General features: G+C 39.8%; 48 protein-coding genes and 1 tRNA gene (2 of these 49 cut by a window edge). 14 read left to right on the top strand and 35 right to left on the bottom strand.

All coding sequences use genetic code 11. The annotated features are described in order from the left end of the window. Positions 1–200 carry the beginning of a phosphoribosylamine--glycine ligase gene (gene purD, locus BLQ05_RS11320; RefSeq protein ID WP_023576199.1) on the bottom strand. The gene continues 1,072 nt to the left of window position 1, outside the view, so 200 of the gene's 1,272 nt are visible here — the first part of the coding sequence; it begins with the start codon at positions 198–200; its stop codon lies beyond the left edge, outside the window. A gap of 115 nt (positions 201–315) precedes the next feature. On the opposite strand from purD, the gene BLQ05_RS11315 reads away from it, so the two are divergent. From BLQ05_RS11315 to BLQ05_RS11305, 3 genes are read left to right on the top strand one after another with little or no spacing between them, the layout of a single operon-like run. Then, positions 316–1,629: a phenylacetate--CoA ligase family protein gene (locus BLQ05_RS11315; RefSeq protein ID WP_035654382.1), complete on the top strand. Its 1,314-nt coding sequence runs from the start codon at positions 316–318 to the stop codon at positions 1,627–1,629. Continuing rightward, entirely contained in the window at positions 1,626–2,720 is a 1,095-nt protein-coding gene (gene wecB, locus BLQ05_RS11310; RefSeq protein ID WP_035654384.1) for a non-hydrolyzing UDP-N-acetylglucosamine 2-epimerase, read from the top strand. Before BLQ05_RS11315 ends, wecB begins: the two co-directional genes overlap by 4 nt. Continuing rightward, on the top strand, positions 2,720–3,886 hold the full coding sequence (locus BLQ05_RS11305) for a glycosyltransferase family 4 protein (RefSeq protein ID WP_035654387.1): 1,167 nt from the start codon (positions 2,720–2,722) through the stop codon (positions 3,884–3,886). The genes wecB and BLQ05_RS11305 overlap by 1 nt, the downstream gene beginning before the upstream one ends. Here the strand turns inward: BLQ05_RS11305 and BLQ05_RS11300 are convergent. The 16 genes from BLQ05_RS11300 to BLQ05_RS11225 form a co-directional block, all read right to left on the bottom strand. Beyond that, the gene (locus BLQ05_RS11300) at positions 3,883–5,250 is read right to left on the bottom strand and encodes an undecaprenyl-phosphate glucose phosphotransferase (RefSeq protein ID WP_035654388.1); all 1,368 of its coding nucleotides are present in this window, start codon (positions 5,248–5,250) and stop codon (positions 3,883–3,885) included. The two genes, BLQ05_RS11305 and BLQ05_RS11300, sit on opposite strands and share 4 nt — an antisense overlap. Continuing rightward, positions 5,250–6,233, bottom strand: a complete 984-nt coding sequence (locus BLQ05_RS11295; protein ID WP_035654391.1) for a UDP-glucuronic acid decarboxylase family protein — start codon at positions 6,231–6,233, stop codon at positions 5,250–5,252. The genes BLQ05_RS11300 and BLQ05_RS11295 overlap by 1 nt, the downstream gene beginning before the upstream one ends. Then, positions 6,230–7,465: an O-antigen ligase family protein gene (locus BLQ05_RS11290; protein WP_162147779.1), complete on the bottom strand. Its 1,236-nt coding sequence runs from the start codon at positions 7,463–7,465 to the stop codon at positions 6,230–6,232. The genes BLQ05_RS11295 and BLQ05_RS11290 overlap by 4 nt, the downstream gene beginning before the upstream one ends. Positions 7,466–7,481: 16 nt before the next feature. Beyond that, complete coding sequence (locus BLQ05_RS11285; RefSeq protein ID WP_023576206.1) at positions 7,482–8,594, bottom strand: DUF1972 domain-containing protein; 1,113 nt, start codon at positions 8,592–8,594, stop codon at positions 7,482–7,484. A 66-nt stretch (positions 8,595–8,660) separates the two neighbouring features. Next, the gene (locus BLQ05_RS11280; protein WP_023576207.1) at positions 8,661–9,845 is read right to left on the bottom strand and encodes a glycosyltransferase family 4 protein; all 1,185 of its coding nucleotides are present in this window, start codon (positions 9,843–9,845) and stop codon (positions 8,661–8,663) included. Then, positions 9,842–11,077, bottom strand: coding sequence for an O-antigen ligase family protein (locus BLQ05_RS11275; RefSeq protein WP_035654393.1), 1,236 nt, complete (start codon positions 11,075–11,077; stop codon positions 9,842–9,844). Before BLQ05_RS11275 ends, BLQ05_RS11280 begins: the two co-directional genes overlap by 4 nt. Then, positions 11,077–11,700, bottom strand: a complete 624-nt coding sequence (locus tag BLQ05_RS11270; RefSeq protein ID WP_162147780.1) for an acyltransferase — start codon at positions 11,698–11,700, stop codon at positions 11,077–11,079. The genes BLQ05_RS11275 and BLQ05_RS11270 overlap by 1 nt, the downstream gene beginning before the upstream one ends. 58 nt (positions 11,701–11,758) lie before the next feature. Further along, positions 11,759–13,024 carry an oligosaccharide flippase family protein gene (locus BLQ05_RS11265; protein WP_023576209.1) on the bottom strand — a complete coding sequence of 422 codons (1,266 nt, stop codon included), beginning with the start codon at positions 13,022–13,024 and terminating at the stop codon, positions 11,759–11,761. Between the two features lie 19 nt (positions 13,025–13,043). After that, positions 13,044–13,472 (bottom strand): hypothetical protein, encoded by a 429-nt coding sequence (locus BLQ05_RS11260; protein ID WP_143000947.1) that lies wholly within the window; start codon positions 13,470–13,472, stop codon positions 13,044–13,046. Between the two features lie 164 nt (positions 13,473–13,636). Continuing rightward, positions 13,637–14,200: a hypothetical protein gene (locus tag BLQ05_RS11255; protein WP_023576212.1), complete on the bottom strand. Its 564-nt coding sequence runs from the start codon at positions 14,198–14,200 to the stop codon at positions 13,637–13,639. Between the two features lie 49 nt (positions 14,201–14,249). Beyond that, a complete protein-coding gene (locus tag BLQ05_RS11250; protein ID WP_035654401.1) occupies positions 14,250–16,106 on the bottom strand; it encodes a glycosyltransferase family 39 protein in 1,857 nt (618 codons plus the stop codon). Continuing rightward, positions 16,099–17,223 carry a dTDP-4-amino-4,6-dideoxygalactose transaminase gene (rffA, locus tag BLQ05_RS11245; RefSeq protein WP_023576214.1) on the bottom strand — a complete coding sequence of 375 codons (1,125 nt, stop codon included), beginning with the start codon at positions 17,221–17,223 and terminating at the stop codon, positions 16,099–16,101. The genes BLQ05_RS11250 and rffA overlap by 8 nt, the downstream gene beginning before the upstream one ends. A gap of 10 nt (positions 17,224–17,233) precedes the next feature. Continuing rightward, positions 17,234–17,899: a formyltransferase family protein gene (locus BLQ05_RS11240; protein WP_051365740.1), complete on the bottom strand. Its 666-nt coding sequence runs from the start codon at positions 17,897–17,899 to the stop codon at positions 17,234–17,236. Then, complete coding sequence (locus tag BLQ05_RS11235; protein WP_035654402.1) at positions 17,892–18,818, bottom strand: glycosyltransferase family 2 protein; 927 nt, start codon at positions 18,816–18,818, stop codon at positions 17,892–17,894. The genes BLQ05_RS11240 and BLQ05_RS11235 overlap by 8 nt, the downstream gene beginning before the upstream one ends. Then, entirely contained in the window at positions 18,815–19,924 is a 1,110-nt protein-coding gene (locus BLQ05_RS11230; RefSeq protein WP_035654404.1) for an ATP-grasp domain-containing protein, read from the bottom strand. Before BLQ05_RS11230 ends, BLQ05_RS11235 begins: the two co-directional genes overlap by 4 nt. Beyond that, entirely contained in the window at positions 19,924–20,292 is a 369-nt protein-coding gene (locus BLQ05_RS11225; protein WP_023576218.1) for an EamA family transporter, read from the bottom strand. Before BLQ05_RS11225 ends, BLQ05_RS11230 begins: the two co-directional genes overlap by 1 nt. Positions 20,293–20,441: 149 nt before the next feature. On the opposite strand from BLQ05_RS11225, the gene BLQ05_RS11220 reads away from it, so the two are divergent. After that, complete coding sequence (locus BLQ05_RS11220; RefSeq protein ID WP_051365741.1) at positions 20,442–23,783, top strand: CotH kinase family protein; 3,342 nt, start codon at positions 20,442–20,444, stop codon at positions 23,781–23,783. A gap of 165 nt (positions 23,784–23,948) precedes the next feature. Then, positions 23,949–27,275 carry a CotH kinase family protein gene (locus BLQ05_RS11215; RefSeq protein WP_023576221.1) on the top strand — a complete coding sequence of 1,109 codons (3,327 nt, stop codon included), beginning with the start codon at positions 23,949–23,951 and terminating at the stop codon, positions 27,273–27,275. 8 nt (positions 27,276–27,283) lie between these two features. On the opposite strand, the gene rfbD is transcribed toward BLQ05_RS11215, so the two are convergent. The 10 genes from rfbD to BLQ05_RS11165 all read right to left on the bottom strand — a co-directional run bounded on the left by rfbD (position 27,284) and on the right by BLQ05_RS11165 (position 36,635). Further along, the gene (rfbD, locus tag BLQ05_RS11210; RefSeq protein ID WP_035654405.1) at positions 27,284–28,132 is read right to left on the bottom strand and encodes a dTDP-4-dehydrorhamnose reductase; all 849 of its coding nucleotides are present in this window, start codon (positions 28,130–28,132) and stop codon (positions 27,284–27,286) included. Beyond that, positions 28,126–28,677, bottom strand: a complete 552-nt coding sequence (gene rfbC, locus BLQ05_RS11205) for a dTDP-4-dehydrorhamnose 3,5-epimerase (RefSeq protein ID WP_035654406.1) — start codon at positions 28,675–28,677, stop codon at positions 28,126–28,128. The genes rfbD and rfbC overlap by 7 nt, the downstream gene beginning before the upstream one ends. Positions 28,678–28,683: 6 nt before the next feature. Next, a complete protein-coding gene (gene rfbA, locus BLQ05_RS11200) occupies positions 28,684–29,541 on the bottom strand; it encodes a glucose-1-phosphate thymidylyltransferase RfbA (RefSeq protein WP_023576224.1) in 858 nt (285 codons plus the stop codon). A 128-nt stretch (positions 29,542–29,669) separates the two neighbouring features. Next, on the bottom strand, positions 29,670–30,680 hold the full coding sequence (rfbB, locus tag BLQ05_RS11195) for a dTDP-glucose 4,6-dehydratase (RefSeq protein WP_023576225.1): 1,011 nt from the start codon (positions 30,678–30,680) through the stop codon (positions 29,670–29,672). After that, positions 30,680–31,663 (bottom strand): hypothetical protein, encoded by a 984-nt coding sequence (locus tag BLQ05_RS11190; protein WP_035654407.1) that lies wholly within the window; start codon positions 31,661–31,663, stop codon positions 30,680–30,682. The genes rfbB and BLQ05_RS11190 overlap by 1 nt, the downstream gene beginning before the upstream one ends. 10 nt (positions 31,664–31,673) lie before the next feature. After that, the gene (locus BLQ05_RS11185; protein WP_023576226.1) at positions 31,674–33,362 is read right to left on the bottom strand and encodes a DUF6909 family protein; all 1,689 of its coding nucleotides are present in this window, start codon (positions 33,360–33,362) and stop codon (positions 31,674–31,676) included. Positions 33,363–33,404: 42 nt separating this feature from the next. After that, complete coding sequence (locus BLQ05_RS11180; RefSeq protein ID WP_023576227.1) at positions 33,405–34,277, bottom strand: carboxypeptidase-like regulatory domain-containing protein; 873 nt, start codon at positions 34,275–34,277, stop codon at positions 33,405–33,407. A gap of 41 nt (positions 34,278–34,318) precedes the next feature. Then, positions 34,319–35,806, bottom strand: coding sequence for a GH3 auxin-responsive promoter family protein (locus tag BLQ05_RS11175; RefSeq protein ID WP_023576228.1), 1,488 nt, complete (start codon positions 35,804–35,806; stop codon positions 34,319–34,321). Positions 35,807–35,811: 5 nt separating this feature from the next. Further along, a complete protein-coding gene (locus BLQ05_RS11170; protein WP_051365742.1) occupies positions 35,812–36,162 on the bottom strand; it encodes an SdpI family protein in 351 nt (116 codons plus the stop codon). Next, the gene (locus BLQ05_RS11165) at positions 36,162–36,635 is read right to left on the bottom strand and encodes a hypothetical protein (protein ID WP_023576229.1); all 474 of its coding nucleotides are present in this window, start codon (positions 36,633–36,635) and stop codon (positions 36,162–36,164) included. The genes BLQ05_RS11170 and BLQ05_RS11165 overlap by 1 nt, the downstream gene beginning before the upstream one ends. Before the next feature lie 208 nt (positions 36,636–36,843). Here BLQ05_RS11165 and tatA point away from each other — a divergent pair, with 208 nt between their 5' ends. Further along, the gene (gene tatA, locus BLQ05_RS11160; RefSeq protein WP_023576230.1) at positions 36,844–37,029 is read left to right on the top strand and encodes a twin-arginine translocase TatA/TatE family subunit; all 186 of its coding nucleotides are present in this window, start codon (positions 36,844–36,846) and stop codon (positions 37,027–37,029) included. A 165-nt stretch (positions 37,030–37,194) separates the two neighbouring features. Continuing rightward, positions 37,195–39,693: a T9SS type A sorting domain-containing protein gene (locus BLQ05_RS11155; RefSeq protein ID WP_074460136.1), complete on the top strand. Its 2,499-nt coding sequence runs from the start codon at positions 37,195–37,197 to the stop codon at positions 39,691–39,693. A gap of 63 nt (positions 39,694–39,756) precedes the next feature. Here BLQ05_RS11155 and BLQ05_RS11150 read toward each other — a convergent pair whose 3' ends face one another. Beyond that, complete coding sequence (locus BLQ05_RS11150) at positions 39,757–41,880, bottom strand: Tex family protein (RefSeq protein WP_023576232.1); 2,124 nt, start codon at positions 41,878–41,880, stop codon at positions 39,757–39,759. Positions 41,881–42,126: 246 nt separating this feature from the next. Here BLQ05_RS11150 and BLQ05_RS11145 point away from each other — a divergent pair, with 246 nt between their 5' ends. Beyond that, the gene (locus BLQ05_RS11145; RefSeq protein ID WP_023576233.1) at positions 42,127–42,708 is read left to right on the top strand and encodes a hypothetical protein; all 582 of its coding nucleotides are present in this window, start codon (positions 42,127–42,129) and stop codon (positions 42,706–42,708) included. After that, entirely contained in the window at positions 42,692–43,048 is a 357-nt protein-coding gene (locus tag BLQ05_RS11140) for a DUF1294 domain-containing protein (protein ID WP_238321141.1), read from the top strand. Before BLQ05_RS11145 ends, BLQ05_RS11140 begins: the two co-directional genes overlap by 17 nt. A 7-nt stretch (positions 43,049–43,055) precedes the next feature. Here the strand turns inward: BLQ05_RS11140 and BLQ05_RS11135 are convergent, their stop codons facing one another. From BLQ05_RS11135 to BLQ05_RS11115, 5 genes are all read right to left on the bottom strand, one after another. Next, positions 43,056–44,108, bottom strand: coding sequence for a hypothetical protein (locus BLQ05_RS11135; protein ID WP_023576235.1), 1,053 nt, complete (start codon positions 44,106–44,108; stop codon positions 43,056–43,058). 37 nt (positions 44,109–44,145) lie between these two features. Continuing rightward, positions 44,146–47,589 (bottom strand): pyruvate carboxylase, encoded by a 3,444-nt coding sequence (locus BLQ05_RS11130; RefSeq protein ID WP_023576236.1) that lies wholly within the window; start codon positions 47,587–47,589, stop codon positions 44,146–44,148. Positions 47,590–47,961: 372 nt separating this feature from the next. Beyond that, positions 47,962–48,873: a cation diffusion facilitator family transporter gene (locus BLQ05_RS11125; protein ID WP_023576237.1), complete on the bottom strand. Its 912-nt coding sequence runs from the start codon at positions 48,871–48,873 to the stop codon at positions 47,962–47,964. A gap of 117 nt (positions 48,874–48,990) precedes the next feature. Next, positions 48,991–49,422, bottom strand: coding sequence for a ribose 5-phosphate isomerase B (rpiB, locus tag BLQ05_RS11120; protein WP_023576238.1), 432 nt, complete (start codon positions 49,420–49,422; stop codon positions 48,991–48,993). 40 nt (positions 49,423–49,462) lie between these two features. Then, positions 49,463–49,702, bottom strand: coding sequence for a putative signal transducing protein (locus BLQ05_RS11115; protein ID WP_035654422.1), 240 nt, complete (start codon positions 49,700–49,702; stop codon positions 49,463–49,465). A 111-nt stretch (positions 49,703–49,813) separates the two neighbouring features. On the opposite strand from BLQ05_RS11115, the gene rnr reads away from it, so the two are divergent. From rnr to BLQ05_RS11100, 3 genes are all read left to right on the top strand, one after another. Beyond that, entirely contained in the window at positions 49,814–51,994 is a 2,181-nt protein-coding gene (gene rnr, locus BLQ05_RS11110; protein WP_023576241.1) for a ribonuclease R, read from the top strand. An 11-nt stretch (positions 51,995–52,005) separates the two neighbouring features. Further along, on the top strand, positions 52,006–52,698 hold the full coding sequence (locus tag BLQ05_RS11105) for a head GIN domain-containing protein (RefSeq protein WP_023576242.1): 693 nt from the start codon (positions 52,006–52,008) through the stop codon (positions 52,696–52,698). Positions 52,699–52,782: 84 nt separating this feature from the next. After that, on the top strand, positions 52,783–53,469 hold the full coding sequence (locus BLQ05_RS11100; RefSeq protein WP_023576243.1) for a LysE family translocator: 687 nt from the start codon (positions 52,783–52,785) through the stop codon (positions 53,467–53,469). A gap of 315 nt (positions 53,470–53,784) precedes the next feature. Here BLQ05_RS11100 and BLQ05_RS11095 read toward each other — a convergent pair. Both BLQ05_RS11095 and folB read right to left on the bottom strand, forming a co-directional pair. Then, positions 53,785–53,855 (bottom strand) — tRNA-Cys (locus tag BLQ05_RS11095). Positions 53,856–53,938: 83 nt separating this feature from the next. After that, positions 53,939–54,298 (bottom strand): dihydroneopterin aldolase, encoded by a 360-nt coding sequence (gene folB / locus BLQ05_RS11090; protein WP_023576244.1) that lies wholly within the window; start codon positions 54,296–54,298, stop codon positions 53,939–53,941. 149 nt (positions 54,299–54,447) lie between these two features. On the opposite strand from folB, the gene BLQ05_RS11085 reads away from it, so the two are divergent. Beyond that, complete coding sequence (locus BLQ05_RS11085; RefSeq protein ID WP_023576245.1) at positions 54,448–56,547, top strand: glutamine--tRNA ligase/YqeY domain fusion protein; 2,100 nt, start codon at positions 54,448–54,450, stop codon at positions 56,545–56,547. 96 nt (positions 56,548–56,643) lie between these two features. Then, positions 56,644–57,671 carry the 5' portion of a T9SS type A sorting domain-containing protein gene (locus tag BLQ05_RS11080; protein WP_023576246.1) on the top strand. 1,351 nt of this gene lie beyond the right edge of the window, so the window shows 1,028 of its 2,379 coding nt (coding positions 1–1,028); it begins with the start codon at positions 56,644–56,646; its stop codon lies off the right edge, out of view.

Genomic DNA, 57,671 nt, shown 5'->3' with positions numbered 1-57,671 from the left:
ACTACCATTTCGATTTTTTCCGTAAGCACTAAATTCTTAACTGCGGTGAAATCGTTGGGATTGATGGCCACATTGGTCGCTATGGAAGCGGTTCCGGCATTACCGGGCGCTACAAATAATTTGGAACAATGAGAACTCTGAAGCATTTTCCAAGCCAAAGCGTGTTCTCTTCCGCCGGAGCCTAACAGTAAAATAGTCATGTTGTTGTGTTGTTGATTTGGGTGCAAAAATAGTCGGTTTTCAACGGAAAAAAAAGTTTCTATCGATAGTTTATGGCGGTGGGTTTTATTATTTTTGGAGAAATTTACCCGATACGTGTTTCGATTATTTGATTTTTCACTGCAATTGAACGGTTTCCCGATGAAGGAAGCCCATGCCGCTTTTGATGCCATTCTTTCCATTCCGGAAGAAAAGTATCAGGACTACATTACAGTGCAGCGAAATGAAATCGTAAGCTTTCATATGAAAAACAATTCGTTTTACAGGGAATTGGCCGGAAAAAACACTGTTGAAAACTGGAACGATTTACCGGTGCTTACCAAAAAAGATTTGCAGAAACCCTTAATAAAGAGACTTTCCAAAGGCTACACCCCAAAAACGGTTTTCGTAAACAAAACGTCCGGTTCCAGTGGTGATCCTTTCGTTTTTGCCAAAGACAAGCAGGCGCATGCCCTAACCTGGGCTTCCATTATTCACCGTTTCGGTTGGTACGGGATTGATTTCAACACCTCGTATCAGGCCCGATTTTACGGCATCCCGTTGGATTTTATCGGGTACCGTAAAGAACGGCTGAAAGACTTTTTGGGACAACGCTACCGTTTCCCGATTTTTGACCTGTCCGATGCCTTTCTGGAAAAAGTGCTGACCCATTTCCGAACCAAAAAATTCGAGTACATCAACGGGTATACGAGTTCGATTGTGTTGTTTGCCAAATTTCTGCAGACCAAAAACATTGTCTTGAAAACCATTTGTCCGACGTTGAAAGTCTGCATGGTGACATCCGAAATGCTGTTTGACGACGATAAAATTCTGCTTGAAACGCAACTCGGCATTCCGATCGTGAACGAATACGGTGCTTCCGAACTCGATTTGATTGCGTTTCAAAACCCAAACGGAGAGTGGCAGGTGAATTCCGAAACGCTCTTTATGGAAATCTTAGACGAAAACAACCAGCCGGTTCCCAACGGAACAGAAGGCCGGATTGTGATTACGTCGTTGTACAACAAAGCCCATCCGTTTATCCGTTATGATATTGGTGACATTGGAATTTTGGATGAAAAAAGCACGCCGAAAAAACCCATCCTGAAAAAACTCATCGGAAGAACCAATGATGTGGCGTTACTGCCCAGCGGAAAAAAAGCTCCGGGACTGACCTTTTACTACGTCACCAAAAGCATTATTGAAGACGACGGGAACGTGAAGGAATTCATCATCCGTCAGACCAAAATCGATACGTTTGAAATCGATTACGTTTCCGAAAAAGAACTCACGTCCGAACAGCTGAAAAAAATTCAGGAAGCCATAGACAACTATCTGGAACCGGGATTACAATTTTCATATCACCGAAAAAACAGTTTACTTCGCAATGCACGGGGAAAACTCAAACAATTCATATCCGAACTAACATGATACAACTCACCATAGTTGCCGGAGCAAGACCCAATTTCATGAAAATTGCGCCGCTTATCCATCAGATTCAGAAAAAACAACAGGAAGGAAAAGCCATTTCGTTCCGATTGGTGCATACGGGCCAACACTACGATAAGAACCTGAGCGACACGTTTTTCGAAGAATTAAACATTCCGAAACCCGACGCGAATCTTATGGTGGGCGGAGGTACGCAAGCGGAACAAACAGCAGGCATCATGATCGGTTTTGAAAAAGAACTGGCAGATCATCCATCCGATTTGGTGATTGTGGTGGGTGACGTGACTTCTACCATGGCGTGCAGTATTGTAGCGAAAAAAGCCAATGTGAAAGTGGCTCATATCGAAGCCGGAATCCGTTCCTTTGATTTGACAATGCCTGAAGAGATCAACCGTATGGTAACCGACAGCATTACTGATTATTTTTTCACCACGTCGAGTTATGCCAATGAAAACCTGAAAAAAGCAGGAATTGAAGACGACCGGATTTTCTTCGTCGGGAATATTATGATTGATTCGTTGGTTAAAAATCTGGAACGCATTGAAAAACCTTCCTTTTTTGACGCTTTAGATTCCTCCGAAAAAAAATACCTGGTGCTCACGATGCACCGTCCGGCCAATGTGGACAATAAAGAAAATCTGGAACGTTATCTGGATAATATTACGACTTTTGCCAAAGATTTCACCATCGTTTTCCCGATTCATCCGAGAACCAAACCCATTGTGGAAGCCATCGGAAAAAACTATCCGAATCTGGAAATCGTGGAACCGCAACCCTATCTGAAATTCATTTACCTGCTTAAAAATGCCGCGGGTGTGATTACCGATTCCGGGGGTATTACCGAAGAAGCAACTTATTTGCACATTCCGTGCATCACCCTTCGCGAAAACACCGAAAGACCCGAAACCTGTGTGTTGGGCAGCAATGTATTGGTTGGAAACGACTTCAACGCCTTGGAAGAAAATATTATGAAAATAGCCCATAACAACTGGAAGAACGTTCAAATTCCAGAGCTTTGGGATGGGAATACCGCCAACCGAATTGTAGAAATTTTACTAGACTTACCGCTGTAATGCAGGACATTCTAATCATATCCAACTATTATCCTCCGGAAACCGGAGCGGCCGCCAATCGTATCGAAACACTGGCACACGGACTTCGTGACAAAGGCTGGAACGTTTCGGTATTGTGTCCGCTGCCCAATTATCCGAACGGGAAAACTTTTGACGGTTATCAGGGAAAAATCAAACACAAATCAGTTGAGAAGAACATTACCGTTTACCGCACCTGGGTGTTTCCGAGCAATTCGAAAAGCAAGGTGGTCCGACTCATTTCCATGTTGTCGTTTTCGTTTTCGCTGAGTGTTTTTCTGTTGTTTACCAAAACGCCGAAGAAAGTGATTATTCAGTCGCCACCCCTTTTTGTTGCTTATTTCAGCGTACTGATGAATAAAATCAAAGGCAAAAAAATCATACTCAACGTTTCGGATTTGTGGCCTTTGGCGGGAAAAGAGCTTGGAGTCATGACCGAAAGTTTCAGTTATCGTATGTTGGAAAAAATCGAACGGTTCAATTATAAAAACGCGAATTTGGTTTTGGGGCAATCCAATGAAATCTGTACCCATGTAAAGGAAAGCGTGTCGACGAAAACCGTTTTGTACCGCAACTATCCTAAATTTTTGTTACAGAAAAACACGACTGCTGAAACATCGGAAAAAATCCATGTGGTGTATGCCGGTTTATTAGGTGTGGCACAAGGCATTGTTACTCTTTGTAAAAATATCCGATTGCCCGAAAATGTAATTCTTGACATTTATGGCAACGGTGCGGAGAAAGCGGAGCTGATTGCATTTATCGAAAAGAACCCGCATAAAAATATCTTCTTTCACGGCGAACTTACCCGTACGGCCTTGCATGAAATTCTTACCCATAAAGCCGATTATGCTATAATTCCGCTGGTGAATCGTATTTACGGTTCGGTTCCTTCCAAAATATTTGAGATGGCACACATCGGATTACCGATTATTTATATTGCCGGGGGTGAAGGTGGCGATATCGTAAAGGAATTTCAATTGGGTACCGTGATTGCGCCTCAGGATTATGAATCGCTGAACCGATTGTTCCTGAAGGTTTCAAAAACCAGTTCCAACAGCAGAGTGAAAATTCGGGAAATTGCCGAAGAACATTTTTCGTTTGACAGACAATTAGACGTAATCGACGAGGAAATAAAAAAAATCTAATACGCTTTTTCTTCGCCTTTGAAAATATTAATTACGGTTTGGGCAATGACTTTTAGATCCAGAAGCATTGACCAATTTTCAATGTAAAAAACATCGTATTTGATTCGGTTAATCATGTCTTCGTCTGTTTCGATTTCACCCCTAAAACCTCGAACTTGTGCAAGACCTGTAATGCCGGGTTTCACATAATGACGAACCATGTACTTTTTAATTCGGTTTCCATAGGTTTTATTTTGCGACCATAAGTGTGGTCTTGGCCCTACAACAGACATGTCGCCAAAAAGCACATTAAAAAACTGTGGCATCTCATCTAAACTTGTTTTTCTAATGATCCTCCCTATTTTTGTAACTCTCGGGTCATTTCGAGATGCTTCTTGCTCGGTGGTGGAATTCAGCATCATGGATCGGAATTTATAACAGAAGAATTCTTCTTCATTCAATCCCGGACGGCTTTGTTTGAAAAAAACGGGACCTCGTGACTCTAATTTTATCAAAAAAGCGAGAACGGGTATCAACCAAGAAAGAAATAATACGATTACGAATAGTGAGAAAAAAATATCAAATACTCTTTTTGAAAACTTAACAATAGGTTCGTCTAATGGAGTTTTTTGTAATGAAAGTACTGGGAAAAACTCATAATAATCGATTTTTAAATTTTTTGAAAAAATCTCTTTGGAATCCGGTATGAATTTAATTGTAATGTTGTTTTCATCCGTAAATTCAATTAAATCCTTTATTTTATCATTGGATAATTCCCCTAAAGAACAATAGATCTCATCTACTTTTTCATCAATTAAAAAGGATTGAAGTTCCCTTAAATTCCCCCTTATATCATCATTTTGAACATTATCCGAAAAAAAACCAAGAAACCGGTATCCGAAATCAGTTCGTGTATTAAAGAGATCCTTTAACCGAATTGCTTCTTTATTGTATCCTACAATTATGGCATTTCGATAGTTACTGCCGGTAACAATTCTGTATTTCTTTAAATAATAAAATGCTAACACTTTGGAAATGATAATCAGAGAAAAACCGCTACTCAAAAAGAGAGCAATGGCCTTTCCGCTAAAGACAGTCTCTTTTGAAAAAGGAAAGAAAGCTATAACAATCAAAAGAAAAATGATGGCCTGTTTCGTGATTTTGGAAAAAATCTGCACTGGGGTTGTATATCGGAAGACCTCGTAAAATCCTATAAAATATGCAACGGTTAACCAACAAAAAACCTGATAGACATTGAAATACCAAAAATTAACATTTAAGCCTTTAAAGAAAAAGAACGGTAATCCGATCAATACTATTAAATCAATAATAATACTGAGGGGTTTTAAATATTTTGAATATCTTCCTCTTTGAGCCGCCGTCATTATCGGATATAATCTGAAAAGTCTTTGTGTTCTTCTTTGGCCAATTCTTCCGGAGATAAGGACTTGAAATATTCGTAGGTGATTTTCATACCTTCGGAACGGGAGACTTTGGCTTCCCAACCTAAAATTTCCTTTGCTTTTGTGGTATCCGGCTGGCGTTGCATCGGATCATTAACTGGCAGCGGATGGTAGACCACTTTTTGATTGGTTCCCGTTAATTTGATAATTTCCTCCGCAAAATCTTTAATGGTGATTTCATCGGGATTACCGATGTTTACCGGGAGGTGATAATCGGAATGCAACAGTCGGACTATCCCTTCCACCTGATCGTCCACATAACAGAAAGAGCGCGTTTGGGAACCGTCGCCAAAAATCGTCAAATCTTCCCCACGCAATGCCTGACCGATGAAAGCCGGGATAACACGACCGTCATTTAAACGCATTCTTGGTCCGTAGGTATTGAATATACGAACGATTCGGGTTTCCACGCCATGGAACGTATGATACGCCATGGTAATGGATTCCTGAAACCGCTTGGCTTCGTCGTAAACCCCTCGCGGGCCAATGGTGTTAACGTTTCCGTAGTATTCCTCCGTTTGCGGGTGAATCAATGGGTCGCCGTACACTTCGGAAGTGGATGCAATAAGGATTCGTGCTTTTTTCACACGTGCCAAACCTAAAAGATTATGCGTCCCTAAGGAACCAACTTTCAAGGTCTGGATTGGTATTTTCAGATAATCTATCGGACTGGCAGGAGAAGCAAAATGAAGAATAAAATCTAATTTCCCTGGAACATGGACAAACTTGGTCACATCGTGATGATAAAACTCAAAATGCTCTAGTTTGAAAAGGTGTTCTATGTTTTTTAGGTCACCGGTAATCAGGTTATCCATCCCTATTACATGGTATCCTTCTCTAATAAATCTATCGCACAAGTGAGACCCTAAAAACCCTGCTGCTCCAGTAATTAATATTCTTTTCATTCGATTTCCTTTTTTAGTCGATTTCTTATTGAAGCATTAAAAAGGCAGTACAGCATCATAAAAAAAATAATGCCTCGCTGTCTGCTCAAAAACGACTCTGTCAAAAATAAGCTTATCATTAGAACTGCAAAAGAAATATGTATAAAATCTTTGTTATTTAGTCCGTTTTTAAGGTTTATCAGTACCATTGTTACTATCAACAGGAATCCTAAAACCCCAAGTTCGGCAAAAAACTGTATGTATTGGTTGTGAAAATTAAATTCATCATACCCTTCATACAAATTATGTTCAATTCGCTTCTCTTTGATTTTATGTTTGGTGGCATTTAATCCGTACCCCGTCAAGAAAACTTGGTCGGCTTGCATCATCTCATTAAAAATCCTAAACTGATAAACCCGAAGGGCTGTTCCAGGAAAGAAATCGTTTTTATCAAAACGTTCTGTTCTCCAGGCCTCGCCTACGGTCACATTGTATACCAATCTATTGGATTTACTGATTTCTCTGTTAATGGTGTTCTCTTTTAAATTTGAGGCAATCTCAATTTCAAATCGGTTTTTAAGTTCCTGAAAGAAAACAACTGTCACCACCAATCCGAATCCAATTAGGGTAATCAAAAGCTTTCTCTTGATCTGGTTATTGAAATAATAAAGGAAATACGCCGAATTTAAAATCAAAAAAACGACAGCTAAATTTTTAGAAGACAACAACACAATTACAGTTGCCAGAAGGAGTAACGCACTTTTAACATAAACGGTTTTGTTTGCCTGTATCATAAACGAAAAATAGGCTAAAACCATATAAGTGGAAATGTGGATAGCATTAACGTCCTCGGTAACTAAACCGTGGTAAAAAAAGACCGAGCTGTCTTTAGTAAGAACATACCTAAATATGGCTCTTCCAAGATAGAACAGCGCAAACAAAACAAACGAATAGCCGTAATATGTAATGATTTTTTGGATCTGAACTTGCGAAAACGGCTTGTTAATCATGAAACAGACTGGGAGTAATAAAACCGGAAACATTTTAAAAAGTGCCGACTTGGTTTCCGGCAAGTCTGTAGTCCAAAGCATTGAGGCAAGCATAAGAAGATAGATTGCTATGGGTACAATCAGACTTTTTTCTATTCTGAAATGCCGCTTTTTAAATGCCAGAATGGAAATTCCAATGAAAACGCCGGTGGTTATGCTGTTGTAAGCATACCGCATCGGGATTGTAATCAGAACTAAAAGCAACGGGAGAAATAAATAATTATTTCGTGTTTGCTGTTTTATGTCTTGAAAAACATTCTTCAAAAAGTTGGAGATAGTCACCATTTATTTTTTCCCAATTAAAGTCCTTTTCAATTGCTTCGTAATTGTTCTTGATTTTATGTGTGTTGTCATTTTTATTGACCGATTCTAAAAGGTTTTTCACTTCGGCTGGATTAGAAAAATAAAATGCGTTTTCTTTCAGAACACCTCGGTTAAAATCATTATTATGCGCTGCAATCAGTGCCTGAGAAGCCATTGCTTCCAATAATGACGGATTTGTACCGCCTACAGAATGTCCATGAAAATAAATATTGGAAAAATATCGAAGACTGTTCAGATGCTCTAAGTTATAAATTCCGCCCATGAAACGAATATGGGGGAAATATTTAAACTTGTTTTTCAAGTATTCGCCGTATTTTGTATTGTGTTTTCCAATAACTAAAATGGGTGTTTTATCTTCGCATAATGAAACCCCTTCCAACACCATATCCAGATTGTTTTCCGGCTCAAAGCGCGCCATAATCATGTTGTAGTTTCCTTGTTCTACATGATATTCATTTAATACTGTTGTATCCGGAGAATTAAAAGGATGGGCGCCATAGGCAATATATGTGGATTCCTTTTTGTAGGTTTTTTTTAAAAAGGACTGAATTCCCAATGAATCGGCCACTAGATAATCACTGGAAACGGCTGCCAGCCATTCGGCAACTTTTAAAAATTGCTGTACGGGCCAGGAATATTTGGAACGTTTCCATTCCAGGCCATCCATGTTAGTGATGATGATTGGCTGTTTGGGCAGCAGAAAAAACCAGATGGAATTACTGGTGTAACCCAATTGCAGTATAATATCAAAGTTTCGTTTTCTGGAATCCATGATACAGTTATAATCATAGATAAACTGTCCGAAAGTGCCGTATTTGTATTCCGGATCGTACTTGTGAATAATGTTTACCCCGTGAAATGTTTTTTCCTGAAAAGGATGGTCGTGTGAATTATAACAATAAACCTCATGTCCTTTTTCAGCAAGGTAAACCGAAAAAAATTCAGCAAACTGTTCAAAACCTCCGTAATAATTGGGAACTCCTCTGGTTCCTAGTATGGCAATCTTCATGAAAACACTTCCTTAATGAGTGTTCAAAAATAGGCATTTTTAACAAAAAAGCAGTCAAAACGGACTTTATTTCGGGTTAGGATGGTCTGCAATTTGTTTCAGACAGATTTGTTCTATCTGTGAAACATAGTTTTCGAGTGAAAATACGGCTATGGCTCTTTGATAGGCTTTCTGCCCCATTGTTTCCCTCGTGGTTTTATCTGTGATTAGCTTTTCCAGAGAGTGAACTAATGCTTCAACATTGTTAGGTTCAACTAGAAATCCGGTCTCGTTGTCAATGATTATCTCCTTTAATCCTCCGTGATTTGCTCCGATAACTGGTTTAGATGCTAACATTGCTTCTAAGGCTACTAAACCGAAAGGTTCCGGTTCGGTTGAAGGTACTACGGCGATGTCAATCACTTCCCAAATTTTTGCGATGTCATCCTGAAAGGGCAAGATTGTTACCTTTTCTATCAAATCATAATCAGCCACCTGTTGAATCAATGTTTCGAGAAAAACTTCCTGATTGGGCGGTGGAGAACCTACGAAAAGAAGTCGTATATTTTGATGTGTTTTCGACAAATTATGAAAAGCATCCAATAACAATTTTTGCCCTTTCCATCTGCTTATCCTACCTACCAAGGCTATCATCGTTTCTTTATTTTTTGCACCAAGTAACGTTTCTTTAATCTCTGCTCTTTCCAATTCTGGAAGTTCTATTTCCGATTTAGAAAGACCATTTAAAACAACTACCGCTTTTTGATTAAGAATTTCGTTGTCTTTATTCCAAAAACATTTTGTTGCTTCAGAATTATAAATAATCGTGTTATTTGCTTTTGAAAGCAAAGCATTTTTGAAGAATTTTACAACTAATTTGGGTGATTCAATAATTTCGTGAACATGCCAAATATGTTTAATCTTTCTTTTTTGGGCATAAATAAGTCCGATTAAAACCGCTAATGTATTGGAATAAACCAAATCGATTTTGTCTTTTTTATTGATTTGATCCAAAATTTTGATGGCTTGTGATATTTGTTTGGGTAAAGAAATCAAGTTTCGCACTCCGAACATTTTTCTGGAAACCTTAAAAACCGGAGCAATAATAACGGTAATATTTTCCTTTTCTAAAGCATCTTTGAGCGGGCCATCATTAGGTAAAACCACAATCGGATTTATTGTTTTTTTCTTAAACTCCGTAACAAGAACTAATAATGTTTTATCAGATCCGTACATTTCTGCCGATTGGTGTACAAACAGTATATTTCTCATCGAATAACGTTGTGTTTTAATCGTAAACTGTTTTTATATGCAAAAAGATACCCTATAAAAATCGATTTAGAATCTAACAGATTATACAATCCTAGAAACACCCAATAAGAGACAATCAGAAACAACCCTGTACCCACAAAAAGCAAATTTATGTTGTTATCCATTTCATTTATGGTGCCAAATTTTTTAAAGAAGAAAAATATGGACATTATCAACAATAGTAATCCAGGGATACCGGATTTCAAAAATACCGTCATATAACCATTATGTAAGATCGATATGTGGCGTAATTCCATATCACCAAGAAAGACTTTCTGTTTTAAATCGACCTGAGAACCGATTCCTTCACCAAAAATATAGGTTTCGTTACTTAAAAGCTGTTCCACAGTTCGCACATTTTCATAAGAGCGATAGTGGTCGTGAAAATCCTTCCAATCTTCCCGGTTAATTTTGGTAGAAAATGCTTCCAAAGGAATCAGTTTTACCTTATATAAAAACTCATCCACTGCACCTCCGTTACGCTTCGGATTATAATAATAGATACTTGTATATCCCACTACGGCCAACAAAAACAAAACTGAAAAAATGGTTAACGACCTCTTATTAAGATGTAAAAAACCTTTTAACGCCAGAAAAAGAATGACAATCTGAATAAAATTTGTGCGGGCCAGATAGAAAAAACTGGAAACGGCAAGAATAATCAAGAAATAAACATATTGTTTTCTGGTAATGTCGATTTCAAACTTTTTGTAGAACAGTAATAAGGCAAGGGTGTAAATTTCATAATCATTAAAATATCCGCCATACAACCGTATGTCGCTAACACTTCTTGCCCCCATTATCCCAATTCCATAAAGCACCAAAACCAAATGTATTAATGCCATGGCAATTCCGGCATATAACAGAAATTTAAAATGGTCTTTGGTGTCTTCCGAAAAAAACTGATACCCTATAACCAGTCCCAATATCGGTTTGAGCATGTATGTTATGTCGCGAATGACAAAGTATTGGTTGTATTCGTAAAACGACCCAACCAACAAAGCCAGTAAAAGAATTAAAATAAAATGTGACAGGTAGCTTAAAAATAAAGAAGAGTATCTTTTTTTTATTGTAAAGAGCAATGCAATCACCCAAAAGACAAAAGAAATTTCGTAATTATTAAAAAAAGGTATAATCACACATACGGAAAAAAACAACTGTCGTAAATATTGTTTGGATATTTTTAAAGTCATTACTCTATTGTTTTGATTATTTTAGCCGGCACTCCACCAATAACAACATTATTTGGGAAAACGCCATTTACCACTGCTCCTGCGGCTACTACTGAGTTATTCCCAACTTGCGAACCATCCAAAAAAGTTACTTTGACTCCAACCCAAACGTTGTTCCCTATTTTAATTCCTTTAGAAGTAACCCCTTGTTCGCGAATTAATTTAGAGGTGTCCGAAAAAACATGATTCTCAGAGTGGAAACTAATATAGGAACCCATAATCACATCGTTACCGATATCAATACCGCCTGAAGCACCAAAATGAGTATAATCACCAATAGCCGAATTGTTTCCCATTACAAGTCCTTTTCCGTATTTTGAGAAATGGCTAGTACTGGTTAAACAGGAAAAAGCTCCGATTTTACAATTGTCTCCAAGCATAATCCTTTGGGAAGCATAACCATCCAAACGAGTGTTTTTCTCGATTGTTACGTTTGTACCGAAGTGGAAGTTTCTTTTGTTGGCAATAGACACGTTGGGTCCTAAAAAGACTTTTTTTCGAAGCTTAATAATCCCCCTCAGCAACATCATGCCTCTTTTGTATAATGTGTATAAGATTAAAGCATCCGGAATCCTGGAATCCATTTGATAGTTCTTTCCCGCATTTTTGAGAAGTTTCTGAAATATTTTTTTTAACATGTGATTAAGCATTCTCTTTAAAGAAGAGTTTTTTCCTAATACAAATTAAGTAAAATAAAATCATTAAAACTTCTGATGCTATTAAACTATAAAAAACTCCGTAAACTTTATAGTAGGGTAAGATTATTATTATGGCTAAAAGGTTTAAAATTACCATAACCGATGTAATTCTGACATAAAACCTCTTGTAATTCCAGCCCAAAACAAGCTGCTTTAAGGGGATGGAAACTGCTAAAAGAATTGGTATTAAAATGGCCACATTTAAAAGACTACTTAAAACATAGCGGTTCGTAGGATTAAAATAGGAAACCACATCATAAGAAAAAAAATAAAATAAAAGCATTCCAAAGAGCACAAAAACGAAATTAAATCCATTATACAATTGCCAGTTTCGGATACCTTTTGTTGGGTTTCTTTCCAGCAGGTAGCACACCTTAGGAAAAACATAATTAAAAAACAGGAAAATATACGTTTTAAAAATTACGATTATCTGTTCCACAATTTTATACTGACCTGCCATTAGGTTGTTTCCGAAAAAACTCAAAACCATTACCGGTGTATTTAATTGAAGGGCGACGAAGATTTGAGAAGAAAACATGGAAAAATCATTTTTAAGAAACTTGGTAATCTCTACAGTTGTCACACTATAGAATGAAAAGGAATGTTTTTTAAAAATGAGGATTAACATTAATGTGTTGGCCAGAATCATTCCCAGTCCCCATAAAAAATTAACATAAATATAGTCAGATGCTGATTTAACCATCAGAAAAACACCCAAAAGGTAAATTATCTTTGAAATAATATTGGAAAATGTAATCCACCTGACATTTTCAACGCCCTGAAGAAACCAGGTCGGGTTTAAAAACTGGCCTATTAAAATGGGTAATCCAAAAAGAAACAATGTTTTCTCGGCTTTGAAATAAGGAATGGTCAAAAACAATCCAACGGAAAACAGAAGTATAAAAAGCAGGATAAGAAATCTTGACATGTAACTGATCATTACGATTTTTTGCAATGCCTCATTATTATTTCTGTTTATGGAAATTTCTCTCACTCCAACCAAATCAGATCCGTAATCAATAAAAACAATCAGAAAAAATGATAGCGCCATTCCCACAGCTACTTTACCGAAATTTTCTTCGCCACAAATACCAACTATATAAGGCACTATTAAAAGCGGCGTAACTAAATTGAACAGTTGTCCGAAGCCATATACGAATAGCTTTTGAAATTGAAGATTTGAAAATATTGATTTTAGTTTATGAAACATTTAATGGGACTGAAATCTTTTATTTTTTGAATTTTAATTCATCCAATTTAACTGCTAAATAGTATCCGTTAGGGTATAAGGATGGACCAACCGTTGTAGTGGTGTCTTTTCGGGTTAATGAACCGAATTCTTTATTCAACAATGTATTAGAATCGTCTACCCTGAAATATTTATAAATGTCTTTGCCTTTAGCGACAAAAGAATTTCCTCGATAAGCAAATTCAAACTTATTGAAAATTATTTCGCGTTGTTCTAAGTTTCTGCTAAAATCAATGCGTACCTGATTTGGCACAATATCCTTGGGAAATTCAATGGCTACCTTCTGATTTTTATTTTGTCCTTTCACCCTTACCCAAAAAGATTCATTTTCATTAAAATTGATTGTACCTCCTTTTTTGTAATAAATATGCAAAGAATCATCATTTTTGACAACAAGATCCACATTCAAAACAAAATTGGAATTTTTATTTGAATCCTCACAGGATATTAACGAGAAAAGAAAAAAAAGAAAAAATAATCTCATCCGATTTATATTTCATTAACAACCAATATACTTTAATTAATTTTTAAAAAAAAAGTGAACATAAGTTCACTTTTTAAAATTCACAATGTTTATTGGATGATTTTTTTCAACTCTTCTGTTAATGGAGCATGTGGATATAAAATTGGACCTCCTGGCTGATCTTTTGCTTTTCTCTGAAGAATGGCTGTTTTTGCAGGAACAATTGTATTTTCTTTATTTGGATAAAAATAATTAAATATCATAGTGTCTTTTGCTTCAAACATTTTGTCTAAATATTTCAAACGAAAAGTTTTTAGCTCTACATCTGACTGGGCTTCATTTTTTCCAAAACCAAAATCAACTCTTAAATGTGTAGGCAGAACATTCTCTGGTAATTTAAAGGTAACTTCTTGTACCCCTTCACTACCCTTTACAGGTACCCAAAGTGATTTTTTTTCATCAAAATTAATCGTACCATCCTCTGTATAATAAAGATGCATATTGTCATCTTTTTTCACAACCAAATCAAAAGATACTTTTAATAAATTTTTATCAACTTCTTGTTCCGTCGAGACAGCTTGTGTTTCAGTTTTTTCTCCTGTAGCTTGAGCTTCTTTTTTACATGATGCAAAAATTACTAGAGTACAAATTACTATAAACGATTTGATTTTCATTTTAAATGTTTTTCTGCAAATTTATACTTTTTTTTATTTCAGACTAATTTTATTTCACGACTATTTTATCTGTAATATTTAAGCCTGTTTTTCCAGTTTTTTTATTTACTAAATAAATACCAATTTTATATTCTCCCTTATTAAGGTCTGACAGATTTAACATTGAAGAAAAACCTGAATTAGCCAAATCAAAACTACTTTTAAAATAGGATGTTACGTCTGGACGATTAACTTTTTGAGTAAGCATTCGTGTTGCTTTTCCATCTTTCAGTAAAACGACATCCAATACAGATTCTGAAGCACTTTGCCCATCAAAATAAGCCCATCCAGAAATTTTCACTATTCCGTTTGTGTTTTCAAAAGCTTCTATATTATATGCAAATCCATCTCCGTTATATGTTTGCAAAGGAATGAATTTAGAAATATCAATGCTTCTAGGAACATCTTTCAATAGAGTAAAATGCCTGGTCCAAGCGTCAAATCCATCAAAGTTATTATCGATATAAAAAGTATTGTTTACAAACAGCTGAGCAGCTTCAGTTAAGGCAAACGGTCTGCCATGAGCATCGGTATACCAAAATGGTTTTACTTTAGTCGGGTCAGCCATCATCTCGGATATTACTGCTTCAAGATTTGGTTTTTCAATAACATTTGTCCTTATCATTTTATTGTTCAGATAATAATCAAACCAATATTTTAATCCAGTGTATACTGTTTCGTTTTTGGGGTTATTATCAATAATTAATTGTGCCGCCTCCCTAAATTGAGTTTTATTAGGCCATTTGTAATAGTTTCTTACAATTGTATGATTTAAAAAAACAAACATAACCAAGGATAACGTAAAAGAAATTCTGATAAATTTATTTTTAATCATCGATAAGCCTATGCCTAAAACAAGAATTATAACAGGTATGATACTTGTAAAATATCTTGCAATATATAGTGAAGTATCTAAATACGACTTTAAAAACACAATCGTAACATAAACTAATGTCCATGAAAAAAGCACAATAAAAGCGAAAACTTTCTTATTATTTAGAAAATCCGATACTGATTTCGTCTCTTTTGAATTAAACACATTCAATAGAAAGAAAATAAAAATTGGCGTTAACATAAATAACGTCATTTCAGAGTTTCCAATAAATTCTTTTAGAATAATAGTTAGACTATCTGGTCCAGGGGCTGGTATCCATGAGGATTTAAAAGCCATCAGTGTTTTTAATTTGTAAATGTTGGGCAAAAATAAAATTATTGCAATCCCTGAAGATAGTAGTCCGTTTTTGATTAATTCAATGCGTTTTTGTTTATCAATAAAGAATAGGTAGAAAACCACCAATATTGCCTGTGCGAATAAATTAATTAACGCAAAAAAATTAAAATTTAAAAGCAATCCAGCTAATAAACCATATTGTATTGCATTTTTTCTATTTACCTCTTTTAAAAAAGTTACCATCCCATAATATGACATTATAACCCCGAACAAATAAATCGTATAAGGCCTGGCGTCCTGAGAAATGTAAATAGCATATTCGCTAAAAGTCAGCAACAAAGCCGCATAAAAACCTGCTTTTTTATCATACAGTTTCTCGCCTAATTTAAATATGGCGAAAACACTCAGTACTCCAAACAATGCCGACAGACCTCTGGCAACTATGGGACTGTAACCCAAAAAAGTGTGCAGAATTTTTAAAAAAAGGAAATACAGATACGGAAAACCCTCTCTGTTGTTTACCTCCGTTATAATCGTCGAAAATGAATTATCCGGATTTGTGATGTTCATCGTATAGATTTCATCCATCCACAAACTCTGAAAATTAATTTTATAAAATCGAAGTAAGGCGGCAACCAGAAGAATTATACATATTGCCTTATTCTCTTTGATATAGGTTATAATTTTATTAAACATTTTTAATGTTTTTTATTACTAATTGTACATCCAATTCATAAAACAACGGTAGTCTAACCAAACAATCTGTAAAACGGTCCGTTTCGGCCAACACCCTTCCATCGTGTTTATCTTTATAATAGGGACTGGAATGCAAACTGATGTAATGAAATACCGGATGAATATTTTGACTTCTTAATTTTTCTATTAATGCAGTACGCTGCTCCATGTTTTGACAAACTAAATAAAACATGTGCCCGTTATTGGTAGCATATTCAGGCACTTGCGGCAACCCGACTCCGTTATTCTCACACCAAGTTTTCAATTCTTCATGATAGACCTCCCAATGTTGCTTTCTTACAGCTTGAATATTTGTTAAATTTTCCAATTGTGCCCACAAAAAACCGGCAATAATCTCTGAAGGTAAAAAAGAACTCCCAATATCCACCCAGCCGTATTTATCCACTTCTCCTCTAAAAAAAGCAGAACGATTCGTTCCTTTTTCCCAAATAATCTCGGCGCGTTCAATAAATTGTTCGTCGTTAATGGTTAACATTCCCCCTTCACCCGCAATTATATTTTTGGTTTCATGAAATGAAAACGCAGCGAGATGTCCTATGGCACCCAAAGGTTTTCTTATCCCATCTTTACCGGTGTAATAGCTGTCAATGGCCTGAGCAGCGTCTTCAACCACAAATAAATTGTGTTTTTGAGCCAACTCCATAATGGTATCCATATCACAAGCAACCCCTGCGTAGTGCACAGGCACAATCGCTTTGGTTTTTGATGTGATTAACCCTTCTAATTTTGTAGCATCAATATTGGGATGGTTGGGCATACTGTCGGCAAAGACAATTTTTGCACCGCGCAAAACGAAAGCATTAGCGGTCGACACAAAAGTATACGAAGGTATGATTACCTCATCACCTTCCTTAATGTTTATCAGGATAGCTGCCATCTCCAGCGCATCAGTACATGATGTGGTGAGCAACGCTTTCTTGAATCCGAATTTTTCCTCAAAAAAAAGCTGGCATTTTTGGGTATATTTCCCGTTTCCGGAAATCTTTCCAGATGCTACAGCATCGGTAATATATTCTGTTTCCTTACCTGTTAGATAAGGCTTGTTAAATGGAATCATTATATTATGATTATTTTGCTACTTTCTCCCAAAATTCCTTCGAAAGAAAACTTGTGTTGAAGGGAAGTGGTGGAGAAAATAAAACTCGTTCTTTATTAATTATCAATTGTTCGTTTCGGTCAGTTTTGATGTTTAAAATTGTGAAAATTCCACCAAGTAAAGCTAATGACGAGGATTTAAAAACAGTATCTATTACAAGCTGATCTTTTTTCCAATTAATGGGAACGCACGATTGACACAAAACTTTACCAGCGTCTACCTCTTCATTTACCAAATGACATGTTCCTCCCACAAAACCTACATTCTTAACTTTTGCCTGAGCTATTGTTTCCATACCAATTACACCACTAAAAGCCGGTAATAAGGAATAATGTAAATTAACAAATTTGTTAGGAAACAAAGACAATGTGTCAATGTCAATTATTTTATGAATATTTGTAACAATAACATCCGGAACCAATTTTTTTAATTCACTCTGAAGTTCCAAAGTATAATTTCGGTTATATTTTATTTTTTTGAAATATATGCTTTTACTTGTGGCAAATTCTAACGCAGAACATTCTCTATCAGCAATTACACCTACAACTTCAGCATTGATTCTCAAAGTTTGCAGGGCATAATAAACAAATTTTAAAGACCCTCCGCCTCCGGAAACAAGAAAAACAATTTTATTCATAAATTTTCTTAATTATAGCATTCGGTCTTCCCTGCACCTGACGGAAAATTTTATAAACATAAATCCCTATGATGCCCAAAAAAGTAGAAATCACTCCCAACATCAAAACGTTTATAGCCACAATCGAAGTCCAGCCCAACTGTACTTCCTCCTGATGAATTAATTTCTGTATGCCAAGATAAACAATAAACAGAAAACTGAAAAATGAAATTGTAATCCCAAAATAAAACAACCACTCCAATGGCTTTCCCGAAAAAGATGTGATGGCTTGCAGCATCAGTTCGGCTCGACGCTTCAAAGAGTAAGTACTGACTCCTTCACGAATTCCTTTTTTAAACGGTAATCCTTTCTGATTAAATCCAATCCAATAAAACATTCCACCTATAAATAAATTAGCATCTTGCAAACGCAATAATTCATTTACATATTGTTTGGTCATCAATCGTTCGGTTAAAATATTATGCGGTATTTTGGTGTCCGATAATTTATTAATCAATACCCAGAATATGCTTCCGGCATTTTTCTCAATAAAGTTTCCTTTCCTGGTTTCCTGATAACCATACACCACATCGAGTGAAGGATCCTTGCTCATCTCATTGTAATAATCCACTATCACGTAAGGAGAGGTTTCCAAATCGTTGTCGATTAAAAATACGTATTCTCCTTTTGCTTGCGTTAATCCCACTTGAATTGCATAATGGTGGCCAAAATTTCGGGATAAGTCAATCAATTTTAACTGTGGGTATTCATTTTTACACGTTAAAAGATAGGCCAGAGAATCATCGGGAGAACCATCATTTACAAAAATCAATTCATAATCCTCAATTTTCAGTACTTGAATTGCGGCGGTTATTTCCCTAAGGAAAACTTCTAAAAAAGGCCGTGATCGGTACAATGTGGTTACTACAGATAATCTCATAATAAATTTATTTTTTTATTCGATTGGTATATTAAATAACCCGAACGATCGTTACTGTTAGTACTGTATTTTAGTGAATTGTTCAGAATTTGTTTTTCCACATCGAAATCATTGTCCTTTAAAAAATAAGGTTGCAGGACTTCGGTTTCTTTAGAAAGGAAATAAACTCCTGAGAAGTGATGCTTATTTAAAACCGGTTTTTCAAAAGTATTCAGAGCAATGTCAATCACTCCTTTGACGAAATCATATCCTGTGGACAGTTCGACCAAATGGGATCCGATAAAATCGCCTCCCATTCTTGCTCCAACTTCAATAACAAAAATCTCTCCTTCAGAAGTAATTTTGAATTCAGAATGTCCTGCCCCATTTTTAATTTCCAGTGCGTTCAAACATTTTATGGTTTCGGCTTTGATTTTCTCTTGAACCTTCAATGGCAATTGCGAAGGCTGATGGTGAGCCAATTCAACAAAATGAGGAGCTCCTGTAGTCATTTTATCTGTTATGGCTAAAATGTAATGACTCCCTTTCCAGGATATGCTTTCAACACTTACTTCATGGCCCTCGACAAATTCTTCCACAAGTGCTTTTTTAGCAAACGATTCCTGAAGAGCGTATGAAATAGCGTTAGGCAGTTCTTCTGATAAATTCACTTTGGTAATACCCCTGCTCCCGGATCTGTCGACCGGTTTAACAATTAAGGGAAAATTAAAGCGCTTACTATCAACATTTTTCGATGTTGTTTCAACAAACTTCGGTGTATTGCAGTTTTGCTTTTCAAACGCCTTACGCATTTCCAATTTGTTTGTGGAAATTACCCCTGAAGCAACACTATTTGAAATTAACTTTAATTGCTCGGCTACGAAACAAACCGTCGGTACCGCCATATCGGTGGCTATTGTAGTAATTCCGTCAATTCCTATATTTTCACATTCCTGAAGGATTGCTTCCTTTTCAAGAATCGAAATCGGATAAAAATAATCTGCCAATTCTTTACATACGGCACCTTCAGACCATGCGAAACAATGGGTTTCAATTCCCATTTCTTTAGCTTTCCCAACCAAGGGTAATTGCAGGTAACTGGCTCCTATAATGGCTAATTTTCTCATTAATATTTAACCGTTACAAAAGTTCCAAGTATAATCAATCCTAATCCTGCCAATTTTCCAATTGTAAATGTTTCGCCTAAAAATAAAACACCAATTAAAAACACAAGCGCTGGAGCTAAACTCATAAAAGGGTAAGCTGTAGTTATTTCAAACCTGGTCATGGCAGCCATCCAAAATAAAGAAGCAATAAAGGCAAAAACAAAACCGGTAAAAATAAATGGATCAAAAATAACTTTTATCAACACCATAATTTTACTTACAAAAGAATCTGGTAAAATAAGTCGCAAACGACTTATTCTCCATTTTAAAATAATCTGTCCCGAAACCGTAAAAAAGAGTGTGGCAAAAATGTAGATATAGGGATTCATTCGTAATTTAATTTCTTAAAATTCATACAGCTGGTAAATTTAATTAAAAAATAGTATTTCATCGTTTAAATCTCAATTTTGCCGAAAATAAGTACATCTAGGATTAATAAGGATTAAATTTATATTCTTAATAATCAATATGTTGCGTTATGAAATCAATATTTACACTGCTCGCCCCGACCATATTGTTTTTCACCAACCCTGTTATTTCCCAGAGCATCACTATAAATGAAGTGCTTTCTTCCAACACAACCGTCAATCAGGATGAAGACGGGAATTATGAAGATTGGGTCGAACTGTACAACTATGGCGGCGTAGCGGTAAATTTAAACGGATTCGGACTCTCTGATGATGTCGCTTTACCGCACAAATGGAGTTTTCCGGCGGTTACCTTAAATCCGGGGCAGTATCTGTTGGTTTGGTGTTCCGATAAAAACAGAACCACGCCCGGAAGTCCGCTGCACACCAACTTTAAAATTGGAGCAACCGGTGAAACACTGTATCTCACCAATCAAACGACTTTAAATCTGGCTACTTTTCCCGCCATAGCACTCCCCGCCAATGTTTCTTACGGAAAATCCCCCAACGGAACCGGCGGTTATTTTTATTTCAATGTGCCTACACCGGGACAACCTAATTCGACAACTTCCTATTCCGGGATTTTACCAGACCCCGTTTTCACACATACCGGAGGCTTTTATACCGCCGGAATAAACCTAGGCATCTCCAATACGACGGCAGGCAGTACCATTATCTATACACTGGATGGCTCCGATCCGGATCCCAACAACCTCAATGGCACCACCTATTCCTATAAAAACAGTTATGAGGAATTGGTAGGCGATGCTGACGGGCCCATGCTGCAAAACAACTATCGCTCGTTTACATATTCCGGACCGATTCCCATAGCAGACCGCTCTTCGCTCCCTAACGATTTGGCGAAGATGTCTTCCACTCACCACCACGTTCCCTATTACATTCCTACCAGTCCCGTCTTTAAGGGTACCGTGGTAAGGGCCAAAGCCATAAAATCCGGATCGATACCTAGTAAAACCGTTACAAGAACCTATTTTGTAACCCCTTCCGGAAACAGTACCTTTTCGCTGCCTGTGGTTTCCCTGAGTGTAACGGAGAGCAAACTTTTTGATTACAACAACGGAATTTTTGTGGCAGGTGCCTTGTTTGATGGTTGGCGCGCAGCCAATCCGACGGTGAATGCGAATCCTTATAATTTTGATGCCAATTTCAGAATTGATGGGGACATCTCTGAACGAACCGGCAATATCAATTATTTTGAAAACGGGGTCCAAAAACTAAATCAGGATATCGGAATACGAATCAACGGCGGCTATTCACGAGGTTGGCAAAGTAAATCCTTACGGTTGGTAGCCCGTTCCGATTATGGCAACGACAGCATGAATCATAAGTTTTTCAGCGATGAAAGCCTAACCACTTTTAACCGGTTGATTTTGCGCAATTCGGGGGGGGATTTCTTCGACACCATGTACCGGGACGCCCTTGCCGATGAATTGATGAAAGGCACCGGCATGGAAACCATGGCCTACCAACCCACGATTACCTTTGTTAACGGAGAATATTGGGGAATTCTGAATCTTCGGGAACGATTTGATGAGCATTACTTCAAAAATGTATGCGGCATCGAGGAAGTCGATTTGGATTTCATGGAAAACGACCAGCGGGGCCTACCGGGAAGTCATTACAACAATATGTTTGTCTATCTGACCAACAACAGTCTGACAATACCCGCAAATTTTGATTACATCAAAACACAAATGGATGTGGATAATATGAGGGATTATTATATCGCAAACATTTATTATGACAATACCGACTGGCCTCATTACAACACGGTCTTTTGGAGAAAAAAAACCGCCTATAACCCCAATGCGCTATACGGATTGGACGGACGATGGCGCGCAGCTTTAAAGGATAATGATGATTGTTTTGGGTCAACAACCGGCGTCAACAATCATAATAATCTGGAAGTGGCCACGGATCCGAACAGCTCCGATTCGGGTAATCCGCCGGAATCCACTCTGGTTTTGAGAAGTTTGCTGGCCAATACTACTTTTAAAAATGATTTTATCAACCGCTTTGCCGACCTGATGAACACCTATTATCTTCCGAGTCGTTTCATAGCGGTTTCAACAGCCATGAAAAATAGAATCCAGCCCGAAATACAGGAACATCTGGACCGATGGAAAGCTACCGATTACGGTTGGTGGGAAGAAAGTATCAACCTGATGCACAGTTTTGCCAACGAGCGTCCGAATTATCAGCGGCAACACATCCGACAAAAATTCGGAATCAGCAGCAATATCAACGCTACTTTAGATGTGTCTGATGCCACACACGGATATGTCAAAATCAACACCATCGACATACTCCCGTCGACACCCGGAATAGCAACCAATCCATATCCGTGGACCGGAATTTATTTCCACAATATTCCGGTTAAGATAAAAGCGATTCCGTTACCGGGATATGCATTTAGCTATTGGAGCGGGGATTCGAACAGTACCTCGGCAGAAATAACCATTACCCCCACGGCGCATTTTTCGCTTACGGCTCATTTCATCCCTTCAACCACTACCGGTACTCCGGAAATCGTTTACTTCTGGATGATGGATACGGCTATTGCCAACGACACCCCTTTAACCAGTCTGAATTCTACATTTGAAGTGGCCGCAAACGGTGTTTTGCAATACCAATCGTCGCTGGCAGGCTATCCTTTTGACAGCACAAGTCCCAATTGGCGAAAAGCATCTATGGAACGTCGTAACAGTCCGACCCCACTGAATTATTATCCGGAAGCTAATGGAAACCTTCCTTTTGCAAATTCCAACATGAGGGGTTTGCAGATCACGCAACCTTTCCAAAGCGGCGGATTACAGAACACCCTGATTTTCAACTTTTCCACTGTGGGTTATAAAGACATCAAATTTGCCTTTGCCGTTTTAGACGAAGGAGCCGCTACCGGAGTTACCCTGGAATATGCCACCAATGCGGGCACACCAATTTGGACGACTGCCGGAATGACTACAAGTGCTTTTCCAATAACCACCACTTATCAGCGCATTGAAGCCGACTTGAAAACCATTCCGACAGTAAACAATAATGTGAATTTTAAGATGCGACTTCGCTTTACGGGTCCGAACATGACCGCCGACACGGGTGCAAGGGTCACCTTTAATAACATCAGTTTGGAAGGGGTACGCCAAACGCTTACCACCGATGAAAATACTATTCCGGATTTTGTGGTCTACCCCAACCCGGCAACCGATGTGGTGCATATTAACCATCGTCTCAAAAACCTGGAATATACCCTTTACGGTATCGACGGTAAATTGATTCAGAAAGGCCCACTTGAAAGCGATGAAATCAACCTGACTCATTTAACTTCCGGTTTGTACTTATTGCAATTGGAAGCAGACGGAAAATCGGAAACCAAAAAAATCCTTAAACGATAATTCGGATTGCTTATCAGATGAAAAAAGGGGTGTTGAAATCATCCTTTTTATGTCTTAAAAACCCCTTTGATTTAAAAGTGTAACTTATCGTTTATAATCGCTCTGCGTCGGATATAATAACCTGATATTGAAGTTGTTATTTAACTTTATTAAAATTATATACGCATGAAAAAAAATACATTTTGGATACTAACCACATTGGTTGTACTAAGCATAGATCCACTGTTTTCACAAAATATAGTTATTAATGAAATCCTGACGGCCAACACCACATCCATAACCGACGAAAATGGCAGTCACGAAGATTGGATTGAATTGTATAATGCCGGGGCAAGTCCTGTAAATCTCTTGGGACATGGTTTGTCTGATGATGGTTCAGAATTGTTCAAATGGACTTTTCCCAGTGTAACCCTAAATCCAGGGCAGTATCTGCTTGTCTGGGCATCCGATAAAAACAGAGCGGTAGCCGGGAATCCGCTGCACACTAATTTTAAGCTGAGTAACGGAGGGGAAACCCTCTTATTAACAAATCCGTCAGGAGGTAATGTGACTACCGTATTGCCGGTTGCATTACCAACGGATATTTCTTATGGCCGGTTCCCTAACGGCAGTGGTCCGTATGTTTTCTTCGGAACCCCAACACCCAATGCGGCAAATACAACCACCAGTTACTCTGAATTATTAAGCGCCCCAGTTTTTTCACAACCTTCCGAATTCAGAACAACCGGATTCAATCTGACGCTCACTTCTTCCAGTCCCGGAACCACCATTCTGTATACCTTGGACGGTTCAGAACCAAACGAGAACAATTTGTCCGGAACTACCTATTCCTATAAAAAAAGTTACCCGGAATTTCCAGGAGAACCCTTTGGTGCCTTCTTTCAAAACAGTTTCCAAACACTGCAGTATTCCGCACCAATTCCAATCAGCGATAGGTCATCACAACCCAATAAGCTATCCAATATCTCAACCACTTGGGATTCTGAACCAGATTATTTTCCAAACGGTCCAATATTCAAAGCTACTGTTGTAAAAGCAAAAGCTATTAAGACCGGAGCGCTTCCCAGTGAAACCGTAACCAAGAACTATTTCATTTCGCCCCAAGGTGTAAACCGATTTACGCTTCCGGTAATCTCAGTCAGTTTTGATGAAAACGGATTTTATGAGTATACCGACGGTATTTCTGTGGCGGGAATCGATTTTGACACCTGGCGCCAGAATAACCCAAATGACGAAGCCGATAACGATTACGCAAATTGGGGCCGACATGGAGATACCACCGAACGGTTGGCCAATCTTAATTATTTTGTAAACGGCCAGGAAGTCATTAACCAAAAAGTGGGCTTGCGCCTCCATGGCGATCACTCGCGTATTTATCCGAATAAATCCCTACGGGTGTATGCGAGATCCACGTATGGTGCCGACGATTTGGAGTATCCGCTTTTTGCCGACGAACCGTATACCGCATACGAACGGGTACTGATTAAAAATCAAGGAGGCGATTGGAACAACACCATGTTTAGGGACTGTTTATGCAATGAACTGGTGAAAGACCTTCGCATGGAAACCGAAGCACACCAACAGGTAATCACGTTTGTTAATGGGGAATATTGGGGGATTTTAGCCCTTAGGGAACGCTATGACGACAACTATTTTAAATTGGTATACAATATAGATGCGGTAGATTTGCTCAACAACCACGGAACCGTTAAAGAAGGAGACCGCATAGATTATGATTCCTTTATTGCCGAAATTGAAAATCGGGATCTATCGTTAAGTACTAATTACACCTACATTCAAACCCGAATGGATATCGAAAATTACATCGATTACCACGTCAGCAATATCTATTTGAATAACGACGATTGGGTAACCAACAACGTTGTTTTTTGGAGAAAAAAAACAAGTTTAAATCCTAATGCGCCTTATCCTCATGACGGCAGGTGGCGTTGGGCTTTTCATGATGTGACCAGCACTTTCGGCGATCCTGATTTCGATACTTTAGCCGATGCCACCACAACCGATGAGGATGTTCATGCTCTTTGGTCCACGTTAATCCTGCGCAAACTTCTGGCTAATGATTCATTTAAAATCGATTTCATCAACCGTTTCGCCGATTTAATGAATACCAATTTCCTTTCATCCAGAATTGTAGCGCAGATTGATGCGATGGCAGCTGTTATTGCGCCGGAAATGAATGACCAGTATTTTCGTTGGAAAGGCCCGGTGAGCAACAGCGATTGGCAATACCATCTGAACAGAGAGAAAACATTTGTCAATCAGCGTCCGGGCTATCAAAGACAGCACATCCGCCAAAAATTCGGCATAAGCAGCAACATCAATGCCACGTTAAATGTATCCGACATAACACGGGGCTATATCAAAATGAATACCATCAACATCAAAGATGGCACTCCGGGAATTAATGGAAATCCATATCCATGGACCGGCATCTATTTTCATAATATTCCCGTAAAACTAAAAGCCGAAGCCCTTCCGGGGTATGCCTTCAGTCATTGGACGGGAAGTTCCAGCAGTACCAATGCGGAAATAACCCTAACTCCCACAGCTGATTTTTCGGTTACGGCCCATTTTATCCCTTCCGGAAATGAGGCGGTTGCAGAAACGTTGTATTTCTGGATGATGGATACGGCACTTGTAAACGACACGCCGTTAACAAGCATTAATTCGACCTTCGAGAAGACCACGGAAGGTGTTTTACAGTACCAATCCTGTCTGGCGGGGTATCCTTTTGACAGTTCAAGTCCAAATTGGCGAAAAGCCTCCATGGAGCGCAGAAACAGTCCCACCCCGTTAAATTATCTGCCGGAAGTTAACGGAAACCTGGATTATGGCAATTCCAACATGCGCGGAATCCAAATCAAGCAACCGTTCCAGAATGGCGGAATGGAAAACGCGCTGATTTTTAATTTTTCAACGGCAGGATATGAGGAAATTAAATTTGCTTTTGCGGTATTGGATGAGGGCGCCGCCACCGGAGTTAGTGTCGATTATGCCACAAATGCCGGAAGTCCGAATTGGACCACTGCCGGATTATCGCAAAGTTCCTATGTAATAACAAATACCTACCAACGGATTGAGACTGATTTTTCATCCGTAATTGCTGTTAACAACAATCCGGATTTTAAAGTACGCCTTCGTTTTACCGGTCCGAATATGACGGTCGACACCGGAGAAAGGGTGACATTTAACAATATAAGCGTGGAAGGAAAAGCTGTTACCCTGACTACTACCGCCAATGAAATTCCGGAATTTATCATCTATCCGAATCCGATCACCGATGTGGTCCATATTACACACCAGCTAAGCAATCCGGAGTATAAGGTTTTCGGTATTGATGGGAGATTAATTCAACTCGGGAAACTTGAAGCGGATGAAATCAATCTGGTGCATTTGCCATCCGGAATGTATTTACTGCAATTACACACCGAGGACGGAAAATCGACAGTCAGAAAAATTCTTAAAAAATAATGCCTGAATTACACAACTGATGGGAAGGGTTCTAATGACTGTTCCCATTTTTTGATGTCCAATCCGAATACTTCTTTAATTTTGGTTTTGTCCAGAACACTGTATTTCGGTCTCTTGGCTGGCGTCGGATAACAGGTTGAAGGTATTGGATTTACCTGAATGGAAACCGCATTTACCTCAAAGATTTTTTGGGCAAAATCATACCAGCTGCACTGACCTTCGTTGCTGAAGTGGTAGATGCCGTATGCTTTTTTCCCGCTTTCGATGATTTTCAATATGACTTCGGCCAAATCGACCGCATGGGTTGGTGTTCCTATTTGGTCGTTCACTACCGACAATGTGTCTCTTTCGGAAGCCAATCGAAGCATTGTTTTCATGAAGTTATTTCCGAATTGCGAATACACCCAGGAAGTTCTGACAATGAAATGTTTTTCCCAGACAGCAGCAACTTCTTTTTCCCCATCCAGTTTGGTCTGACCGTAAACGCCGGTTGGGTTGGAACGATCTTCTTCGGTATACGGTGATGTTTTTTCACCGTCAAAAACGAAATCCGTGGAAACATGCAATAAAACCGTATCGTGAATTTTACAAACCGCAGCGACATTTTGAGCTCCGGTTACATTAATGGCGTGTGCTTTTTCGGGTTCATTTTCCGCTTTGTCCACGGCAGTGTATGCCGCAGCGTTGATGCAGAAATCGGGTTGGTGTTTTTCGAAAACCGTTGTGCAACTTGCACTATCCGTAATATCCAATTCGGAAGAAGAACAAAACACAAAATTCATTTCCGGAAACTTCGCAGCAATGAATTGTAGGGCCTGTCCTAACTGGCCGTTGGCTCCGGTTACTAAAACTACCATACTTTTTTGGCTTCGGCTAAACTTGGCAATACTAGGTCTTTGTCGGAAATCAACAAGTCACTTTGCGGTAAAAGCCAATCGATATTTAAAGTAGCGTCGTTGTACATGAAGCCGCCTTCGGATGCCTTATTGTAAAAATTGTCGCATTTGTAAAAGAACGTTGCCGTTTCACTTAATACCACAAATCCGTGGGCAAACCCGCGCGGCACAAACATTTGTTTCTGGTTTTCTGCCGATAAAACTTCCGCCACATACTGACCATAGGTTTCGGATTCCGGACGAATGTCCACCGCCACATCCAAAACTTCCCCTTGAAGTACACGAACTAATTTTGCCTGTGCATGATCGCCGGTCTGATAATGCAATCCGCGTAAAACACCTTTGGTGGAGAACGATTGATTGTCCTGTACGAAATGTACTTCTTGACCGGTACCTTTCTGAAAAGTCTGCTCGTTGAAACTCTCCATGAAATAACCACGGGGATCGTTTATTATTTTGGGTTCAAGGATAAAACACCCTGACAATTTAGTAGGTATGAAATTCATGGGTAGTTATACTAAACTCATTAAATGTTTTCCGTAGCCGCTTTTCAATAAGGGTTCCGCCAATACTCGTAATTGATCGGCATTGATAAAGCCCATTTTATAAGCCGCTTCTTCGATGGCACCGATTTTTAATCCCTGACGTTCTTCGATCACCTCCACAAACTGACCGGCCTGCATTAACGACTGGAATGTTCCCGTATCTAACCAGGCCGTTCCCCGATCTAAGATGCTCACCTGAAGCTTCCCGCGATTCAGGTATTCTTTATTTACATCAGTAATTTCCAATTCCCCACGGTGGCTTGGTTTGATATTGGCCGCAATCTCCAATACATTATTGTCGTAGAAATAAATTCCCGGTACGGCAAAATTGGATTTCGGCTGCAACGGTTTTTCCTCAATGGAAAGCACTTTACCGTTGGCATCAAAATCAACTACACCATAACGTTCCGGATCGTGAACGTGATAAGCATAAATGATTCCGCCATCCGGATTGTTGTTTGCCTGAAGCAATTCGGCCAAACCAGTTCCGTAAAAGATATTATCGCCCAAAATCAGGGCCACTTTGTCATTGCCGACAAATTCCTTCCCGATGATAAACGCTTCCGCTAATCCGTTGGGATGTTCCTGTACGGCATATTCAAAACGACAACCCAATTTGCTTCCGTCGCCTAACAGTTGTCGGAACAACGGCAAATCATGCGGCGTGGAAATGATTAAGATTTCGCGTATTCCTGCCCACATCAAGGTTGATAACGGGTAGTAAATCATGGGTTTGTCGTAAATTGGCATCAATTGCTTGCTTACCGCTAACGTTAACGGATGCAAACGGGTTCCCGAACCTCCGGCTAATATAATTCCTTTCATCTTTTTAGTTGCAAAGTCTCAAAGTTGCAAAATTGCAAAGTTGTAACGTAAAGTTATGAGTTAATAAGAATCAAAATTCCTAATTCCTAATTCCTAATTCCTAATTCCTAATTCCTAATTCCTAATTCCTAATTAAGCTTTTCTAAATACCAGGCAATTGTTTTACGAATTCCCGTTTCGAAATTTTCATCGGCTTTCCAGTCCAATTCGGTTTCGATTTTTGTAGCATCGATAGCGTAACGCAAATCATGTCCCGGACGGTCTTTCACAAACGTGATTTGTTCCTGATAATTTCCGCCAGCTTTTGGTTTCATTTCGTTTAGCAATTCGCAAATCGTGTTGGCAATGTAGAGGTTGTTTCGCTCGTTTCGTCCGCCGATATTGTAGGTCTCACCCGATTTCCCTTTATGAAAAACCAGTTCAATCCCTTTACAATGATCCAAAACATACAACCAATCGCGTACATTTTTTCCGTCACCGTAAATCGGAATGTTTTCACCCGCAATCGCTTTACGGATGATGGTCGGAATTAATTTCTCGTTATGTTGTTTCGGGCCGTAATTGTTGGAACAATTGGTCGTTACCACATTCATTCCGAACGTGTGGAAATAGCTTCGCACTATCATGTCAGACGATGCTTTGGAAGCCGAATACGGACTGTTGGGCGCGTACGGTGTTTCTTCGGTAAACAAACCGGTTTCGCCTAGAGTCCCATACACCTCATCGGTGGAAATATGATGGAAACGGCTGTTTTCATAACCGGATTTGTATTCATTGGGCGCGCTCATCCAGTGTTTTCGTGCCACATCCAAAAGATTGAAGGTACCTAGAACATTGGTCTTGATAAACGCTTCCGGTCCGGAAATCGAATTGTCTACATGACTTTCGGCAGCGAAATGAATCACGTCTTTAAAATCATATTTACCAAACAGTTCCTCAATAAAGGCTCTGTCGCAAATGTCCCCTTTCACAAAAGTATAGCGGGAATGGTTTTCAACCTCTTTTACATTTTGCAAATCACCGGCATAGGTAAGCATATCAAGATTTACCAAATGATATTCGGGATTGTTTTCTATGAAATAAGGCACAAAATTGGCGCCAATAAATCCGGCTCCGCCTGTTACTAAGATATTCTTCATTATGCTAAACTTCTTTTGGCTAACTGACGTCTGTAAAAACGTCTTGCCATACCAAATAAGGTAAATAAACCTATAAATAAAAACGGTAGTATTATTTTTTTCTTCCCGTTCGACATTTTGTTGTTTTCCACATTTAAAGTAAAACTACTCTCCTTGATGATTCGGTCTGAAGTGACCAATTCCAATCGTTTGGCTCCCTGTTCATTGATTAAGGCCTCTTTGGTTTTCAGCACTTCGTTCAATTGCGTATTTTCATTGTAATACACCAGTTTGTCGCTTTTTTGATTGCTGCCAACCGCTTTCGAAAACTGGTTCATTACCCCGTTAATTTGCGCAATGATACTGTCGTTCTCTTTTATTTTTAAATGGATATTATTCAAGCTTTCTTTTTGAATTTTTTCATAAAATTCACTTTCGTTTAAATAATTCAATATCGGAGAAAGGGTGTTTTGTTCCGAAGTGATATCTTTAGTTGTAAAAGAAATATTGTGAAACGTATAATTCTTACTGGTTAGGTTTTCTTCCACAATTTTCTTTAAGTCCCCATCTTCTGCCATCAATTTCAACATTTCAAAATTTTGAGCACTGTTATTGATAAAGCGATATACATCTACAATGGGTTCCACTTCAATACCAGTAAATTTCTTTGGATTTTTAATCCCTATCTGTTTCAAAAACATCGTATCGCCTTCCTTTATTTTGGAATTAATCAGGAAAATTTTAGAATACAAATAATCCGTACTTCCGAAGTTTGGCGTCACAATAACCTGATGATCATACACTTTGGTCTTCTTGTCCAAATAAAAACCCAATCCGGCGCCTATGATAAACAGTACCCCTATAATTATAATGTTTCTACGGATGAATAAAATTCCGTCAAACAACCAGTCAATAAATGATTGGATTTTATCCCCTATTTTCTTTGAAAGTTGACTTAAATCGATTTCCTGATCGCTCGGGTTAATTTGAGGGCTATGGCTCATAAAAATTGGATTATTTTACGTTAAAAATCTGTTCAATTATTTTAATGGTAATAAGGTAGGTAGGCTTCACCCCTGTTGTTCCTAATCCTCCGGAGGCCAGGGTGCTTCCGGTTTCCAAAGGATTGTCCGAAGCGTAATACGCATAACGCACTTTTACGTTCGGGTTGATGCTCTTACGGATTCGCGAAGCCGACTGTATCGCTTTCTGATAATACGCTCCTTCCATTTCAAGACCGATAGCACCCCAAGTCGAATCGTGGAAGAACTGTAACAGATCTTTATTTTGAAGCGACGTTCCCAAAACCGTAACCATCGGGCCGGCGAAAACCGGAATGTCATTGCCTTCAAACATTTCCGTTGTCAATTCGTTTTCGAACGGATAGTTATCTGCAGTTCCTTCATTCACGTGGGCGTTCGGAATCATGATGTCGCCTTTTCCACCCTGCAAAATTCCGGCTTTCCCCATAATGGAAACCGATTCCACATTCAGGAATATTTTCCCGTTGGCGGTTTTGTACGGTTTTAACAACTCATCAATCGTTTCGAAAGCCTGCTCTCCGAAGGCATAATCCATCACAATCAGTACCGGTTTTTCTTTCCCGAAAGTGGCTTTTGGAAAGGCCGATTTCTTGATGTCGATTTTAGCCGTATCGAAAATCTGCACGTCGATATTGGTTCCTGATGTGTCCGGCAGTGAAATCATTCCGTGTTGCAACGCGAATTCTTCCACTTTCTTGCGTAAGGCGTCGTTTCCGGATTTGCTCAAATCTTCGAAAATCTGAAAATCGTCGGCGGCTTTGTATTTGCTGCCCAAAACCGGTTCGGCAAAAACCGAATTCATTACACTGTGCATGTTCGCACTGATGATGTGAATTGGTCGCGCCAATAAGTCGTTTTGTTCTAAAACTTCTTTAATATTGTTCGCCCAGATTTCACCATAAATATGATGACCCAAACGTTCTCTTAAAATCGGACTGAAGGTAATGGTTCGTTTGTTGTTGTCCACCACCTCTTCAATGGCCAGTTTTCCTAACCAGTAAAGCACGTGTAAGAAACGGTCGGGTTTTTCTTTGGTTCCGAAACCTTCGTAAATGTCGATGACTTCCGCAAAGGTTCTTCCTAAAATATTGGACGCATGGGAAATGGCTTTCTCACGGTCTATCAAAGTTAATTTTTTGTTCTGAAGTACCACCTGTTCCAATTTCTCCCAATCACGGGTCAGTCGTCCTTCCTCATCAATTAAAACACGGTTTTTGATTTTGTGGGATTCGATAAAAATGAAGGTTAGGTGCGTCAGAATATCATAAATATCCGAACGGCCACGCGTAATTTCAATGTTCATCTGTTCGTCGTCAATACGGTAACAGTTTCTTCTTCTTTTGGGTGGCACAATCGGTTGGAAATGGGATTTCGAATACCCTTCATCCGATGTTAGGTTGATGTAACGGCACTCCTCTATACCTACCGGTAGCCTTTCGATAACGTATAACAATCCGTTTAATTCTACCTTTTCTTCGGCAATGGTTCCGTAGATTTCCGGTCGTAAGGATAATAATGCTTCACGCAGCGTTTCTCCCGAAACCCCCATTGGTTTGTAGAAACCGCGGTTAAACAAATGACGCATGGTAATGTACAGTCGTTCGATAGCTGCCGACGACTCTTGCGCTCTGGAGCGCGAAATGTTCTTTAATTCTTTCATTAAATATTTTATTTTCTAACCTACAAATATAGGTTTTTATTTTTAGTTCGTTAATTTCAGATGGATAACAGGTTCATACACCCGCATTTTTGGAGATGAATCTTCGGTTTTTTCCGGAACCTGTTTGTGCCATTTTCCTCCTGAAAACGTGTATAAAAATTCCCTCTCGACGAAATTATAAAGCACCAGCGGTACATACGTTATTTGCGATTTGGCGATTTTCGTATTGGGATCCATAATCTTTTTTTCAATCCGGTTGCTCGTAATCAGCAGCTTTTCATAGGCTACAAAAATGCCGTTTTTAGGCAGGATCAAATTGAAATCCGATACATCGATTTTTTGTTTTACCACCCCTTTTTTTAGGGAAACTATAAAATCTTTATCTAAAAGTTCTTCTCCGGGAAAGCCATCGGCATCCACACTGTACAAGTGAATTTTGATACTGGCGTTATCAATGCTGCTGTCCGTTAAAATGGAAATTTGTTGTATAAATCTTGTTTTGTTGTACGACGGTTTATACGGGAAAAATTTGGCGTCAATTCTGGGGCCGTTATCAAAAGCCTGAAGGATTTCGCTCTTGGATTGGCCAATCTCGATTGCTTTGGTTTGCTTTCGGTTGGAAACAACAATTTCTTTCAGATCGTATGCCGTCGGTTTTAAAACGACCACTTCGGCATCAGCTGCTTTTATGATTCTCTTTTCAAAACCCAAGGAGGAAAAAATCAGGTTTTTCTTTTTATCGGAAACTGAAATTTCAAAATGCCCGCTTTCCTCCGAAGTCGTTCCGATGTTTTCATTCTCAACCCAAATACTCACATACGGAATCGGTTTGTTATTTTCATCCACAACGATGCCTTTAACCTGAGAAAAAACATGAAAACTCATTAAAAACAACAGTAAGAAATATTTTTTCATCAGCTTCTTTGTTCTTTTCTCTTTTTTCTATTCTCTTTTTTCTATTCTCTTTTTAATAATTCCGCAATTTTGCGGTCGTTGGAAAGTCGCGGTAATTTATTTTGTCCGCCCAGTTTTCCGATAGATTTCATGTAGTCCTGAAAACCGTTTTTCGGCACTTTGGTAATAACGACGGTCCGCAACACGTGTCCCACAATCAAATCGTCGTAATACACATTCTGTTTGCGCATAGCGGTGTCAATCCGTAACGCAAATTCGGCCGGATTATTGGGTTCATTCTCAAATTCGATAAACCACTCGTGATACGGTAAGCCTTCTTTCGGATTGATTTGTGGGGCCACGGTAAATTCATTCACGCGTACCTCGGTGTCTTCCATCGCTTCCTGCAACGCGGCTTCGACTTCCTTCCCGATGACGTGTTCGCCAAAAGCGGAAATGTAATGTTTAATCCGACCGGAAACGATAATTCGATAGGGTTTCAGACTCGTAAACTGAATGGTGTCGCCAATATTGTAGGCCCAAAGTCCGGCGTTGGTGGATAGGATTAAAACATAATTAACGTCCAATTCCACTTCCCCGATGGTGTGGCGTTTGGGGTTTTCGGTATGAAATTCGTCGGCTTTGATGAATTCGTAGAAAATTCCGGAATTCAGCAACAACAACATGCCTTTCTCTTTTTGGGAATCCTGATAGGCAAAAAAGCCTTCGGAAGCCGGAAACAATTCGATGGAATCCACTTTTCGTCCGATAAGATTTTCGAATTTGGCGCGGTACGGTTCATAATTCACGCCGCCGTAAATAAACAGGTTGAAGTTTTTGAAAATCTCGCCTACCGGTTTATTCGCTTTCGCCGACAATTTTTCGAAATACATCTGTACCCAAGACGGAATCCCGGAAATGATCGCCATGTCTTCCTTAATGGTTTCTTCCACAATCGCATCGACTTTGGTTTCCCAATCCTCGATGCAATTGGTTTCCCAACTCGGCATGCGGTTTTTCTGCAAATATTTCGGAACATAGTGCGCCACGATTCCTGAAAGTCGTCCAAGTTTGATGCCGTTTTTCTCTTCCAGAATCGGGCTTCCCTGGAGGAAAATCATCTTCCCGTCGACAAAATCGGCTTTTCCCGTTTCGTGTATGTAACTCAGAATCGCATTTCGTGCCGCTTCGATATGATAGGGCATCGACTCTTTGGTAAGCGGAATGTATTTCGCGCCGGAAGTGGTTCCTGAGGTTTTGGCAAAATAAATCGGTTTCCCTTTCCACAATACATTTTCTTCTCCTTTCACCACGCGGTCCACATACGGTTTCAGTTCTTCATAATCGCGAACCGGGACATTGCGGGTAAAGTCGGTAAACGTTTTTATTTCCGAAAAACAATGGTCCTTTCCAAACTGTGTGTTTTTGGCTTCGGCAAGCAATTGCTCAAACACTTTTTGCTGGGTGGCAACCGGATTTTTAGCCCATTTTTGAGTTTTATTGTGGATGATGGCGGCGAACTGTTTCGCGAAAAATGCTTTTAACGACATTGGTATTATTTGTTTGGAAATTTGTTTTTAAGCGCGGCTTCGGTCGAAAACAGAATGTAGAAAACCACCAATAACGGAAACAGGATTCCCGGCACAAGCTGTAGTTTGCCCTCTATCGTAATCAGTAATCCCAAGAACGAGGAAAGCAGTAAAAAAACACTGCCCTGCGCCATTTTCAGGGTTGAAAAGCGTTGGGCAAAATGCCAGCGTTCTTCCGATTTCATGGAACTTGAGGTTCTGTACCCGTAGAGTGCGTTTATTTTTTTGGGCGGAAAAACATACATTACTATAGCAGCAATCATAAAGATAATGCCACACAATAAAGGCATTTGCAATAAATCGGCAGTCCATTCCATTAGTTCTTTTTGTTTTTGGATTCAACTTCTTTCCGCAGTTCGAGTTCGTTTTCGGAAGGTTCCAAATCAACCGCATCCGGATCGATCTGTTCTGCGACAATAATCGAATCGATATTCAATTTGGCGTATTCCAAATCGCCATTCAGTACTTTTTTTATGGATTCCACATACTGGTTATTAAGTTTCATGGCCTGTTCCAATGAATCGGATTTCAGGGTCAGTTCGACCGCTTTTTGTTTAAGGTCAGTGGAAGCATAACCGGGAATGTATTCGCGCAACGGCGTAAACGCGATGATATAAGTCGTCACGAAAATAATCAACAGGGCACCTACAGTGGCTACGACAAAGACATTCATCAGGGTCAGACGAAGCGAAAAAATTTCTTCAAACGTATCCTCGTTCAGAATGACCAATCGGTTTTTACTGAAGAGTTTTTTCTTGATTTTCTGGCGTTTCAGTCTTTTTTCGGACATGTTGTTGGTTTGATTCACAAATATAAAAAATATCGGTTTGGATTGCGTACGGTTTGTGTAAACCTTTTCGTCTTTTGGTTAAAGAAAACCTAAATTTCGGCTACTTTATTTAAAAACAATGGTATAGTTGTTTGTTAAATAATTTTTATGGCTAACTTTGTCTCAGAATTTTGAATTAAATTATCAGAAACATAATTAATAAAGAGTCATGGGAAAATTTGGTGCAACCGAAATAATTTTAATTGTTGTAGTAATCGTTTTGCTTTTTGGAGGTAAAAAAATTCCGGAATTGATGAAAGGTTTAGGAACCGGAATCAAGGAATTTAAAAACGCTTCCAAAGGGGAAGATCAAGCTCCTGCTGCTAAAAAAGAAGAAGAAGAAAACAAACAATAGTTTTTTAAAATATTAAAAAAAATCCCAAACGTCATAAGTGATATTTGGGATTTTTCTTTTTATAAGATCATGGTAAGCTGAATGCGCTTTCGGCCTTCGTCTATCTCCACCACTTTTTAAGAATTTTTTAGGTACTTTTGGCCATCAATAATCAATCTTCATTTTATGAGAAAAATACTACTGTTATTTTTATTCTCTCTTTCTTCTATTAATTATGCGCAAAACCCAGGCGATATTGCACAACATTTTGGTTCATTACCGGGTTTTAATAATGCTTTTAATTCAACCGCAACACAACCTGATGGAAAAATAGTAATGGGAGGTTTTTTTACTGCTTTCAAAGGGGTAACCGAAAATTATATTATCCGTTTGAACGCCGATGGAAGCAAAGATACCGCTTTTAATACGGGAACAGGGTTTAATGATTATGTTTACTCTGTTGTTTTGCAACCCGATGGAAAAGTATTGGTAGGAGGTTATTTTACGACTTACAAAGGAGTAACCGAAAATAGAATTGTCCGTTTGAATGCCGATGGAAGTAAAGATGCCACTTTTAATACAGGAACAGGGTTCAATGATTATGTTTACTCAATAGCCGTACAACCTGATGGTAAAATTCTCGTGGGAGGATCTTTTACTACTTACAAAGGGGTAGCCGAAAATAGAATCATCCGTTTGAATCCCGATGGAAGTAAAGATGCCACTTTTAATACCGGGACAGGATTTAATAATTATGTTTACTCAATAGCATTGCAATCCGATGGTAAAATTCTCATGGGAGGTTTTTTTACATCTTATAAAGGAGTAACCGGAAATAATAAAATTATTCGTTTAAATGCCGATGGCAGCAAAGACAACACTTTTATTACCGGAACAGGTTTTAGTAGTGATATTAAAACAATTATTACGCAGCCCGACGGGAAAATAGTGGTGGGAGGTTCTTTTACGAGTTACAAAGGAGTAACCGAAAATTATATTATCCGGCTGAATGCCGATGGCAGCAAAGACACCACATTTGCTACAGGCACTGGGCCTAATAATAACGTTTTCTCAATCGCTTTACAACTCGATGGAAAAGTACTGCTGGGAGGGGTTTTTACTGCCTACAATGGGGTGACCGAAAATAGAATTATCCGTTTGAATGCCAATGGCAGCAAAGATGTCACATTTGATACAGGAACAGGATCTACTGGTAATATTTACTCAATTACTTTACAATCTGACGGAAAAATAATAGTAGGAGGAGTTTTTACTACCTACAAAGGAGTGGCCGAAAATTCCATTATCCGTTTGAATACCGATGGCAGCAAAGATCACACATATGATGTAGGGAAAGGGTTTACTCTTGCTGTTTACGCAACAGCAATACAACCTGATGGAAAAATACTCGTGGGGGGTAGATTTACTAGTTACAAAGGTGTAACTGAAAATAGAATTATCCGTTTGAATGCCGATGGCAGCAAAGACATCTCTTTTAATACAGGAACTGGAGTTAATGGTTTTGGGTTTAGTAATTATGTATCCACCATCGTTTTACAGTCCGATGGAAAAATACTAATCGCTGGTAATTTCACTGGTTATAATGGCGTAACCGAAAATTATATTATCCGTTTGAATCCAAATGGCAGTAGAGACAACACTTTCATTACAGGAAGTGGATTTAATAATGTTGTTAACGCAATAGCATTACAATCCGATGGTAAAATACTTTTAGGCGGCTATTTTACAACCTATAATGGTGCAACCGAAACTAGAATTATCCGTCTGAATCCAGACGGTAGCAAAGACAACACATTTACTACAGGAACGGGTTTTAATAGTGGCGCTAACTCAATAGTTGTACAATCGGATGGAAAAATACTTGTAGGAGGTGAATTTACTGCTTATCAAGGCATAACCGAAAACAGAATTATCCGTTTGAATCCAGACGGTAGTAAAGACAATACATTTACTACAGGAACAGGATTTAATAGTGGTGTTCGATCAATAGCTTTGCAATCCGATGGGAGAATAGTAACTGGAGGTGATTTCACCACTTATCAAAGCGTAACCGAAAATAGAATTATCCGTTTGAATCCAGACGGTAGCAAAGACGCCACATTTACTTCAGGGTCTGGGTTTAATGAATCTGTTTACTGCGTTGTTTTACATTCTGGAGGAAAAATACTCTTAGGAGGTGCTTTTAACACTTACAAAGGAGTAACCGAAAATTATATTATCCGTCTGAATCCCGATGGCAACAAAGATACAGTATTTGATACAGGAACGGGGTTTAATGGATTTGGCGGGTTTGGTAATTATATTAGCTCAATTGCTTTAAATCCTGACGGAAAAATATTCGTGGCTGGTAATTTTACGACTTATAAAGATAGTGGTGAATCTGCATACTTAATTGCATTACATTCAGAAACAAGTTTAGCAACAGAAAATTTCACTAATTCCAATGGTGTTTCGTTATATCCAAATCCTGTAAAAGATATTTTAAATATTGATTTAGTAGACAACACGCGTATTTCATCTGTAAAAATTTACGATTTACAAGGTAAGCTACTATTGGAAAAAGCAAGTAACGACATCGATGTAAGTAGTCTTTCTGTCGGAGTGTATCTAATTAAAATTAAATCAGAAAAAGGAGAATTTACCAAAAAATTTATTAAAGAATAATTTTCTTTAAAACTCAATATTTTAAATCCCAAACGTCATAAGTGATATTTGGGATTTTTCTTTTTATAAGATCATCGTGAGCTGGATGCGTTTTCGGTCTTCATCAACTTCAACCACTTTTACCTGAACATACTGGTGCAATTTCACCACTTCATTCACATCCGACACAAATCCTTCTTTCAACTGAGAAATGTGCACCAAGCCACTTTCCTTAATGCCCACATCCACGAAACAACCGAAATTGGTAATGTTGTTCACGATGCCCGGCAACACCATTCCGGTGCGTAAATCTTTTATCGTTTTCACATTCGGATCGAATTCAAACACTTTCGCCGCTTTTCTCGGATCCAGTCCCGGTTTTTCCAATTCTTTCAGGATGTCTTTCAATCCCAAAATCCCGATATCGTTCGTGATGTAGTTTTCAGGGTTTACCTGACTTATTTTCTCTTTGTTGGCAATGAGTTCGCCGACTTTCACTCCCAAATCTTTCGCCATTTTTTCCACAATGCCATACGCTTCCGGATGGACCGCCGAATTGTCCAACGGGTTGTTCCCTTCCTTGATTCGGATAAACGCCGCCGCCTGCTGATAGGCTTTTTCGCCCAAACGCGGTACTTTTTTCAGTTGCTTACGGTCTTCGAACGGGCCATTTTCACTACGGAAAGCCACAATGTTTTCGGCCATCTTCTCGCCTATTCCAGAAACATAACTCAGCAACGATTTACTGGCCGTGTTGATGTTGATGCCCACCGAATTCACGCAACGGATTACGGTATTATCCAATTCCTCTTTCAGTTTGGTCTGATCCACATCGTGTTGGTACTGGCCTACGCCGATGGATTTCGGATCGATTTTTACCAGTTCCGCCAAAGGATCGGATAAGCGTCTTCCGATGGAAACTGCGCCTCGAACCGTCACATCATAATTGGAAAATTCTTCCCTCGCAATTTTGGAGGCCGAATATACAGATGCTCCGGCTTCAGAAACGACAAATACCTGCACCGGTTTGTCAAAAGCAATTTTCTTGATGAAGAATTCGGTTTCACGGGAAGCCGTTCCGTTGCCTATGGAAATCGCTTCAATATTATACGCATTCACCATCGAACGGATTTTCTTCATCGCCATCGCCGTTTCGTTTTGCGGGGCATGCGGGAAGATGGTTTCGTTGTACAACAAATCGCCTTTCTCATCCAGGCAAACCACTTTACAACCGGTTCGGAAACCTGGGTCAATCGCCAGAATTCGTTTTTCCCCTAAAGGCGAAGCTAACAGCAGCTGACTCAAATTGGCCGCAAAAACCTGGATGGAATTCACGTCGGCTTTCGCCTTGGCTTCCTGAAGGGTTTCATTGGAAATCGCCGGTTCCAGCAAACGTTTGTAACTGTCCTTGATGGCTAATTTCAGTTGTCCTGCCGTTTCATTGTTATTTTTAATAATGGTATCTTCAATGAAACGTAAAGCTTCTTCTTTATCCACTTCCACCGATACTTTGATGAAACCTTCGTTTTCGGAACGAAGCATGGCCAGTAATCGGTGCGCCGGTGCTTTTGTAATCGTTTCGCTCCAATCAAAATACTGTTCGAATTTTTTAGCGCCCTCCTCCTCTTTTTTGGCTTTCACCACTTTGGTCGCAATAGTTGCTTTGCGCTGGAACATTCTCCGAAGGTTCTTACGGATGAAAATGTTCTCGTTAATCCATTCGGCGATAATGTCGCGGGCGCCTTGCAGAGCATCGTCTTCATTCACCACTTTATCGTTCAGGTAATTGGAAGCGATATACTCCACATCATCCGAATTCTGCGCCATGATGATTTTGGCTAAAGGTTCCAGTCCGTTTTCACGGGCGGTATCGGCTTTGGTTTTCTTTTTCTTTTTATAGGGTAAATAGAAATCTTCCAGTTCCTGCAAATCGAAACTGTTGTCTATTTTACTTTTTAATTCCGGCGAAAGGGCGTTTTGTTCTTCAATCGACTTTAAAATGCTTTCTTTCCGTTTTACGATTTCGGCAAACTGCTTACTGTATTTGGCAATGTTTTCAATCTGCACCTCATCCAGATTTCCGGTTTTGTCTTTCCGGTAACGGGCAATAAACGGAATCGTACAGTCTTCTGCCAAAAGTTGTAATGTGTTTTCTATGTTTTTGGAAGCCGTAGGAACAAACTTCAGAATGTATTCGATTGTTGTCATGGTACTCTGGAATAAAATAAGAATGCTAAAATAGCATCTTTGCGGTTTATTTCCTCCGTCCCGACACCATAAATTACTTTTTGTACAGATTATCCGAAACTTTTTGCCCGTAAACGAAAAAACAGGGCTTTTCAATGCGTTTTCAGCTTTTTTTCATAACTTTATAATAGCTTCATTTTCAGTGTTATAAACTATAAAAAACTACTAGACCTACACAAAGGGAAGTCCAATTAACACATCCAAGAAATGAAAACAATTACTTTAAAAACAATCCTTTTTATTGTCATGCTTTTTATAATACTTGCTTTTGAAATGCCATCGGGTTGGTTCAAAGCGGGTAGTAAATCAGACAGTTATGAAATGGGCATTGACAAAGGTGCCGGAATGGACGGAAAAAATGCCGCGACCATTAAATCCGTAGAAAATGTTGTTGACGGATACGGAACCCTGATGCAAAGTTCTTCACCGGATAAATTCAAAAGCAAAAGAATCCGGTTGAGCGGCTACATCAAGACACATGAGGTGGCTGGTAAAGCGGGTTTTTGGCTGCGCATCGGTCAGGCCAATTCACAAAATTTTCTGGCTTTTGACAACATGATGGAACGTCCTGTTGTGGGAACCACCGACTGGAAAAAATACGAAATCGTTCTGGACGTATCCGAAAAGGCTTCCAAAATATCCTACGGGGCTTTGCTTCGCGGTACCGGACAAATGTGGTTCGACAAATTAACCTTTGAAGTAGTCGATACTTCCGTGCCGACCACCGGTAAAAAAATAATTAACGTAAAAACCGTGAGTGAACCGTTAAATCTTGATTTCGAGAATTAACTGGAAAACGGGATTGCAAATTCGTTGTGACAAATTCATTTGCCATTTAAGTATCTTTGGGGTCAATTTACACCTCAACATGCATCCGATAACGGTTTATTTATTGACAATTAACGGCCTGGCTTTTCTTTTCAACGGAACAGACAAGTGGCTTGCCGTGCGCCAAAAATCCAGAATTTCTGAAAAAATGCTCTTGGGTCTTGCGCTTACAGGAGGATCAATCGGCGGTTTGACCGGGATGCTGCTTTTTCGGCATAAAATTTCCAAGATGGCTTTCTTATGGAAGTTTTTCGGCATACTGATAGGGCAACTGCTGTTGCTGTATCTTTTTCTGAAATGATAAAATATTATTCCATGGAATGATGGCTGTTGTAGTTTCTTTTCATGAAATTCAGTGCGGCTTCCATAATCTCTCCCATCGAAGTGGCGTTTTTAAAATTCTTATCCATGGTTACCTTATATGTTTCCTGTTTCAATCGCTCCAAATTAATCGTTGGGGAAAGTTCGTTTGCTTTCATCGCCAATAAAAGTTCACTCAAACGTTCCTCAAAACCCGCCAATCGTTTGACGAGAATGGAACGCTCTTCGTTTTGGTATTGCTCGATGGAACTTTTTTTCAGTTTGTCTTTCACCAATTGGGTAAACAGAAAATTCTCCTTGAACAGATGGGGTTTGTACAATTTGAAATTCCCTTCATAACACTGCTGATCAAAATCGATGGCTCTGATTTTAAACACAATATGATCGTAATCGTAAATGGGAATTACCACGAAATTATACGAACGCATGTCGCCCAAAAGTCCGATCATACACCGCTCGTTGAATTTGACGAACTCTTTGGCGATTTGGGCTTTCTCGGCTTCGGTACATTTATCCAAATGATGTTTCAGAAAGACATCTCCCGGAATACCCACTATATGCTCTTCGATGAGCGTTTCCTGATACACCAGAAAGTTAATGCTGTTGGGCGACAGAATGTGTTCCAATTCCAAACCGAAGATTCGTGAAGCATCGGCAATTTTGACATAAAAATGTGTGTAATTGTCGTTCAAAATGTTCCGGATTTTCACCCGAAACGGTTTCGAATTTCCGAATGTGCAAAAATCAATGTAATCGACCGTGAGGTTTTTGATGTTGCGTTCGTCGCCGTCGGAATGCAGTAAGGTGTATATCTTTTTCAGACTCTCATCAATTTCCTTCTTTTCGAATTCATTGTAGTAAACCCGAACCCAAAGCGTATCCTCATTGTTTTGATCATACACCACCACCGAACCCTGAAAGCGCAACAAATCCTGATAAAAAACAGTAGTTTTTACCACCCGCTTGTATTTATCCAGATAATTGTACAGCGGCGTATTGATAGGATAATATTGTTTTTTTAAAAGTGGTCCGGAAGTCATGGTGCTTTTTTTAATTCGGAAATGAGGTCCTTCAAAATTACTGAATCTGCATTACACAATCGTCTTGTTCAATCATAGAATTCTGCTTCAAAACGATTTTAGCGACTTTTCCGCTTTTTGGGGCACAAATAGTGGTTTCCATTTTCATCGCTTCAATCACAAAAAGGGGTTTGTCTTTTTCCACCTCTTCGCTTTCATTGACCAGAATTTTTACCAAGCGGCCCTGCAACGGCGCCCCTATATCATCGGATCCCGAAACTTTCGCGTTGGCTTGTTTTAGCGATTGGATTGAATTGTCTTTTATGACAATATTGCGCGTCTGACCGTTAATCTGGAAATACACCTCGCGGATGCCGTCTTCGTTGGGTTCGCTCATGTATCGGAAATTGATCAGCATGTTTTTTCCCAAATCGAGATTGACAATTAGTTCCTCATTCGCCTTCAACGGATAATAAAAATATGGTGTCGGTAGTTTTTCCACCTTGCCGAAATACTTTCTGAACTTGTAAAAATCTTCGAAAACTTTCGGGAACATGATGTACGATAATAAATCTTCCGTTGTGAGTTTGTCGTCGAATTTCTGATGCAACAATTGCAGTTCCAAATCGAAATCAATCGGTTTTAAATGCGCATTGGGTCTTTCGGTATATGGAATTTCTTTTTTCAGAATGATCTGCTGCAGGGCTTTCGGAAATCCGCCGTACGGCTGACCCAAATCGCCCCGGAACAACTGCTTCACCGAATCGGGAAACGCCAACGTATCCCCTTTTTCCATTACGTCGGCTGCGGTTAAATTATTGGATGTCATGAACAACGCCATATCGCCCACCACTTTTGACGATGGGGTTACTTTTACGATATCCCCGAACAGCTCATTCACCACCACATAATTCTGCTTAATGGTTTCGAACTGGTCTTCCAATCCCAACGAACGGGCCTGTGGCAATAAATTGGAATACTGTCCGCCAGGAATCTCATGCTCATACACCTCGGCGGTACCGGCTTTGAGTTCGCTTTCAAACGGATAATAATATTCCCGAACCGCTTCAAAATAATTGGAATACTCGTTTAACTTTTTAAGGTGGATTGGATTCTCCCTTTCTGTACCCTGCATGATGGCCACTAAAGAATTGAAATTCGGTTGTGAGGTTAAGCCGCTCATGGAAGCCAGCGCAACATCAACCACGTCAACGCCCGCTTCAATCGCTTTCACGTAAGTTGTGGATTGCACCGAGGACGTGTCGTGCGTGTGCAGGTGAATCGGAATGGAAATGTTTTTCTTCAGCTCCTTGATTAAGATTTCGGCCGCATACGGTTTAAGTAACCCGGCCATGTCTTTGATTGCCAGCATGTGCGCACCCGCCGCTTCCAACTGTTTCGCCAAATCAATGTAATACTGAAGGTTGAATTTTTGTCGGTCCGGATTCATAAAATCCCCGGTATAACAGATGCAGGCCTCGGCAATCGCATTGGTTTTTTCTCGAACTGTTTTGATGCTGTGGGTCATGCCTTCCATCCAGTTCAGCGAATCGAAAATACGGAAGACGTCTATGCCGTTTTCGGCACTTTTAATGATGAATTGTTCCAGTACGTTGTCAGGATACGCCGCATAGCCTACCGCATTACTGCCTCGGATGAGCATTTGGAGTAAAATATTCGGAACCGATTTTCGAATCAGGCGCAAACGTTCCCACGGATCTTCATGCAGGAAGCGCATCGTTACATCAAAAGTGGCCCCGCCCCAGACTTCCATCGAGAACAATTCCGGGAAATTCTTGGCCATCCCTTCGGTGACTTTCAGCATGTCGTAGTTGCGCAAACGGGTGGCAAAAAGCGATTGATGCGCATCGCGTAAGGTGGTGTCGGTATAGAAAATTTTCTTTTCGTTTTTAATGTACTCGATGAAAGCTTCCCTTCCCATTTCGTTGAGTAAATCCTTGGTGCCTTTAGGAAAATCTTCCCTGGAAACTTCGGGAATTATGGGTGTTCTGAACACTTTTTCTGGATCGTACTTCGTTACGTCGGGATGCCCGTTTACTTTCAGTTCGGCCAGATATTTCAGCATTTTGGTGCCCCGGTCGTTAAAATATTCCGGATCGGGAATCGTCAGTTGCGGATTTTCCTGAATGAAATTCACCGTAGCCTCGCCATTTCGGAAAAGATCATTAGTCAGTACATTCAATAAAAAAGGCATGTTGGTTTTCACGCCTCGGATTCGAAACTCTTCCAAGGTTCTTCGCAAACGGTCGGAAGCGCCTTTCAACGTTCTGCCGCTCGAAGACACTTTCACTAACATCGAATCGAAAAAAGGAGAAACCGTTACACCGGTATAGCAATTCCCTTCATCCAGACGAATACCATAGCCTCCTGCATTTCTATAGGCGATGATGGTTCCGTAATCGGGTTTGAAATCGTGTTCGGTATCTTCGGTGGTAATGCGGCATTGGATAGCCCATCCTTTGCATTGGATGTCTTCCTGCTTGTGGATAAAAATCTGACTATGGGTCAGCGGATGTCCGGCCGCAATGATAATCTGGGAACGGACGATATCGATTCCCGTGATTTCTTCGGTGATGGTATGTTCGACCTGAATGCGGGGATTGACTTCAATGAAATAGACGTTTTCCTCCTTATCCACCAAAAACTCTACCGTTCCGGCATTGTTATAATTAACGTATCTCGCAATTTTTAACGCATAGTCGTACAACTTCTGTTTCGTCTCATTTTTAAGTATCGAAGGAGCAATTTCAATTACCTTCTGAAAACGACGTTGCACGGAGCAGTCGCGTTCGTACAAATGGACAATATTGCCGAAATTATCGCCCAGGATCTGAACCTCAACGTGTTTGGGATTGTCAATGAATTTTTCCAGGAAGACGGTGTCATCGCCAAACGATTTTAGCGCTTCGCTTTTGGAGTTGTTAAAGGCATTTTGCATCTCCTCGCCGTTACGAACCACGCGCATTCCTCTTCCGCCACCGCCGGCCGCCGCTTTTAACATGACTGGATAGCCGATGGTTTCGGCTTCGGACAACGCGTCTTCCAAAGTATTCAAATCGTTTTTGGAATCGGTGATAACGGGAACGCCAATGGCTGTGGCTACTTTTTTGGCCGCCACTTTATCACCCAACTGTAGCATGGCCTCCTTGCGCGGACCTATAAAGATGATGCCTTCCTCTTCGCATCTTCGCACAAAATCGACGTTTTCCGATAAAAATCCATAGCCGGGATGGATGGCATCCACCTGATTGGCTTTGGCTATTTTTATGATTGCTTCGATGTCCAGATAGGGTTTCAACGCCTCCGATTCGTCTCCAATCTGAAAACTCTGATCGGCTTTAAAACGATGCAGGGAATACCGGTCTTCATGCGTAAAAACGGCAACGGTATCGATTTGTAATTCGGAAGCCGCTCTGAAAACCCGAATGGCGATTTCGCCTCTGTTGGCCACCAATAGCTTGGTAATTGTAAATTTATTCATGTTGTATTGTTGTGTTGTTTACGTTTTAACAAAAATGGTGAATTTTATTTTATTATGCGTGCATAATAAAATGATTTAACATAAAAATGTATAATCCGGGTTGTTGAACAATACACCCAAAAAACCAAGGGTTTGAATACAGAAATAAAAGCCTTGCAATCTTATGTGGGAAATAAGACTGAACGGTTCATTTCGGTTGTTCGGGAAAAATGTGGCAGTTGTTAGTGGACGTTTCAAACCATCAGGATTTTATGTCAAATCCTTCATAATCAAAACTTTGGTTAAGTTACTAAAAAAAAACAAGCCTCCAAAAGAATAAGCTGCTTTTTTAAAAGCAAAGGTTCGGAAAGTCGGATCAGCTTAAACGTGATACTAATCCTGAACGATAAAATCTTTGGGATCTTCTTTATGGAATTCGGGTTGGATGTTGATATGATTGATACCGAATTTTTCATAAAACATGTCTTCCACCTGATGCAGCAAGTCGTTGAATTCACTCATTTTAATATCCTCGGAACAATCCAGATGCGCCTCCAGATGCAATTCTTCTTCGTTAAGATGCCATACATGAATGTGGTGCAGTTTTCGTACGCCGGGGATTTTGTGCACTTCGCGAACCATCTCTTTAATATCGATGTGTTCCGGGGTGAAAAGCATGAGCATTTTGGTGGATTTTTTCAGTAGATCGACGCCCACTACAATCAGATAAATCGCTATGAGTAATGTCATTACACTGTCAATCCAGTAAATCTGGTAGTATTTCATCAATAAACCGCCCACTAAAACCGCTACGGAAGCCATCATGTCGGTCAGCAAGTGCAGGTAGGCCGACTTCATGTTCAGATTGTGGTCGGCGTCTTTTTTAAGCAATAAAACCGAAGCGCCGTTGGCGACAATGCCAAGCAACGCGAGCCAAATCACCGTATCGGAAGCGATTTCGTGCGGATGAAAGAACCGGCTTATCGCCTCATAAATCAGATACACCGCGACAATAACCAAGGTAAAAGCATTGACAAACGCAGCGATTAGTTCCGCGCGTTTTAATCCGAAGGTCTGATTGATAGAGGCTTTTCTTCTTGATAATTTGTGGGCCACATAACTAAAAACCAGTGACAAGACATCACTGAAATTGTGCAAGGCATCGGAAATCAGTGCCAAGCTCCCGGAAACGATACCACCCACCACCTGTGCCAGTGTGATCACCACATTCAGCAAAATGGAATACACCAAATTTTTGCCTTCAACGTGGTGTTTATGGATTCGATGGTTGTGTTCGTGTTCCATTTCAGACAATTTAGACTTCTTAGATTGTTAGACTTCTTAGATTTCTTAGACTTTGACAGTTTATCCAACTTTCTAACAATCTAAATTGTCTAAGAAGTCTGACTAGTCTAATAATCTTTACTGACAGGCAATTTTATTTACTCGGGTCGCGTGTCTTCCGCCTTCGAAATCGGTAGTTAAAAATGTTTCCACCATTTCCACCGCTTGTTTGATATTGGTGTAACGGGCCGGAATGCTCATTACGTTGGCATCATTATGTTGACGGGCCAAGGCGGCAATTTCATTTATCCAGCACAAAGCGGCGCGAACACCCTGGTGTTTGTTGGCTGTGATGGCAATGCCGTTTCCGCTTCCGCAGATGATAATGCCAAAATCAGCCGTTCCGTTTTCCACGTCGTTGGCTACCGCGTGACCGAAATCCGGGTAATCCACACTGTCAAAAGTGTCAGTGCCGTGATTGATAACGGTATGTCCTTGGGCTTCTAAATGGGCTACGATGGCTTTTTTGTAATCCGGACCGGCGTGGTCGTTTCCGATGGAGATTTTCATTCTTATGTTGTGTTTTGCAGTTATTTTGTACAAAGGTAAATCAAACGATTTTCAAATTCGAATCACCGCTCAAATTTTTTAAAATTTCCTGAACCGTTTCCACATCGTTCGGATGCACTTTCAATTTGATACCCCCCAGCGCCTGCGAATACATCGGCACAATATTCATCATCGTTTCGTTTTCAAAGAAATGCTGAATCTCGGATTGTTCCAAAAGATGTCTGAGCACGGTAATTTCGTGCGGGTAATCAAAAACGGCCACGGTTACAAATTCGCTCATAAAATTGCTTTCCCTAAAGATACAAAAGTTATTTTTAGTATAAATAATGCGCTTTAACCTTAAAAATCTTAATAGTTATTCGTAATTTTCAACATTATAAGAAATGAACATATGAATAACAGACCTAAAAAATTAGGAAAAAAACAACATGATTTTACCGCTCCGATATTTAAAATATTGTCCAGAGAGCCAAGTAAGTCGTTCAACTACAAGCAAATCGCCGCAGCCTTAGAACTCACCGATACCAAAAGCCGAAATGAAATCATCCGGGATTTAAAAGTATTAAAAGCTCAGGACAAAATTCACGAAACTGAAATCGGCAAATACCAGATTATTTCCAAAGCCGAATACTACGAAGGAACGGTCGACATGACCAGCCGAAAAACCGGTTATTTCGTATGTCCAGAACTGGAGCACGATGTCTTTATTCCGGCCATTAACCTGAATCACGCGCTAGACGGCGATAAGGTAAAAGCCTACATCTACAACCGAAGAAGTTCCCGAAAACCCGAAGCGGAAATTCTGGAAATTCTGGAACGTAAAAAAGAAGAATTCGTTGGAGTTATCGACATACAGAAGAATTTTGCTTTCGTTACAACCGCGAATGCCAAAATGTACACCGATATTTTCATTCCGAAGAACAAAATAGGCGAAGCCGAACATGGTGATGTCGTTTTGGTGAAAATGGAAGACTGGCCTAAAAAAGCCGATTCTCCGTTTGGTTCGGTCATCAAAGTATTAGGAAAACCGGGCGAACACGACACGGAAATTCATGCGATTTTAGCCGAATACGGATTACCGTACGATTTCCCATTGGAAGTGGAGGCCTATGCGAAACGCATCGACACGTCCATCACCGCCGAGGAAATTGCCAAACGTCGTGACATGCGTGATACCTTAACCTTCACCATCGACCCTAAAGATGCTAAAGATTTTGACGACGCGCTTTCGTTCCAGGTATTAGACAACGGAAACTACGAAATCGGAATTCACATTGCCGATGTGTCGCATTACCTTCAAGAAGGAACAATATTGGACGATGAGGCCTACAGCCGAGCGACTTCCGTGTATTTAGTAGACCGAGTAGTGCCGATGCTTCCCGAAGTGTTGAGTAACTTCGCGTGTTCGTTACGTCCGCACGAAGAAAAATATACGTTCTCCGCCGTTTTCGAACTGAATAACAAAGCGGAATTGACGAACCAATGGTTTGGACGAACCGTGATTTATTCCGATCAGCGTTTTGCGTATGAAGAAGCGCAACACATCATTGAAACCAACGGAAACGATACGATTCCTGAAGAAATTTCCATCACCGGAAAAGAATATAAAGTGGAGGCCCCTATTGTGGAAGCTACTTTAAAAATGAACGAGCTGGCAAAAATCCTGCGCCGAAAACGTATGGCGGCCGGCGCCATTTCCTTCGATAAGGTAGAAGTGAAATTCAACCTAAATGAAGATGCAGAACCGATTGGCGTCTATTTCAAAGTAGCCAAAGACGCGAACCACCTGATTGAGGAATTCATGCTTTTGGCAAACCGTAAAGTGGCGGAATTCATCGGAAAACAAAAGAAAACCTTCATTTACCGTGTACACGACGAACCGAACGAAGACAAGTTAATCAACATGCAAACCGTGATTTCGAAATTCGGGTATACGTTGGATTTCAAATCGAAACAAGGGATTTCAAAATCACTGAATGAATTGTTGGAAAACGTTCAGGGGAAAAAAGAGCAGAATTTAATTGACACTTTAGCCATCCGAAGCATGAGCAAGGCGAGTTATTCAACGGAAAACATCGGGCATTACGGACTGGCGTTTGACTATTACTCGCATTTCACCTCACCCATTCGTCGTTATCCCGACGTAATGGCACACCGTTTGTTACAACATTATCTGGATGGCGGAAAAAGTGTAAGTGAAGACGATTACGAAGAAAAGTGCGTGCACTCCTCACAAATGGAAGGTTTGGCCGCCAGTGCCGAACGCGATTCGGTGAAATACATGCAGGTGAAATACATGCAGGACCACAAAGATCAGGAATTCCTGGGCGTAATTTCCGGGGTGACCGAATGGGGCATTTATGTCGAAATCATCGAAAACAAATGCGAAGGCATGGTGCGCATCCGCGAAATAAAAGACGATTACTATACGTTTGACGAAAAACAATATGCGTTGGTGGGCGAAGTTTCCAACAACCTGTTACAATTGGGCGACGAAATTTACGTTAAGGTAAAGAACGCCGATTTGGTTAAAAAACAACTGGATTTTCATTATATCAGAAAACAGGAATAAAATTTAACGTTATGAAGAAATTAGTTTTAGTTGCCGTATTTTTTGCAACACAGTTAGGTTTTTCACAGGAAAAAATCACGAAAAATGTAGGTGATTTTTCCACGGTGAAAGTATTCGATAAGATATCCGTGCAACTTGTTGAAAGTACCGAAACCAAAGTGGAACTTTCCGGAGACCGTAAGGAAGACGTGGAACTCATCAATAAAAACGGGGAGTTGAAAATCCGAATGACATTAAAAAAATTGCTGAAAGGCGAAGAAATCACGGCCATCGTACACTTTAAAAAACTGGACGGTGTGGAAGCCAGCGAAGGCGCTTATGTCTCCAGTCCGGCTACTTTTAACGGCATTGATTTTAATGTTAACGCCAAAGAAGGTGCCGAAATCAAACTGACGTTGGATGTAAAACGAGTTACAGTAAAATGCGGGTCCGGGGCGATGGTGCGATTAACCGGGAAGGCACACAATCAGGATATTGTGGTAACCGCAGGAGGAACCGTTAAAGCCAGTGCTTTGGAAGGCGAGCAAACTGTCGTGGTGGTCAATGCCGGCGGAGAAGCCGATGTAACCGCTACCGAATTGGTGGATGCCAAAACCAGAGCCGGAGGCAACATTACGATTTACGGAAATCCACGCCAGATTAACCAGAAAACGGTTGCCGGAGGAACAATTCGTCAGCACAATCTGAATAAAAACACTAAATAAAAAAAATTGAATTCCTGCACCTGAATTGTGGATTCTGAATTCTAAATTCTAAATTCATATCTTTGTAAGAATAACAGCTTTTGAATGATTGACGACATCCTAACCGGAATTCCATTAGGGTTCTTTCTTAGTTTTATGATTGGACCCGTTTTTTTTGTGCTACTCGAAACCAGTATTACCAAAGGTTTCCGGGCAGCCATGTCGTTCGATTTTGGAGTGGTTTTGGCCGATGTTTTTTTCATCGCCGTAGCGTATTTCAGTAGTTACCGATTGATCCAGAGTATTAAAGACGATCCGGCCCTATTTATTTTCGGTGGCATCATCATGTTTACTTACGGGCTGATTACCTTCCTTAAACTACGAAAAGCCCACAAACTTATCGATCCCGATGAGGTATTCATTGAAATCATAAAAAAAGATTATTTCAGTCTTTTTATTAAAGGGTTTTTGTTGAACTTCATCAATATTGGCGTTCTCGGTTTCTGGCTGGCGATCATCATTACGTTCGGACCAAAATTCGACATGGAAGCGTCTCGAATGGCTATTTTCTTTTCGGCCGTAATTGGATCCTATTTGATTACCGACATCGGAAAAGTACTTTTAGCCAAGCAATTGCGAAGTAAACTGACTCCTACCAACATCATCAAAATCAAAAAGATAAGCAGTATTTTGCTGATTGTTTTTGGTGTTATCCTTATGGTTCAGGGTTGGTTCCCGAAAGAAAAAGAATTTGTAAAAGAGACGTTGGAGAAGATTGAGCAGACGCATTAAATTTCTCGAAAACCAAACAATATAAAAACCCTCAACTTGAGGGTTTTCTTTTTTAAAATATCTCCATACCACTGTATTTATCTTTTCGAGCTGTAAACATGAAAACCCTCTCTACAATAGTGGTCTCCGAAATTTGAACGGTTTCGAACCGCGATTCTCTCTGCCAGATTTTTCCTAAAAATCACAAATAAAAAAACCTCCAAGTTTCCCTGAAAGCTTTACAAGCAATCTAACGATTCGAACCGCGACTATCTTTACCTGATTTTTCCAAAAAATTACAAATAAAAAACCTCCAAGTTTCCTTGAAGGTTTCAGAGGCATCGAGCGGATTCGAACCGCTGTAGACGGTTTTGCAGACCGCTGCCTAGCCACTCGGCCACGATGCCAGTGTTAATGGTGGGCAAATATAGAATATTTTTTTATAGTTGCAAAGCCGTAACGGCGCAGAGTTGCAAACTTTTTGAAAAAATTAACTGCGGTATTCCTCCAGTTGTATGGTAACCGCCTCAACGTCACCACCAATAGGCGGATTCAGTTTGGAAACCGCTACTATAATTCGGGAAACGGCGGGGATTTCGTGAAAAATCCGGGCGATAATGCGTTGCGCCACGTGCTCCAGCAATTTGGAACGGATGTCCATTTCTTCCACCACGATTTTGTTCAGATGCACATAATCCACGGTATCAGTAAGCTCGTCGGAAAAAGACGATTTACGCAAGTCGGTTTTGATTTCCAAATCCACCGCATAATCCGAGCCGATTTTACCTTCTTCCACTAAACAGCCGTGGTAGGAAAACGTTCGGATGTTTTTTAACTTAATTACTCCCATTTTTACTGTATTCGATAATTTGATTCTTCGTTTATTTGATAAAAGTACGGATTTTTGACACTATTGCAGCATAAATCAACAAATATCCAAAAGAACGATTGGCCAAATAACCAACATTTTTGATAACTTTGTTCACTTAATACAACCTTATGTCAACGAAAGAAAAATCATTGAATTTTATAGAACAAATCATTGAAGACGATTTAAAAAATGGTTTGTCACCCGATAAATTACGCTTCCGTTTTCCGCCGGAACCTAACGGCTATCTGCATTTGGGTCACGCGAGTGCGATTTGCCTGAATTTTGGTTTGGGTATCGATTACAAGGCGCCGGTAAACCTGCGTTTTGACGATACGAATCCGGCCAAGGAAGAGCAGGAATATGTGGATGCAATCAAACGGGACGTACAATGGCTTGGTTACGAATGGGCTGAGGAATGTTACGCTTCTGATTATTTCCAACAACTGTATGATTGGGCGGTGGAGCTGATTAAAAAAGGAAAGGCGTATGTGGACAGCCAATCTTCGGAAGACATGGCCAAACAAAAAGGGACACCTACTCAACCCGGAGTTGACGGGCCGTACCGAAACCGTTCGATAGAAGAAAATTTGGATTTGTTCGAACGAATGAAAAACGGCGAATTCGAAGAGGGTACCCATATTTTAAGAGCTAAAATCGACATGGCATCCACCAACATGCTGATGCGTGATCCGATCATTTACCGAATATTACACAAACACCATCACCGAACCGGCGACAAATGGTGTGTATATCCAATGTACGACTGGGCGCACGGGGAAAGTGATTATTTAGAGCAAATTTCGCACTCGTTCTGTACACTGGAATTTTTACCGCACCGTGAATTGTACGATTGGTTCCTGGATCAGATTTATGATGACACCAAAGTGCGTCCGAAACAACGCGAGTTTGCGAGAAGAAACCTGTCGCATACCGTAGTTTCCAAACGGAAATTATTACAATTGGTTCAGGAAAATTATGTGACCGGTTGGGACGATCCGCGAATGTCGACGATTTCCGGTATGCGAAGAAGAGGCTATACGCCGGCGTCTATCCGAAATTTCGCGGATACAATCGGAATTGCCAAACGCGACAACCTAATCGATGTTTCGTTATTGGAATTTTGTGTTCGTGAAGATCTGAACAAGATTGCCCCTCGTGTAATGGCGGTTCTGGATCCGGTAAAACTGGTAATCACCAACTATCCGGAAGGAAAAACGGAATGGCTGGAAGCGGAAAACAATCCGGAAGAAGCATTGATGACGTTCAGAAAAGTACCGTTTTCAAGAGAAATTTACATCGAAAGAGACGACTTTTTGGAAGAAGCGAGCAATAAATTTTTCCGTTTAAGCTTAGGTAAAGAAGTGCGTTTGAAAAATGCCTACATCATTAAAGGGGAAAAGGTTGTGAAAGATGCGAATGGAAACATTACCGAAATTCACGCTACTTACGATGACGACAGCCGAAGCGGAAGCGGAAGTGAAGCCAGCAACCGTAAGGTTTCGGGAACCATTCACTGGGTTTCTGTGGAACATGCCGTGGAGGCGGAAGTCCGTTTGTACGATCGTTTGTTTATTGACGAATCGCCGGACACGCACAAAGACAAGAATTTCCTGGATTTCGTGAATCCGAATTCCCTAAAAACCGTGATCGGATTTGTGGAACCAAGTTTGGCTAACGCTCAGGAAGGCGACAGTTTTCAATTCCAGCGAATGGGGTATTTTTGCGTAGACAGAGACAGTACGGCAGAAGCTTTGGTCTTCAATAAAACTGTGGATCTGAAAGATTCCTGGGAAGAAAAAGGAAAAAAAGAGGAGAATACCGTTAACAACTCTTTGAAAGAAATCAACAAATATTTCAAAGTGGACACCACAGAAGAAAGAGCAGCGATTGAAAATACTATTGGTGAAAACATCAAAACCATTGCCAATTACAGTCTGCTGCAGAATTCCCTAAAGAAAAACATCAACAACAATAAAAGTTCGCTATTGTTTTCGAATTGGATACTGAAATATTCCGAAAAAATAAAAGCTTCGGATGTCGATACCGACCTGTTGCACAAATTGTATGCGATGTCGCTGAAAAGTGAATCGCCGTTTGTACGTTATGAAGGCATCCAAAATCTGAAAAAAAACTGGGACGCTTTTGAAAATTTCAAACCGCAACTTTCGGAAATGAAATCGGCGGAAAAAAGCGAAATTGTTTTACACCTGCTTTCTGAAATAGTCTAAAACTCACTGTAGATTTAAAAAACACAAAACCCGCTATTATAGTGGGTTTTGTATTTATTTGTACTATTTTATTTATTTTTGATAAAAATTTTATTCATGAAAAAACTTTTACTTCTTTCTTTTTGTATTTTTCTTACAACAACCCTAAATGCTCAAAACGACTGGCACCCAATTGGTCCGGATGATTATGACCAACCTTCTTTCAGTTATGCCTATTACACTAAAATTGCTATGGATAACAACAATGTTCCGTATGTAGTTTGCAGCGATCAGAATAGCGGTAGAAAAATATGTGTTAGAAAATACAACGGAACTAGTTGGCAATATGTGGGTTCTGCCGGATTTTCAACGGGTCAGGCCGATTATACTTCCATAGCAATTGATAACAATAACATTCCTTATGTCGCTTACAAAGATGTTGACAATAGTAATAAAATTACGGTACAAAAATTCAATGGTACAGTTTGGGAAGTGGTTGGGATTTCAGGATTTTCAACAGGACAAGCTGATTATGCTTCCATAGCGTTAGACAACAATAATATTCCGTATGTAACCTATAAAGATGTCGCAAACAGCAATAAAATTACTGTGCAAAAATTTAATGGTACCGCTTGGGAAGTGGTCGGAACTCTTGGTTTTTCGGCTGGCGCGGTTGACTACACCTCTATTGTTTTTGGTAATACCAATATTCCATTTGTTTCCTATAAAGATGCTTCGAATAGTAATAAAGTAACAGTGCAGAAATTTAACGGTACGACTTGGGAAGTGGTTGGTATTTCGGGATTTTCAGCAGGCGGGGCAGATTATATCGCCATTGCTACAGACTCAAATAACGTTCCTTACGTAGTTTATAAAGATGTCATAAACGGAAATAAGGCTACCGTGCAAAAATTCAACGGAACCAACTGGCAAGTAGTTGGAACCGCTGGGATATCGGCAGGTTTAGCAGACTATACTTCAATAGCAATCAACAGCAGTAATGAGCCTTACATAGTTTATGAGGACGGTTCAAACAGCTACAAGGCTACAATTCAAAAATTCAACGGGACGGCTTGGCAGCTTGTCGGAACCGCGGGAATTTCAACTGAAGTTTCCGATTATACCGGAATTGCCATAGACAACAA

It is taken from the genome of Flavobacterium saliperosum, assembly GCF_900100625.1.
Taxonomy (GTDB): Bacteria; Bacteroidota; Bacteroidia; order Flavobacteriales; family Flavobacteriaceae; genus Flavobacterium; species Flavobacterium saliperosum.
The sequence above is the reverse complement of the archived record's forward strand: the minus strand, read 5'-3'. Positions and strand labels throughout refer to the sequence as shown.

Excerpts from the sequence above, each read along its gene's own strand:
- BLQ05_RS11215 (WP_023576221.1), top strand. The coding sequence starts at position 23,949 with ATGAAAAAAAATACATTTTGGATACTAACCACATTGGTTGTACTAAGC.
- BLQ05_RS11285 (WP_023576206.1), bottom strand. The coding sequence starts at position 8,594 with ATGAAGATTGCCATACTAGGAACCAGAGGAGTTCCCAATTATTACGGA.
- BLQ05_RS11220 (WP_051365741.1), top strand. The coding sequence starts at position 20,442 with ATGAAATCAATATTTACACTGCTCGCCCCGACCATATTGTTTTTCACC.
- rfbC (WP_035654406.1), bottom strand. The coding sequence starts at position 28,677 with ATGAATTTCATACCTACTAAATTGTCAGGGTGTTTTATCCTTGAACCC.
- BLQ05_RS11155 (WP_074460136.1), top strand. The coding sequence starts at position 37,195 with ATGAGAAAAATACTACTGTTATTTTTATTCTCTCTTTCTTCTATTAAT.
- BLQ05_RS11230 (WP_035654404.1), bottom strand. The coding sequence starts at position 19,924 with ATGAGAAAATTAGCCATTATAGGAGCCAGTTACCTGCAATTACCCTTG.
- BLQ05_RS11085 (WP_023576245.1), top strand. The coding sequence starts at position 54,448 with ATGTCAACGAAAGAAAAATCATTGAATTTTATAGAACAAATCATTGAA.
- BLQ05_RS11125 (WP_023576237.1), bottom strand. The coding sequence starts at position 48,873 with ATGGAACACGAACACAACCATCGAATCCATAAACACCACGTTGAAGGC.
- BLQ05_RS11180 (WP_023576227.1), bottom strand. The coding sequence starts at position 34,277 with ATGAAAAAATATTTCTTACTGTTGTTTTTAATGAGTTTTCATGTTTTT.
- BLQ05_RS11295 (WP_035654391.1), bottom strand. The coding sequence starts at position 6,233 with ATGAAAAGAATATTAATTACTGGAGCAGCAGGGTTTTTAGGGTCTCAC.
- BLQ05_RS11150 (WP_023576232.1), bottom strand. The coding sequence starts at position 41,880 with ATGACAACAATCGAATACATTCTGAAGTTTGTTCCTACGGCTTCCAAA.
- BLQ05_RS11130 (WP_023576236.1), bottom strand. The coding sequence starts at position 47,589 with ATGAATAAATTTACAATTACCAAGCTATTGGTGGCCAACAGAGGCGAA.
- rnr (WP_023576241.1), top strand. The coding sequence starts at position 49,814 with ATGAATAACAGACCTAAAAAATTAGGAAAAAAACAACATGATTTTACC.
- BLQ05_RS11145 (WP_023576233.1), top strand. The coding sequence starts at position 42,127 with ATGAAAACAATTACTTTAAAAACAATCCTTTTTATTGTCATGCTTTTT.
- tatA (WP_023576230.1), top strand. The coding sequence starts at position 36,844 with ATGGGAAAATTTGGTGCAACCGAAATAATTTTAATTGTTGTAGTAATC.
- BLQ05_RS11250 (WP_035654401.1), bottom strand. The coding sequence starts at position 16,106 with ATGTTTAATAAAATTATAACCTATATCAAAGAGAATAAGGCAATATGT.
- BLQ05_RS11225 (WP_023576218.1), bottom strand. The coding sequence starts at position 20,292 with ATGAATCCCTATATCTACATTTTTGCCACACTCTTTTTTACGGTTTCG.
- BLQ05_RS11115 (WP_035654422.1), bottom strand. The coding sequence starts at position 49,702 with ATGAGCGAATTTGTAACCGTGGCCGTTTTTGATTACCCGCACGAAATT.
- BLQ05_RS11280 (WP_023576207.1), bottom strand. The coding sequence starts at position 9,845 with ATGAGAAATATACTGTTTGTACACCAATCGGCAGAAATGTACGGATCT.
- BLQ05_RS11235 (WP_035654402.1), bottom strand. The coding sequence starts at position 18,818 with ATGAGATTATCTGTAGTAACCACATTGTACCGATCACGGCCTTTTTTA.
- BLQ05_RS11305 (WP_035654387.1), top strand. The coding sequence starts at position 2,720 with ATGCAGGACATTCTAATCATATCCAACTATTATCCTCCGGAAACCGGA.
- rfbB (WP_023576225.1), bottom strand. The coding sequence starts at position 30,680 with ATGAAGAATATCTTAGTAACAGGCGGAGCCGGATTTATTGGCGCCAAT.
- BLQ05_RS11255 (WP_023576212.1), bottom strand. The coding sequence starts at position 14,200 with ATGAAAATCAAATCGTTTATAGTAATTTGTACTCTAGTAATTTTTGCA.
- BLQ05_RS11265 (WP_023576209.1), bottom strand. The coding sequence starts at position 13,024 with ATGTTTCATAAACTAAAATCAATATTTTCAAATCTTCAATTTCAAAAG.
- BLQ05_RS11190 (WP_035654407.1), bottom strand. The coding sequence starts at position 31,663 with ATGAGCCATAGCCCTCAAATTAACCCGAGCGATCAGGAAATCGATTTA.
- BLQ05_RS11300 (WP_035654388.1), bottom strand. The coding sequence starts at position 5,250 with ATGACGGCGGCTCAAAGAGGAAGATATTCAAAATATTTAAAACCCCTC.
- BLQ05_RS11270 (WP_162147780.1), bottom strand. The coding sequence starts at position 11,700 with ATGGATTCCAGGATTCCGGATGCTTTAATCTTATACACATTATACAAA.
- wecB (WP_035654384.1), top strand. The coding sequence starts at position 1,626 with ATGATACAACTCACCATAGTTGCCGGAGCAAGACCCAATTTCATGAAA.
- BLQ05_RS11185 (WP_023576226.1), bottom strand. The coding sequence starts at position 33,362 with ATGAAAGAATTAAAGAACATTTCGCGCTCCAGAGCGCAAGAGTCGTCG.
- BLQ05_RS11170 (WP_051365742.1), bottom strand. The coding sequence starts at position 36,162 with ATGGAATGGACTGCCGATTTATTGCAAATGCCTTTATTGTGTGGCATT.
- rfbA (WP_023576224.1), bottom strand. The coding sequence starts at position 29,541 with ATGAAAGGAATTATATTAGCCGGAGGTTCGGGAACCCGTTTGCATCCG.
- folB (WP_023576244.1), bottom strand. The coding sequence starts at position 54,298 with ATGGGAGTAATTAAGTTAAAAAACATCCGAACGTTTTCCTACCACGGC.
- rpiB (WP_023576238.1), bottom strand. The coding sequence starts at position 49,422 with ATGAAAATCTCCATCGGAAACGACCACGCCGGTCCGGATTACAAAAAA.
- BLQ05_RS11105 (WP_023576242.1), top strand. The coding sequence starts at position 52,006 with ATGAAGAAATTAGTTTTAGTTGCCGTATTTTTTGCAACACAGTTAGGT.
- rfbD (WP_035654405.1), bottom strand. The coding sequence starts at position 28,132 with ATGGTAGTTTTAGTAACCGGAGCCAACGGCCAGTTAGGACAGGCCCTA.
- BLQ05_RS11135 (WP_023576235.1), bottom strand. The coding sequence starts at position 44,108 with ATGACTTCCGGACCACTTTTAAAAAAACAATATTATCCTATCAATACG.
- BLQ05_RS11240 (WP_051365740.1), bottom strand. The coding sequence starts at position 17,899 with ATGAATAAAATTGTTTTTCTTGTTTCCGGAGGCGGAGGGTCTTTAAAA.
- BLQ05_RS11100 (WP_023576243.1), top strand. The coding sequence starts at position 52,783 with ATGATTGACGACATCCTAACCGGAATTCCATTAGGGTTCTTTCTTAGT.
- rffA (WP_023576214.1), bottom strand. The coding sequence starts at position 17,223 with ATGATTCCATTTAACAAGCCTTATCTAACAGGTAAGGAAACAGAATAT.
- BLQ05_RS11275 (WP_035654393.1), bottom strand. The coding sequence starts at position 11,077 with ATGACTTTAAAAATATCCAAACAATATTTACGACAGTTGTTTTTTTCC.
- BLQ05_RS11175 (WP_023576228.1), bottom strand. The coding sequence starts at position 35,806 with ATGTCGTTAAAAGCATTTTTCGCGAAACAGTTCGCCGCCATCATCCAC.
- BLQ05_RS11165 (WP_023576229.1), bottom strand. The coding sequence starts at position 36,635 with ATGTCCGAAAAAAGACTGAAACGCCAGAAAATCAAGAAAAAACTCTTC.